The sequence below is a fragment of the Bradyrhizobium sp. SZCCHNRI1009 genome (assembly GCF_032487575.1).
Taxonomy (GTDB): Bacteria; Pseudomonadota; Alphaproteobacteria; order Rhizobiales; family Xanthobacteraceae; genus Bradyrhizobium.
Window position 1 is genome coordinate 1 of sequence record NZ_JAUEUL010000003.1, and the last position, 56931, is coordinate 56931.

Genomic DNA, 56931 nt, shown 5'->3' on the forward strand with positions numbered 1-56931 from the left:
GCTCAAGACCGCAGAAGAATCCACGCCATGCACCATGTCCAGTCTGTCTGAACCGGACAGCCGTGGGCTTGTCCCGGCCATCCACGTCGTCCGGCACGCCGAGAAGGACGTGGATGCCCGGGACAAGCCCGGGCATGACGACGTGGAGACAGGCGAGCGCATAAAGGCCCATCGTTTGCTGCTTTAGCCCTGGGCGCACACCGCCGCCATCTCGCGGCGCATCTGCGTCCGAGCTTTGCCTTTGGACATGCCCTCTTTCCGAAAAGAGGGCACGGGGAATGCCGGGAGCTGGCCGCCCCCATGGCCCGCCTGCAGAAAAAAATGCAGGCGGCAGGAACCACAGGTTCAGCCGAGACATCCCGGCATTCCCCGCGCGATGGTTGGGCGGCTTATACGTACTCTCCCCGGGGACCGGGCTGTCTTGCCCCCGTGACCGGCGGATCATCACCACCAGCGTAGCCTCAGCGTCGGGAGGCCAGGACCATACGACTTCGCCGGCGCATCAGGCTCGTTCGTCCGCATGAATGGTTCACGCTGCGACCCGATACACCCACCGCATCCCGCCTCAACGTCCGTGACGACCGCGAAGCGCCCCTCTGATCGAGACGGGACGGACGGAATAAAGCATGGTTTCGGAAAAAAGGAAAGAGAAAAAATTCTGCTGCGCGGCTCGAATGTGTCCCAGTCCCAAGTCGAACTCCGGCATTCAAGTGGACACGAGCAGCTCAGGGTGGTCCCATCGAGATTGGCAGGATTTTGGCGGCTGAACTAGAGTCTGCCCTGGCGGAGAGTTGGGATGCTGCAAAACATTCGGACGATTGATGGTGGCGGCCACTGCTCTAATTCAATCAACGACCCGATATTCGATTCAATGAGTCGGTTGGGGTGGAGAGCGATCAGGTCTCTCCTTAGCTGTTTGGCTTGTGTCGTCTTGATTGGGACAATGACGCTCGTGGCGGCGGAAGCCAATGGCCTACGGACTTACTTTTCGGAAGAGGTGCCTCTCGAAATCCCGAAACCCCAAGCTTTGTCATCCATGGATCAAATCGTTCTGGCCAGGGTGCGGGTCCTAGACGCGCCTGCAGGTCTCCTTGGTTTCGAGCAATCCGCAGGTTCGGGCGAAGCTCCGCACGAGTACTGGTCAGCTTGGTTGCGGGTGCTTGCCGTTCTGCGTGGCAAGCGACCAGAGCTGGAGCGCGTATACGTGACGTTCGGCAACGGTCATAGCTACGCTCGAGGTCCCACTACACCGCGTCAGCTCCAGCAGGATTATTTCGTCGCGATGTACGAAGACGACTCCGGGTTTCATCTGATCGGTGTTCCCATTGCCGCCGCCAAATATACCGAGTGGCAGCAAGAGATCGGCGCGTTTGAACGAGAGCGAGTCAAGTCGCTTTTGAAATAGCGGGTTTTTGGGACTCTATCGGAAGAAGGAAAAGCTGTCGTGAATTGAGTTGCAGGAAACGAGATATGAGAACTGACTGATGATTTCGTTCGACGAAGCGCGAAAGTTGGCATCCAGCCGAATTGCGGAGCTCGAGAACGTGGCTGAATGCGAGTTGGTGGTTCTCGAAGAGAAAACGAAGGATGTGGAGCGAGGATGGCTCTTCTTTTATGATTCGAAGCTGCATCAGGAGACAGGAGAATTTCGTTATGCTCTCGCCGGAAATGGTCCGATATTTATAGATCGCAACGGGACTCTTCGACATTTGCCGACCTACACATCGTGGCAGGAAGGACTGAAGCCGGTTCTCGCAGAAATGAGAGATGATCATTGATCGCCACTCTGGAAGCGAGCAAGATTACGTTGACACAGTGCACCTAACCTGTCGCCGGGCGTCCCATCGCTCGGGTCGAAATTTGATCCACTCGTGCAGCAGCTTCTGCGCTATGCCGAGCTCACGAGCGACCGGCGCAGAACGCCTTCGCCCCGCTCGACCCGCTTGATTGCCTTCAACTTGTGCGTCGTCGGGAAACGACGGGTCTTTCCTCGTACTGCCACAGGTCATCCTCGGAATGCCTGTCACTGAAATTATCGTGTCTCACTTGAGGGGTGCAGTCCAGCACTGGACCTGTAATTCCTATGCTGACCTTCCTGCCGGCGCCATTTTCCCTCCCGCCACCGCTTCGCTCTGGGGGGGTGGGCGCTTTCAACTAAAAGTTGATTAACTGTCAGTCTAATACTAATAAAGGCGCGGTCTATTTTAGACATATCTCGGAGAGCGCGAATGAAGCGCATTATTTCTGCATGCATCGGTGTCCTGTTCTTTACGACACCATTCCACAGCGCCAATGCTCAAGTCGACATGAGCCAATGCAACGCCGCGCTGGTCAAATCAACCTACAATAAGAGCACTAGCGTGGCATCCGACTGGCGCATGTCAAGCCTCGTTACCAAAGAAGCCTTCGATGATCTGAAGGCGAGCGGCGGCCTTACCGCCGTTCTCTATGGCGTGCCGGTCAAGGGCGACTACAATGCGTACAAACAAGATAGCGAGAAACTGCGACAAGAACACAAAGAATCCCTGACGTATAATCAGCAAGTTAACCTAGCCTGGACCGGATTGGACCCGAATGGGGCGAACGCATATATCGAGTGCATCAAGAACATTGGTGCGAATGTCAGTGGACTTCAGATGTATGTCCAGTACGCGACGGAGGAATCCGTCGTCGTCCACATCAAATGGTACTTGCCGAACGTCAATACAGCGACGATCGACTGGTCAATCGACGACCCGGCCCTGCAAGCCGTGGTAGCGCGCTTTCCCAAGACGGTTTCACAAGGCGAGCTTATCGAGACCTTGCCCCGCACACAAGCGAGTGCGGCTGTACTGCAAGCGAATGCTACGGCTCCGAACGGGGCAACGTATCCAGCATTCATTCACTTCGCGCGCGTTCCGCCGATCCCGCAGCCGTTCCCCGAGCCGACGGTGTGCGGCAACGAGGTGACATGGAAATTCAATGTTCACGAGACGGATCCGAGTTCACTGACGCTGGTTGACGGGCCCACTGAAAGAGATGTCTTCGTACAATGGACTGCCGGGGCTCCCAATAGCGGAAATATTTCGCGCTTCCAGATCAAATCGATTTCTGCCGATGGATCGGTCGCAGTCAGGAATCTTACTCCCGGTGACAAAGCTCGCGTCAAGGGTAAGAACGTTGCTATCGTTGCTCAAAAGAGTTCCATTGGCGACTCGCAATATACCGCGATCGGCTGTTATCGCGTGTTGGACCCTCAGGCACGTATCTGGAGACTGGGTGAACCTGCTTTCAAGCCACTCTAGGAGCTGAAGGAAGGAGCCGATTGTTGCGTGCGAGCCCAACAGGCCGGGGGATCGCCAATATCATCTCGCTTTATATTTTCGCAGCGGTCGGCTGCGCGATCGACTACTGGATCTGGCAGCGCTATTCGGTCGAGTCCGGCTATGCGGGGAAAATCCTCGCCGTCGCTATCATTGCTGCGCTCTTCCCAATCCTTGTGCTGCGGCATGTTCTTTGTAGTCCACTTGGGACAGAACACTGACACGCCGGCCTGTTCTACTGCCCCGTTCACGGCCGCACTTCCTTGGCCTCGATCAGGCTCACCCCCGTCCCCGATACGGCGCCACGCCCTGGTCCGGCACCCACAGGCCCTTCGGCAGCTTGCCGGTCTGCCAGAACACGTCGATCGGGATGCCGCCGCGGGGGTACCAGTAGCCGCCGATGCGCAGCCATTTCGGCTTGAGCTCGGCGGCGAGGCGCTTGCCGATCGCGACCGTGCAGTCCTCGTGGAAGGCGCCGTGGTTGCGGAAGCTCGCGAGGTACAGCTTCAACGACTTGGATTCGACCAGCCAGGGACCGGGGGCGTAATCGATGACGAGATGCGCGAAGTCCGGCTGTCCCGTCACGGGGCAGAGCGAGGTGAATTCCGGCACCGTAAAGCGGGCCAGATAATCCGTGTCCTTCTGCGGGTTGGGAACGCGGTCGAGCTTGGCCGTCTCCGGGCTGTCCGGCTGGGTGACCGGGCGGCCGAGCTGGAGCTCGGCTGATGTGTCGGATTTTGTGGATCTTTTCGCCATGTCTCGGGCCAGGGATGAGGTTGGGCGCCGTCTTAGCCAATCCGGCCGCCGCCGTCACTCGCCGCGTCGGGCAGCCGCCTCGTCATTTGGCCGCGACTTCTGCCCGACTTCTGTCCGACTTGGCCTTTTCGCCCTCCCGTCCCTGCGGTAGAAGCGGCGCAGCAACGCCCACCAGAAGCCCGTAAGAGGACCTCATGACCGCCATCGTCGACATCATCGGCCGCGAAATCCTGGACAGCCGCGGCAATCCCACGGTCGAGGTCGACGTCGTGCTGGAGGACGGCTCGGTCGGCCGCGCCGCCGTTCCGTCGGGTGCCTCGACGGGCGCCCATGAGGCGGTCGAGCTGCGCGACGGCGACAAGCACCGCTATCTCGGCAAGGGCGTGCTGAAGGCCGTCGAAGCCATCAACGACGAGGTCTATGAGGCGCTCAGCGACATGTCGGTGCAGGACCAGGTCCAGATCGACCAGATCCTGATCGAGCTCGACGGCACCGAGAACAAGAGCCGGATCGGCGCCAACGCCATCCTCGGCGTCTCGCTCGCCTGCGCCAAGGCGGCGGCGATCTCCTACGACATGCCGCTGTATCGCTATGTCGGCGGCACCTCGGCCCGCACTTTGCCGGTGCCGATGATGAACATCGTCAATGGCGGCGTCCACGCCGACAACCCGATCGACTTCCAGGAATTCATGATCATGCCGGTGGGCGCACCGACCTTTGCGGAAGCGCTGCGCTGCGGCTCGGAAATCTTCCATACGCTGAAGGGCGAGCTGAAGAAGGCCGGCCACAACACCAATGTCGGCGACGAGGGCGGCTTCGCGCCGAACCTGCCGTCGGCGGACGCAGCGCTGGACTTCGTCATGAGCGCGATCGGCAAGGCCGGCTACACCGCGGGCGAGGACGTCATGCTGGCGCTCGACTGCGCCGCGACCGAGTTCTTCAAGGACGGCAAGTACGTCTACGAGGGCGAGAACAAGTCGCGCTCGCGCTCGGAGCAGGCCAAATATCTCGCCGACCTCGTCGCGCGCTATCCGATCGCCTCGATCGAGGACGGCATGTCCGAGGACGACATGGACGGCTGGAAGGAGCTGACCGACCTGATCGGCCACAAGTGCCAGCTGGTCGGCGACGACCTGTTCGTCACCAATGTGAACCGGCTCGAGGACGGCATCCGCAACGGCCGCGCCAACTCGATCCTGATCAAGGTCAACCAGATCGGCACGCTGACCGAGACGCTCGCCGCGGTCGAGATGGCCTACAAGGCCGGCTACACCGCCGTGATGTCGCACCGCTCCGGCGAGACTGAGGATTCGACGATCGCCGATCTGGCGGTCGCCACCAATTGCGGGCAGATCAAGACCGGCTCGCTGGCGCGCGCCGACCGCACCGCCAAGTACAACCAGTTGCTGCGCATCGAGCAGGAGCTGGATGCGCAGGCCAAATATGCGGGCAGGGCGGCGCTGAAGGCGCTGGCCTGATCCGGAACGCAACACGGAAGAGGGAGGCGCGCATGGGTGTCGAGGCAGGCCTGCAACTGCGGACGCTGATCAAGCGCAGCGGCGAGCTCGAGCTCTCGCTGGTCGACGTGCCGACCCCCGAGCCGGGCCCGGACGAGGTCGTGGTGCGGATCGAGGCGGCGCCGATCAACCCGTCCGATCTCGGCCTGCTCGTTGGCGCTGCCGACCTGTCGACCATGCAGGCGTCCGGCACCAAGGACCGTCCGGTCATCATCGCGAAGGTGCCGGAAGCCGGGATGCGGGCGATGGCCGCCCGGGTCGACGAGTCCATGCCTGTTGGCAACGAGGGGGCGGGCGTCGTGGTCAAGACCGGATCCTCCGACGCCGCCAAGGCGCTGATGGGCCGCACGGTCGCGGCGATCGGTGGGGCGATGTACAGCCAGTATCGCTGCCTGAAGCTCTCCGAATGCCTGCCGCTGCCGGCCGGCACGACCCCGGCCGAGGGCGCCTCCTGCTTCGTCAATCCGCTGACCTCGCTCGGCATGACCGAGACGATGCGGCGCGAGGGCCATACCGCGCTGGTGCATACAGCGGCCGCGTCCAATCTCGGGCAGATGCTCAACAAGATCTGCCTCAAGGACGGCATCCCGCTCGTCAACATCGTGCGCAGTGCGGCACAGGCGGAGATCCTGCGCGGCCTCGGCGCCAAGTACGTCGTGGATTCGACCTCGCCCACCTTCATGGACGAACTGATCGCGGCACTGGTCGAGACCGGCGCGACCATCGCCTTCGATGCGATCGGCGGCGGCAAGCTCGCCGGCCAGATCCTCAACGCGATGGAAGCCGCGATCAACAAGTCCGGCAAGCACCCGTACAGCCGATACGGCTCGAACGTGCACAAGCAGGTCTACATCTACGGCAGCCTCGACGTCAGGCCGACCGAGATCACCCGCGGCTTCGGCATGACCTGGAGCGTCGGCGGCTGGCTGCTGTTTCCGTTCCTGATGAAGATCGGCAAGGCGGATACCGAGCGGCTGCGCCAGCGCGTCGTCGACGAGCTGAAGACGACCTTTGCCAGCCACTACACCAAGGTCGTTTCCTTGTCCGAGGCGCTCGATCCGGCCAACCTCGCGGTGTACGCCAAACGGGCCACCGGCGAAAAATTCCTCATCGACCCCAACAAAGATAAGTGACCTAACGTCGCTCCCCGGACGTTGCTGACGGGCTTGCGTTTGGCCCGCATGCGGAGACAATCCGCCCCGTTTGTCTGGGGGGCGGCGTCAGCCGCATGAAGCACTGAGGAGAGATTTGTCATGACCCGATTGGATCGCCGTCGATTTCTGGCTGGTGCGGCCCTCGCCGGAGCTGCAACCGCCTTGCCGCCGCTGGCCGGACAGGCACGCGCGGCGGTTGCGCCCGCCGGAGCGCAGGCCCCCGGCTTCTACCGCTACAAGGTCGGCGACTACGAGTGCACCTCCGTCAATGACGGCGCCCGCACCTTCCCGATGCCCGACAAGTTCGTCGTCAACACGGCCAAGGATGACGCGCTCGCCGCTGCCGAAAGCGCTTACATGCCGAAGGGCATGATCACGATCCCCTTCAATCCGCAGCTGATCAACACCGGCTCCAAGCTGGTCCTGATCGACACCGGCAACGGCGCCGGGGCCTTCGAGGCCAGCAAGGGCGCGGTGGGGCGCACGCTGCAGAACCTCGCTGCCGCCGGCGTCGATCCGAAGAGCATCGACGTCGTCGTGCTCTCCCACATGCATGGCGACCACATCAACGGCCTCAAGCTCGCGGACGGCTCGCTGGCATTTCCGAACGCCGAGCTGAAGGTGCCGGCCAAGGAGTGGGCGTTCTGGAATAGCGACGAGAACGCCGCCAAGACGCAGACCGACTTGATGAAGGGCAACTTCGCCAACTTCAAGAAGGTGTTCGGCGGGCTCGAAAGCAAGGTCACTCAGTACGAGTGGGACAAGGAGGTCGCGCCCGGCATCACCGCGCTCGGCACGCCCGGTCACACGCCGGGCCACACCTCGTTCGCGGTCGCTTCCGGCAATGCCAGGGTCCTGATCCAGGCCGACGTCACCAACGTCCCCGAGCTGTTCCTGCGCAATCCGGATTGGCACGTGATGTTCGACACCGATGCCGCGATGGCGCAGGAGACGCGGCACAAGTTCTACGACATGGCCGCCGCCGAGAAGGCCAAGGTGATCGGCTTCCACTTCTCGTTCCCCTCCGTGGGCTATGTCGAGAAGGACGGCGCCAAGTACCGGCTGATTCCGGCGCCGTGGAATCCGGTGATCTGATTTCGCTTTAACCGGCGTCATTGCGAGCGAAGCGACGCAATCCAGGGGCTCGGTCGGGACTCTGGATCGCGTCGTCGCTTCGCTCCTCGCAATGACGGGGATGGAGTGTGCCAGGCCGTCTTTCGATGCGGCCTGCTTGTTTTGCATATGCGAAATGCCGGGCTTCCCGCCGCTCCGGCGAACGCCTATGTCAGGCGTTCCCGGGACTCCGCAGGGCCTTGCATGTCGATCGACCTCTCTCCCACCACCGCCGATCTCTCCAACTGGCGCACTGCGCCGTTCAGCCGCTGGGCCTTTCACAACATCCGCGCGATCCTGCCGGTCGCCGACGTCGAGAGCGCGCCCGGCAGCGCCTGGCCGCTGCCGGCGAGCCCGGTTGCGTTCGAGGATTTCAGCGTGCGGCTGCCCAAGGGCGGCACGCTCGATCTCGACGGTTTCCTGAAGGCGACGGCGACCGACGGGCTGCTGATCCTGCATGACGGCCGCATCGTCTTCGAGCGCTATGACGGCGGCACCGACCGCGACACGCCGCACATCCTGATGTCGGCGACCAAGTCGATCACCGGCCTCATGGTCGGCATCCTGTCCGGTCGCGGCGAGATCGACATCGACGCCGAGGTCACGCGCTACGTGCCGGAGGTGGCCGCCACGGCCTATCGCGGCGCCACGATCCGGCAGCTCATCGACATGCGCGCCGGCGTCGTGTTCGATGGCGCCGGCCTGCAGGCCTATGCCGACGCCAGCGGCTGGGAGCCGGTCGCGCCGGGCACGACGCCGAACCTGCACGATTTCTTCGCGACGATGCGCGCCCAGTCGGCGCCGCATGGCGGCACCTTCAGCTACGTCTCCTCCAACACCGATCTGCTGGGCTGGGCCATCGAGCGCGCCACCGGCCGCAGCTTCGCAAGCCTCGTCGGCAGCCTGCTGTGGAAGCCGATGGGGGCCAGCGGCGAAGCCTTCATCACCCTCGATCGCAAGGGCGCGCCGCGCTGCACCGGCGGCTTCTGCGCCACCTTGCGCGATTTCGCGCGCCTTGGGCAGCTCGTGCTGTCAGGCGGCCGGCGCGGCTCGCACGCGATCATCCCCGAGGCCTGGCTCGACGACATCAGGCACAATGGCGACATCAAGGCCTGGCGCGACGGCCAGTGGCGCGACAGTTTTGCCGCGATCAGCCGCAACATGCACTATCGCAGCGGCTGGTACGTCATCAACGATCAGCCGCAGCTGATGTTCGCGATGGGCATTCACGGCCAGAACCTGTTCGTCGATGCCGCCAACGGCATCGTGATCGCCAAGCTGTCGAGCTGGGCTCAGCCGGTCGACGGGCAGGCGATCTGGCTGACGCATCAGGCGGTGGCGGAATTTGCCCGCTGCCTCAAAGCCACGGCTTGAGCTCGCCGCGGCGAAGGTCTGGAACATTGGCGCCCTGCTCGCGATGAAACGCTGAGTTTCGCGACACGCTGTTTTCATGCACTTGCATGGTCTTGCCCATGTGTCTTAAGTGCACCCCTCACGTTCCCCTGCAAAGGATGCCCTATGCCTGCTCCGTACGCCATCGTCGCCCTCGTCGGCAGTCTCCGCAAGGAGAGCTTCACCCTGAAGATCGCCAATGCGCTCGCCAAGCTGGCGCCGGCCAGCCTGAAGATCGACGTCACCACGCTCAACGGCCTGTCGTTCTTCAACCAGGATCTCGAAGCCAATCCGCCGGCCGACTGGCTCGCCCTGCGCGACAAGCTGAAGGCCTCGAACGGCGTCCTCATCCTGACGCCGGAATACAACCGCTCGATCCCCGGCGTGCTGAAGAACGCGATCGACATCGCCTCGCGCCCCTATGGGCAGAGCTCGTTCCTGGGCAAGCCGGTCGGCCTCATCTCCAATTCGCCGGGCCCGCTCGGCGGCGTGGCGGCGGCCAAGCACCTGCAGAACATCATGCCGGGCATCTCGGGCCCGATCATGGGGCAGCCGGAAATCTACCTGAACGGCGTCGGCGACGCGTTCGACGCCCAGGGTGAGCTGGTCAAGGATTCGCTCAAGACGGTGTTGCAGCAATATCTGGATGCCTTCGCCGCCTTCGTGGCCAAGCAGAACGGCTGACCTTGGTCGTCGCCGTGCGGCGGTCGCCAACTGCATGACGGCTATGATGCGGGCAGGGCGTTGACGCGCCTTGCCCGATCCGTTTCAAGGCCATGCCGGACCAGCGCAAGGATGCGCATTGCCAAGGAAGCATGATGGCCCATTCGTTCACACCCGCGTCGTCGTCGAGGCCCGGCCCGAACCAGCCGGATCTCGACTCGGAGGCCGTCTGGCAGGCGCGGATCGACCTCGCGGCGTGCTTCCGGATGGCGGCGCGGCACGGGCTCGAAGAGGGCATCTGCAACCACTTCTCGGCGCTGGTGCCCGGCTATGACGACCTCTTCATCGTCAATCCCTACGGCTATGCCTTTCGTGAGCTGACGGCCTCGAAGCTGCTGGTGTGCGATTTCGACGGCAACGTCATTGCCGGCGATGGCCGCCCGGAAGCGACTGCCTTCTACATCCATGCCCGCATCCACAAGGCGTTGCCGCGGGCCAAGGTCGCGTTCCACACCCACATGCCCTACGCCACCGCGCTGTCGATGACCGAAGGCGACCCGCTGATCTTCGCCGGGCAGACGGCGCTGAAATTCTACGGACGAACCGCGGTCGACGCGAACTACAACGGGCTGGCGCTCGACGCGCGCGAGGGGGACCGCATCGCCGGGGCGGTCGGCAACGCCGACATCGTCTTCATGAAGCATCATGGCGTCATGGTTCTGGCGCCGACCATCGCTGAAGCCTGGGACGATCTCTATTATCTCGAGCGCGCCTGCCAGGTGCAGTGCCTGGCGCTGTCGACCGGCCGCAAGGTCACCGCCGTCGCGCCGGCAATCGCGGAAGCCGCCTCTCGCCAGATGCGCGAAGGAGATGCGGAATCGGCTCGGTTGCACCTCGAGGCCGTCAAACGCATGCTCGACCTCGAGGAGCCGGTCTACCGGAGCTGAGGACTGATCGTCTGGAGGCTGGTGCGATGTCCAGATTGGAGCTTTCTGCCGAGCAGCGCGCAGCGCTGGATCGTCCCGTCTGGTCAGCCCTGACCACCGGGCACCGGGCGCTTGCGGAAGGCACCGCGCATGCTCGTCGCTATCCAGCGGCGATTGCACCATTCGCTGCCATGTCGGACGACAGCGATGCTGCGTGGTCTGAGCTCGCCGACTTCGCCAAGAAGGACGTGGTTGCGATCGTGACTCCCGCTCCTCCGGGCGACCTGCACGGCCTTGCCGCCTGGTTCAGCGCCAGCGTCCGCCAGATGGTTGCGGTCGAGGCCGAGGCCCCTGTTGGGGATGCCGTGATCGAAACGCTCGACCAGCGTGACATTCCGGCGATGCTGGAGATGACGGCGCTGACCAAGCCCGGCCCGTTCCTGGCCAGGACCCACGAGCTGGGCCGCTATATCGGCATCCGCGACGGGCAGCGCCTGGCTGCGATGGCCGGGGAGCGCATGCGCCTCGACGGGTTCACGGAAATCAGCGCGGTCTGTGTCCATCCGGACTCTCGCGGCCGTGGCTATGCCCAGAGGCTCGTGACGGCCCTGATGACGGCCATCAGGGGCAGGGGCGAGACGCCGTTTCTCCACGTCATAGAGGACAATCATGCCGCGATCGCGCTGTATGAGCGTCTCGGCTTCGTGTCGCGAGCCACCTTGTGTTTCACGGTGCTTCGGCAATCCGTCAGCCCGTGACGGGTGATGCGACCTTCGTAAAGAAGCCTCGCGGGGCGGATTAGCAGATCCTTAACCAAGGCGCCCCATCTTCCGGCCATGGTCTCCCGCGCGCGGCTCAAATCGTTCCTGACCGGGCTCGCCCTCTACACGATGGCGGCCGCCATCATCGGCTATTTCGGCATCAACGCCTATACCGGCCGCTACGGCCTGACCGCGCGCCAGGAGCTCGACCAGGAGATCATTGCGCTGACCTCCGAGCTCGCCCGGCTGAAGCAGGAGCGGGCGGAGGGTGAGAAGCGCGTGTCGCTGCTGCGCTCCGACCGGGTCGATCCCGACATGCTCGATGAGCGCGCCCGCTTCCAGCTCGGCTACGCCAACCCGCGTGATCTGATCCGGATCAATCGGCCAAACTGAGCGAGCCGGTCTCCGCGAGGCATCCGTTGGGAGACTGGCCTCGCGTCTGCGTAACGAACGCGTGCACGACAAGCCCATGACGAGGAAGACCCGCGCTGCGCGCGGGCCTTCGACGATCGCTGATGCGCTGCTCTTTATGCGGCCCGCACGGTGGCGAGGAACCTGTGGACCTCGGCCTTCAGGCGGTTGCTGTCCTGGGACAGTGACTGCACAGCGTTGAGCACCTGGGACGAAGCCGTTCCTGTCTCGGTTGCTTCGCGCTGGACGTCGGCAACATTCGCGGAAACCTCTTTCGTGCCGCTGGCGGCTTGCTGGATGTTGCGCGAGATTTCCTGGGTTGCGGCGCCCTGTTCTTCGACAGCGGCTGCGATGGTGGCGGCGATTTCCGACATCCGGCCGATCGTGTCGCCGATTTCCTTGATGGCGGTGACCGAATGCTGGGTGGCGGTCTGGATGGCGCCGATCTGCTGGCTGATCTCTCCGGTCGCCTTGGCGGTCTGCTCGGCGAGCGCCTTGACCTCCGAGGCGACAACGGCGAAGCCGCGGCCGGCTTCACCCGCCCGCGCCGCCTCGATGGTGGCGTTCAAGGCCAGCAGGTTGGTCTGGCCGGCGATGGTGTTGATGAGCTCCACCACGTCGCCGATGCGAGCCGCCGCTTGCGACAATTCGCCCACGCGTTCATTGGTCTTGCGGGCCTGCTCGACGGCTTCACTGGCGATCGCCGAAGACTGCTGCACCTGCCGGCTGATCTCGTTCACGGAGGAGGACATTTCCTCGGTGGCGGCGGCGACCGACTGGACGTTGTTGGAGGCGGCGCCTGAGGCGCCGGCTACGACGGTGGCGAGACCCTTCGAGCGTTCGGCAGTCGCGCTGAGCGACTGGGCCGATGACTCCAGATCGGTCGCTGCCGACGACACGGTCTCGATGATCTGGCCGACCGCTGTCTCGAAATCGTTCGCAAGGCGCATCGTATCGATCTTGCGCTGCTCGGCCTGGCGCGCCTCCAGCTCGTTCTGCTCGGCTTCGAGCCGCTGGCGGGCGACGGCATTGACCTTGAACACCTCGACGGCACGGGCCATCTCGCCGACCTCGTCGCGCCGTTCCGAGCTCGGTATCTGCACAGCGAGATTCCCGTTCGCAAGCTCGGTCATCGTCCGGGTGATCGCTTGCAGCGGCCGGACCAGGCCGCGCGCGATCATCAGGGTCGCAACGCACAGCAGGGCGATCAATCCGACGGCCCACATCAGCGTCACCTTGACGGAGGCGTAGAACGCCTCGTCGAGATCGTCGACATACACGCCCGTGCCGACGACCCAGTTCCACGGATCGGCCTTCAAGGTGTAGCCGAGCTTCGCCACCGGGACGCTGCTGCCGGCGCGCGCGAACATATAGCTGACGAAGCCGCCACCAGGCTGGGTCGAAGCCGCGATCAACTCGCGTACGAAAGGCAGACCGTTGGCGTCCTTCTCGTTGAGCAGGCCCTTGCCCTCCCAATCCGGCTTCGGGCCAAGCACGAGGTTCACGCCGTCCGGCTGGTAGACGAAGATGTAGTCGTTCTTGCCGAACCGGATGCCGCGGAGCACGGCCTTGGCGCGGTTCTGCGCCTCGTCCGCGGTCAGGGCGCCCTTCGCCGCCGCATCGGCAAAGCCCTTAACGATCGACACGGCAGATTGCACCTGTCCGACGACCGCGGCCTTACGCTCTTCGACCAGGGCTGTGCGGGTGGCCAGCAGCTGGCTGACGACGGCGACGATACAGACGCCGATGGATAACGCGACCAGAACCGCAAAGCGGCGAGGGATGGTGAGAACCATGTTCGTTCCTGTCAGGGGGACGAGGCAGCCGGACAGTTCAGGCAGCCAGGGATTTCCGTTGAGTTATTTGATTTCGTTGATGAATTCGGAAAAATTGTGCGTTGCGGAAGGTTTAGAATTGATTGATTCGAAGGCCCGTAGAAACACGGAGACCCTCTGCCGCTGCTCGGTCGGAATATCCGTTATGCCGATGTTCGATATGTCGGGTTTTTTGGTCGCCGATGGCGTCGTCGAGATCCACCGATGAGGGTGTCGCGGAGGGCGTCGTCGGCTTGGCCGGACGCGTCCCATCCGCTGAGATGGCTGCTCTTTTTTGTAGCGGCCTGCGGTCGGATTCCAAAAATGGTGGAATTGTATTTGCAATATTTCGTGTGCATTGCAGTGCGGCACGCCAAAGCCTTCGGACGTGCCACGCGGTCCTTTTACGTCTCCTGGAGTTGAGCTAGAGAGAGCTACTTTTTCTCTCATCCGGAATTGCCATGGCCGCACCGAAGAAGACCGCCGCAAAGGAACAAGGGCAGGACAGAGATAACGGCCCGCCGCCGGAATTCACCAGAGAACAGGAATTGGCTGCGCTGCGCGACATGCTGCTGATCCGCCGCTTTGAGGAAAAGGCGGGTCAGCTTTATGGCATGGGTGCGATCGGCGGCTTCTGCCATCTTTACATCGGCCAGGAAGCGGTCGTCGTCGGCATGCAGATGGCGCTGAAGCCGGGCGACCAGGTCATCACCGGCTATCGCGATCACGGCCACATGCTGGCCACCGGCATGGATGCCAAGGGCGTCATGGCCGAGCTCACGGGACGCCGCGGCGGCTATTCCAAGGGCAAGGGCGGCTCCATGCACATGTTCAGCGTGGAGAAGAACTTCTTCGGCGGCCACGGCATCGTCGGCGCCCAGGTCTCGCTCGGCACCGGCCTTGCGCTCGCCAACCGCTACCGCGGCAACGACTCGGTCAGCGTCGCCTATTTCGGCGACGGCGCGGCCAACCAGGGGCAGGTCTATGAGAGCTTCAACATGGCGGAGCTCTGGAAGCTGCCGGTGATCTACGTCATCGAGAACAACCGCTATGCCATGGGCACGGCGGTGTCGCGCGCCTCGGCGCAGACCGACTTCTCCAAGCGCGGCATCTCCTTCAACATCCCGGGCGAGCAGGTCGACGGCATGGACGTCCGCGCGGTGAAGGCCGCCGGCGAGAAGGCGGTCGCGTGGTGCCGCGAGGGCAAGGGTCCGTATATCCTGGAAATGCAGACCTACCGCTATCGCGGCCACTCGATGTCGGACCCGGCCAAGTACCGTACCCGCGAGGAGGTGGAGAAGGTCCGTCACGACCAGGATCCGATCGAGCAGGTGCGCAACCGCCTGCTGGCGGCCAAGGTCAGCGAGCAGGATCTCAAGACGATCGATGCCGATGTGCGCAAGATCGTCAACGAGGCCGCCGATTTCGCGCAAGCCGATCCCGAGCCCGATGTCGCCGAGCTCTACACCGACGTTTATCGCTGAGCGCGCGCAAGCTGTTTCTCTGGAGCTGATATGCCTATTCAAGTTTTGATGCCTGCGCTGTCGCCCACGATGGAAAAGGGCAATCTCGCCAAATGGCTGAAGAAGGAAGGCGAGGCGATCAAGTCGGGTGACGTGATCGCCGAGATCGAGACCGACAAGGCCACGATGGAGGTCGAGGCGACCGACGAGGGCACGCTCGGCAAGATCCTGATCCCCGAAGGCACTGCCGACGTCGCGGTCAATACGCCGATTGCGACCATCCTCGCCGACGGCGAGACCGCCGCCGATCTCGGCAAGGCGGCAGCGCCTGCAGCCGAGATGAAGGCCGCGCAGTCGGCGCCGCCGGCCGAGCCGGCTGCTTCGGTGTCGGCATCGCCTGCGCCGACCGGCGTGGCTGCGCCGCAGAGCGTGGCCGAGCCCGATCCCGAGGTGCCCGCGGGCACCGAGATGGTGACGCAAACCATCCGCGAGGCGCTGCGCGACGCGATGGCCGAGGAGATGCGCCGCGACGGCGACGTCTTCATCATGGGCGAGGAGGTCGCCGAATATCAGGGCGCCTACAAGGTCACCCAGGGCCTGCTGCAGGAGTTCGGCGCCCGCCGCGTGATGGACACGCCGATCACCGAGCACGGTTTCGCCGGCATCGGCGTCGGTGCCGCGATGGCCGGCCTGAAGCCGATCGTCGAGTTCATGACCTTCAACTTCGCCATGCAGGCGATGGACCAGATCATCAACTCCGCGGCCAAGACCTTGTACATGTCCGGCGGCCAGATGGGTTGCTCGATCGTATTCCGCGGTCCGAACGGCGCTGCCGCCCGCGTTGCCGCGCAGCACAGCCAGGACTACTCGTCCTGGTACTCGCACATCCCGGGCCTCAAGGTGATCGCGCCGTATTCCGCCGCGGACGCCAAGGGCCTGTTGAAGGCCGCAATCCGCGATCCCAATCCGGTGATCTTTCTCGAGAACGAGGTGCTCTACGGTCACTCCGGCGAGGTGCCCAAGCTCGACGACTACGTGATCCCGATCGGCAAGGCGCGCATCGCCCGTAGCGGCAAGGACGTCACCATCATCTCGTGGTCGAACGGCATGACCTACGCGCTGAAGGCCGCCGATGAGCTCGCCAAGGAGGGCATCGAGGCCGAGGTGATCGACCTGCGCACGCTGCGTCCGATGGACACCGAGACCATCGTCGCCTCGGTCAAGAAGACCGGCCGTGCGGTGACGGTGGAAGAAGGCTGGGCGCAGAGCGGCGTCGGCGCCGAGATCGCCGCGCGCATCATGGAGCACGCCTTCGACTATCTCGATGCGCCAGTCGCGCGCGTGTCCGGCAAGGATGTGCCGATGCCTTACGCGGCGAACCTCGAGAAGCTCGCGCTGCCCTCGGCGGCGGAGGTCGTGCAGGCCGCCAAGTCCGTCTGCTACCGCTAAGGGACATCCCACCATGGCCGGACCCAAGGAGCAGCCGCTGCCGCCCGACGTCATCGGCCGCGAGGACGCCACCGAAGTGTTGCGCGCCTTCGTGCTCGATGGCGGGCTCTCGATCGCATTCCAGCGCGCCTTCGAGGAGCCCGACGTGTGGGGGCTGCTCCTGGTCGACGTCGCCCGACATGCTGCGCGCGCCTATGCGCGCGAGAGCGATTATTCCGAAGACGAGGCGCTGCAGCGCATCGTCGAGATGTTCGAAGCCGAGCTGGCTCGGCCGACTGACACGGGCACTACCAGCCCCAGGTCGAAACAAGGTCACTGATCATGCCGATCAACATTCTGATGCCCGCGCTGTCGCCGACGATGGAGAAGGGCAACCTCGCTCGTTGGCTCAAGAAGGAAGGCGACCAGGTCAAGTCCGGCGAGGTCATCGCCGAGATCGAGACCGACAAGGCCACGATGGAAGTCGAGGCGGTCGATGAGGGCACGCTCGCCAAGATCCTGGTGCCGGAAGGCACGCAGGACGTGCCGGTCAACGACGTGATCGCGGTGCTCGCCGGCGAGGGCGAGGACGTCAAGGCGGCCGGCAGCGCGCCGGCGGCGGCGGCTCCCAAGCCCGAGGCGAAGCCGACGGTGTCCGCGGCGGCGCCCGCCGCCACACCTGCACCTTCCGCCGCGCCCGCGCCGAAGCCGGCCGCGGCTCCTGCGCCGGCCGCTCCCGCGGCTGCGCCCCAGGTCAACGGTCACGCGCGCATCTTCTCGTCGCCATTGGCACGTCGTCTCGCCAAGGATGCCGGCATTGATCTCGGCCGCATCACCGGCACCGGCCCGCACGGCCGCGTCGTCGCGCGCGACGTTGAGGACGCAAAGTCCGGCAAGGGCCTGAAGGCTGCGCCGTCGGCGGCACCTGCCGCGGCAGGCGCGCCGGCGCTGGCGCCGTCGATGTCGGACAAGCAGATCCTGGCGCTGTTCGAGCCGGGCTCCTACGAGGTCATCCCGCATGACGGCATGCGCCGCACCATCGCGCAGCGCCTGACGGCGTCGGTGCAGAACGTCCCGCACTTCTATCTCACGATCGACTGCGACATCGGCAAGTTGCTCGCCGCCCGCGAGGAGATCAATGCGGCCGCGCCGAAGGACAAGGAGAAGAAGCCGCTCTACAAGCTGTCGGTCAACGACTTCGTTATCAAGGCGATGGCGGTGGCGCTGCAGAAGATTCCGAACTGCAATGTGAGCTGGACCGAAGGCGGCATGGTCAAGCACAAGCATTCGGACGTCGGCGTCGCGGTGGCGATGCCGGGCGGACTGATCACGCCGATCATCCGCAAGGCCGAGACCAAGACGCTGTCGGCGATCTCGGGCGAGATGAAGGACTTCGCCGCACGCGCCCGCTCGCGCAAGCTGAAGCCGGAGGAATATCAGGGCGGCACGACGGCCGTGTCCAACCTTGGCATGTACGGCATCAATCACTTCACCGCCGTGATCAATCCGCCGCATGCGACGATCCTCGCGGTTGGCACCTCGGAAGAACGCCCCGTGGTGCGCAACGGCAAGATCGAGATCGCCAGCATGATGAGCGTGACCCTGTCGTGCGATCACCGCGCCATCGACGGCGCGCTCGGCGCCGAGCTGATCGGCGCCTTCAAGCAGCTGATCGAGAATCCCGTGATGATGATGGTATAAATGGACCGCTTACAATTCTGCACGAGCAGGAATTGGAGCGTTGATTTTTTCGACGGACAAACTCAGTATGCAACCTGTTGTTGAGATGTCAGCCTGATAGCAGACCAATCCCATGACTTCAAAGCGAATACTGAGTGATTTCTGGACGGACAGATTGGGGTACAGCCTTGTCGGAGCTGTTGCGACCGTCTTGATAAGCATCGCGCCCTGCGTGTGGGCGTACAACGCATATGATCGGACGGTTGGGCTGACTGCATGGGAAAATCACACGGCAGTCGGCAGAATCGAGAAGTTTGCCCATGCGTTCGATCAATGGCTGCTCATCGGCTTGGCCCTCGCCGTGGCAGCCGGCCTTAACTGGTTCGAAACGGCCGTTGATGCCACAGGGAAGTATAAGTTGGGCTGGCAAGCTGGGGTATCGACTGCAATCTGTGTTCTCGGTGGGATTGGATCATTTCTCTTTGGATACATTTCATACGCCGGATCATTTTCGACTATCGAGAAGTACTCGCAATATTTTGACGCGGAATTGAAAATCTACTTTTTTGGGATGCTGTCTATCATCTTTGCATACTTCGTCAGCATAGTCGAAATTCGACGAACAAAGGACCGCCTAGGAGGTTAGGATGACTTCGCTAGGAATATTTATGTTGATCGTCATAGGAGCAAACCTTTCGTTCGTTTTCGTTTGGTTTTTTCGGATCGGCAAATCCAATCTCGCGCGCAACTTCGCAGAGTATGAGCTAGTCGAGAAAATCAAGCGGTCGAGAGAGAGGCCGTTCGTCCGAAAGATAGATGACGACATATCGCAGCAGCTACCTCTTCTTTTGGAGCGGGATAGGGCCTCGATTGTGCCAGAGGCGCAGCAAGGGCTTGATGCCAGCGTATCATATCTGATCGATCTGACGTCTGCTTACATTGCGCGAAATAGGTTCCGATCTCTGGGCCGCGCCGTCGAAGAGGATCTGGTTGATGCGACCGCGATGAGAATCATTGACAATATAGATGAAGAACAATTTCGAGCACTAATGGCGATCCGCTTGGAGGGAGACGTTTTAGCCTGGCTCAGTGAAAGCGGAGTTATAGCTGGGTTCTTCTACCGCGTCCTGCATACGCCGATTTTGTCGTCGATTGTCGAGCGTTACGTTGGCAATTTTGTCGAGATCAAAGAGAAGCGTCGAGAGATGGTAGGTTCGTAGACGACCTATGCTTCAAAATGGCTTCCTTTGTAGACAGCATCCGCTTACAGAACGTGCTAATGTCTTTCTGCTCTTTCTCTCGCAGTTCGACACCTTCTGAGGAGCTGTAGGCGTAAGCATGGCCGACACAAATTTCGACGTCATCATCATCGGCTCCGGCCCGGGCGGCTACGTCGCCGCGATCCGCGCTGCCCAGCTCGGCTTCAAGACCGCGATCATCGAGAAATCCTATCTCGGTGGCATCTGCCTGAACTGGGGCTGCATCCCGACCAAGGCGCTGTTGCGCTCGGCCGAGATCTATCACTACATGCAGCACGCCAAGGATTACGGCCTGTCGGCGGAGAAGATCTCCTACGATCCGAAGGCGGTGGTGCAGCGTTCGCGCGGGGTGTCAAAGCGGCTGAACGACGGCGTCGGCTTTCTGATGAAGAAGAACAAGGTCCAGGTCATCTGGGGCCGTGCCGCGATCGATGCGCCCGGCAAGGTCACCGTGACCAAATCCGACGTGGAGGCGCCGAAGGGCGCGCTCGGCGAGGGCACCTACCAGGCCAAGCACATCATCGTCGCGACCGGCGCCCGGCCGCGCGTGCTGCCGGGCCTCGAACCGGACAAGAAACTGGTGTGGACCTATTTCGAGGCGATGGTGCCGGACAGGATGCCGAAGTCGCTGCTGGTGGTCGGCTCCGGCGCGATCGGCATCGAGTTCGCGTCGTTCTTCCGCACCATGGGCTCCGAGGTCACCGTGGTCGAGGTGCTGCCGCAGATTCTGCCCGTCGAGGACGCCGAGATCGCCGGCATCGCGCGCAAGCAGCTGGAGAAGCAGGGCCTCAAGATCATGACCGGGGCCAAGGTCACCAAGCTCGACAAGAAGAGCGACAGCGTGGTGGCGACGATCGACGACGGCAAGGGCAAGACCGAGTCGGTCGAGTTCGACCGCGTCATCTCGGCGGTCGGCGTGGTCGGCAACATCGAGAATCTCGGTCTGGAGAAGCTCGGGGTGAAGACCGATCGCGGCTGCATCGTCATCGACGGCTACGGCAAGACCAACGTGCCCGGCCTCTACGCGATCGGCGACGTCGCGGGTCCCCCGATGCTGGCGCACAAGGCCGAGCATGAGGGCGTGGTCTGTATCGAGGCGATCAAGGGGCTGCATCCGCACCCGATGGACAAGAACCTGATTCCGGGCTGCACCTATTGCCATCCGCAGGTCGCCTCCGTCGGTCTTACCGAGGCCAAGGCCAAGGAGCAGGGCCGCGACGTCAGAGTCGGCCGCTTCCCCTTCGTCGGCAACGGCAAGGCGATCGCGCTCGGCGAGGACCAGGGTCTGGTCAAGGTGATCTTCGACAAGAAGACCGGGCAACTGATCGGTGCCCACATGGTCGGCGCCGAGGTCACCGAGCTGATCCAGGGCTATGTGGTCGCGATGAACCTCGAGACGACCGAGGAAGAGCTGATGCACACGGTGTTCCCGCATCCGACCCTGTCGGAGATGATGAAGGAAGCTGTGCTCGACGCCTACGGCCGCGTGCTGAATATGTAATCCGCTCACCGGCCGTCATGCGCGGGCTTGACCCGCGCATCCATCCCCTTCGAAAATACTTGCGAAGGGGATGGATTGCCGGGGCAAGCCCGGCAATGACGGAGATGACCAGACGGGCACAACAAGAAGGCTCCGCCGTGAAATCCAGCGACAATCTCACCACCGAGCGCCCGACCTTCGTCACCCATCTCGAATGCGCGATGGAAGGCGATCATTATCCGGCGGACCAGGTTCACAACCTCTCCAAGGCCGGCAAGCCGCTGCTGGTGCGCTACGATCTCGCAGGGGTGAAACAGGCGCTGACCAAGGACGCGCTGGCGCAGCGTCCGGCCGACATGTGGCGCTATCGCGAGCTGCTGCCGGTGCGCAAATGCGCCGACATCGTGAGCCTCGGCGAGGTGATGACGCCGCTGATCAATCTGCCCAAGCTGTCGAAGAAGCTCGGCGGCGGCGAGATCATCGTCAAGGACGAGGGCCGGCTGCCGACCGGCTCGTTCAAGGCGCGCGGCCTAGTGATGGCAGTGTCGATGGGCAAGGCGCTCGGCATCAGGCACATGGCGATGCCGACCAACGGCAATGCCGGTGCTGCGCTCGCGGCCTATGCAACGTCCTGCGGCATCAAGACCACTATCTTCTGTCCGGCAGACACCCCCGAGGTGAATGTCAGCGAGATCGAGCTGCAAGGCGCGACCGTGTATCGCGTCAACGGCCTGATCGATGATTGCGGCAAGATCGTCGGCGAGGGCAAGGCCAAGGTCGGCTGGTTCGACACCTCGACCTTGAAGGAGCCGTATCGGATCGAGGGCAAGAAGACGATGGGCCTGGAACTCGCCGAGCAGCTCGGCTGGGACGTGCCCGACGTGATCTTCTATCCGACCGGCGGCGGCACCGGCCTGATCGGCATGTGGAAGGCGTTCGACGAGCTGGAGAAGATCGGCTTCATCGGCGCAAAACGTCCGCGCATGGTGGCGGTGCAGGCCTCCGGCTGCGCGCCGATGGTGCGTGCCTTCGAGCAGGGCGTCGAGCACGCCACGCGCTGGGAGGACGCCCACACCATCGCGTCCGGCATCCGCGTGCCCCAGGCCGTCGGTGATTTCCTCATCCTGCGCGCAGTGCGCGAGAGCAAAGGTTTCGCCATCGCGGTCGATGACGAGAAGATTTCATCTGCGCTCACCGAGGTCGCGCGCGAGGAGGGGCTGCTGTTGTGCCCGGAGGGCGCGGCGACCTATGCCGCCTACAAGCAGAGCCTGGCCGACGGACGCGTGACGAAAAACGATCGCGTCATGCTGTTCAATTGCGCGACAGGACTTAAATATCCGCTGCCGCCGGTTACCCGCACGCTCGATCGTCACCAGCCGATCGACTTCGGGCAGTTCTAACTAACAACCAGCACCGCGGCCTCGGGCACATGCTCCGGCGCAGACGCATTCGCGTCTGTGACCGGCGCGTGCGACACAAGGGAGGACGTGATGCGACGAGCTCTTTGCGCCGTGCTGTTTGTATGTCTCGTGCTGACGTTGCCGGCGCGGGCCGACAATTATCCCTCGCGCGCGATCACCGTGATCGTGCCGTTCGCCGCCGGCGGCCCGTCGGATGCGATGATGCGCATCCTCGCCGAGCACATGAGACAGACGCTCGGGCAGCCCATTCTGATCGAGAACGTGACCGGGGCGGGCGGTTCGATCGGCGTGGGACGCGCGGTGCGCTCGAAGCCCGACGGCTACACCGTGAGCTTCGGCCATCTCGGCACCCATGTCGCGAACGGCGCCGTCTACCGGCTCGGCTATGACCTCGAGGCCGATCTCGAGCCGGTGGTGCTGCTGCCGAGCAATCCGATGATCATCGTCAGCAGGAACAACATCCCGGCCAAGTCGCTGCCGGAGTTTCTCGCCTGGGTGAAATCGCAGCCGAACCCCGTATCGGCGGGCACCGCCGGCAATGGCTCCGGCAGCCACATCGCAGGGCTCTATTTCGAGCAGGTCACCGGCCTCAAGCTGCAATATGTGCCGTATCGCGGCACGGGGCCGGCGATGAATGATCTGGTCGCTGGCCAGATCGACCTGATCGTCGACCAGACCTCCAACGCCATCAACCAGGTTCGAGCCGGGACGATCCGCGCCTACGCCGTCACCGACGCCAAGCGGCTCGAGTCCGCGCCGGAGATTCCGACCACCGACGAGGCCGGCCTGCCGGGTTTCCACATGACCCTGTGGTCGGGCCTCTGGCTGCCGAAGGGCGTCAGCAAGGAGATCGTCGATACGCTCAGTGCGGCGGCGGTGGCCGCGCTGGACGAGCCGGATGTGAAAAACCAGTTGAAAAACCTGGGGTTGCAGATGCCGGCGGCCGATCAGCGCGGCCCCGCCGCGCTTGGAACTTTGCAGCGGGCCGAGATCCGCAAATGGTGGCCGATGATCCGCGCCGCAGGGGTGGTGCCGGAGTAGGCGCCCTCAGTTCCTGCCAACCAAGGATGGTTGCGCATCGGCCACGAATGTTGCGACGTCGCCACAGTTTGCGAAGTTTTGGTAACAATCTCCGGCGCTCCGCAAACGCGCCGCTTTTTAGCCACACCTGGTCGTGAAATACTTTGATCAGAACATAACCAGTGCGTGTGAGGCTGCCGAAAATCCACTTGCCGGATTTTGAGCGTTCTCCGCAGCACCGGGAGGCCAAAACAGCGATGGACGCGAAGACCGACATCAAGCGCAGGCTGCCCAGTCGTCATGTGACGGAAGGGCCCGAGCGTGCGCCGCATCGGTCCTACCTCTACGCCATGGGCCTCACCACGGCGCAGATCCATCAGCCCTTCGTCGGCGTCGCCTCGTGCTGGAACGAGGCTGCGCCCTGCAACATCGCGCTGATGCGGCAGGCCCAGGCGGTGAAAAAGGGCGTCGCCCACGCCGGCGGCACGCCGCGCGAGTTCTGCACCATCACCGTGACCGACGGCATCGCAATGGGCCATGACGGCATGCGCTCGTCGCTGCCGTCGCGCGAGGCGATCGCCGATTCCGTCGAGCTCACGATTCGCGGCCACTCCTACGATGCGCTCGTCGGCCTCGCCGGCTGCGACAAATCGCTGCCAGGCATGATGATGGCGATGGTCCGGCTCAACGTGCCCTCGATCTTCATCTATGGCGGCTCGATCCTGCCCGGCAATTTCCGCGGCCAGCAGGTCACTGTGCAGGACATGTTCGAGGCTGTCGGCAAGCATTCGGTGGGTGCGATGTCGGACGACGACCTCGACGAGCTCGAGCGCGTCGCCTGTCCGTCGGCCGGCGCCTGCGGCGCCCAGTTCACGGCCAACACGATGGCGACGGTGTCCGAGGCGATCGGGCTGGCGCTGCCTTATTCGGCCGGCGCCCCCGCGCCTTACGAGATCCGTGATTCCTTCTGCATGACCGCCGGCGAGAAGGTCATGGAACTGATCGCCGCCAACCTCCGGCCGCGCGACATCGTCACGCGAAAATCCCTGGAAAATGCCGCTGCGGTTGTGGCGGCGTCCGGCGGGTCGACCAATGCTGCGCTGCATCTACCTGCGATTGCACACGAGGCCGGCATCAAGTTCGACTTATTCGACGTCGCCGAAATCTTCAAAAAGACACCTTATATCGCGGATTTGAAGCCGGGTGGCCGCTATGTCGCCAAAGACATGTTCGAGGCTGGTGGCATTCCGCTCTTGATGAAGACGTTGCTCGACCATGGCTATTTGAACGGCGACTGCCTCACAGTCACCGGCCGGACGATCGCCGAAAACCTCAATGGCGTGAAGTGGAATCCGCACCAGGACGTGGTGAGGCCGGCCGACCAGCCGATCACTGCAACCGGAGGTGTGGTCGGTCTGAAAGGCAATCTCGCGCCAGAGGGCGCGATCGTGAAAGTCGCGGGCATGTCGAACTTGAAATTCTCTGGGCCGGCCCGCTGCTTTGATCGGGAAGAGGACGCCTTTGACGCCGTCCAGAAGCGCACCTATCGCGAAGGCGACGTGATCGTCATTCGCTACGAGGGGCCGCGCGGCGGTCCGGGCATGCGGGAAATGCTGCAGACCACGGCGGCGCTGACCGGGCAGGGCATGGGCGGCAAGATCGCGCTGATCACCGACGGCCGGTTCTCGGGCGCGACGCGGGGCTTCTGCATCGGCCATATCGGACCGGAGGCGGCGGTCGGCGGACCGATCGCGCTGGTCGCGGATGGCGACATCATCGAGATCGACGCCGAGGCGGGCATCCTTAACGTGAAGTTGAGCGATGCCGAGCTGGCGACACGCAAGACCAAGTGGACGCCGCGTGAGACGCATCACACGTCAGGTGCACTTTGGAAATATGCCCAGCAGGTGGGGCCGGCCGTGGCGGGCGCCGTGACCCATCCAGGTGGTGCGCAAGAGAAGTATTGCTATGCGGACATCTGATCGGATCCTTTTCGCATTGATGCTGGGGGTTGCCCCGCTCGCGTTGCCGACGCCATCGTTCGCGTTCGATGGCGCTCCGGTCAACCAGGAGCCGGCGATCCCCGTGGCTGGACAGCAGGCTGGCGCCGGCGCGCTGCGCAAGGCGCTGCCCGCGACGACGTCCTCGACCTCGCCCACGCAGTCCCTGACGGCGCTGCAATACGCGGCGGAGGAAGGTCACCCGATTGCGCAGTTCAAGCTCGGCCGCATGTATGCGGCGGGCGATGGCGTTGCGCGCGACGACATGCGCGCCTTCGACTATTTCAGCCGCATCGCCAATGCGCATGCGGAGGACAGTCCGTCGGCGCCTCAGGCGCAGATCGTCGCCAATGCCTTTGTCGCGCTCGGCCGCTATTACCTGAGCGGCATTCCGAACACGAAGGTCAAGGCCGATCCGGATCGCGCGCGGGAGATGTTCTCCTATGCGGCGTCCTATTTCGGCAATGCCGACGCCCAGTACGATCTGGCGCGGATGTACCTGAAGACCGCAGACGCCTCGCGCGACGACTTCCGCTATGGCGCTCGCTGGCTCGGCCTCGCCGCGCAGAAGGGCCAGCACCAGGCCCAGGCGCTGCTTGGTCAGATGCTGTTCAACGGCGACCGGTTGCCGCGCCAGCCGGCGCGCGGACTGATGTGGCTCACGCTGGCGCGCGACAGCGCCGGTCCGGACGAAGCCTGGATCAAGGAGAGCTACAACCGCGCCTTCGCCAAGGCCTCGGACGATGACCGCGCCTCGGCGCTGCAGATGCTCGAGAGCTGGGTGCAGGGCAAGCGCGAGTAGCAGGAGCGGAATGCATCGCGTTCCCTCCGTTCGACAGAGGGACTGCGATGATCATCCGCGATGCGACGGCTGACGATGCCGAGGCGGCCTGCGCCGTGCTGCGCACCTCCATATCCGAATTGTGCCTGGCGGATCACCGCGGCAGCCCTGATATCCTGGCGCGCTGGCTCGCCAACAAGACACCGCAGAACGTCGCGGCCTGGGCGGACGGGCGAGGGCGATCGTTGCTCGTCGCGGTCGAGGATGATGTGATTCTCGCCGTCGGCGGGCTCGCCCACCCCGGCGAGATCACGCTCAACTACGTGTCGCCGCGCGGACGCTTTCGCGGCATCAGCTCGGCTCTGCTGGCGGAGCTGGAGCGGCGGGCGGCCGCACTGGGCGCGCGTGACGTGGCCCTGCTGAGCACCGAGACCGCGCACCGATTCTATCTCGCCCGCGGCTACGCGGATGTCGGCATGCCCGCCGGCAAGTTCGGCACCGCGGCCTCCTATCCGATGAGCAAGACCCTCGTCACTGCGCCGTGAGTCGCGAGCCATGGTGAGACATCGAGGCCATGGCCGCGGATGCCTAACGAATAGGCGTCGGCGCGCCGATGTTTTGATCAGCGTCAGGTTCCATAACCAAAATCGGCGATCTTTGGTACACGAACGACCGCGATGACGCCAAAACGCGCTTGGCACGATTCGTGAGTGCAAGTCCCCTGCAACAGCAGAGGCGGCACGTTTGCACAGCGTTCGGATCGGCCTGATCATTCCTCAGCGCGGCTCGGCAGGGTTGTGGGCACCCTCCGCGGAAGCCTGTGGTCGGCTGGCCGTGACCGAGCTGAACCAGGCGGCCGGCATCCGCCGCCGGCAGGTCGAGCTGATCGTCGTCGACGCCGGCGCGACCGCCGCCAGCGCGGGCCGGGCTGCGGTGGAGGCGGTCGACGAGCTCGCCGTCGATGGCCTGATCGGCATGCTGCCGAGCTACGCGCGCGATCCCGTCGCGCAAGCCGCGCGCGGCCGCGTGCCGTTCGTCTACACGCCCCAGTTCGAGGGCCTGCCGGCGAACAGCGATGTGATGACCACGGGCGAGACCGCCGGCGAATTACTGGGGCCGGCGGTGCAGTGGCTCTCCGAGATCAAGCGCGCCCGGCGCTTCTTCCTGTGCGGCAACGACTACATCTGGCCGCGCTCGTCGCTCGGCATCGCCAGGCGCTTGATCGCGCGCTTCGGCGGGACCGTGACCGGCGAATGCTACGTGCCGGTCGGCGTCCACGATTTCGACGAGATGCTCGACCGCATCAAGACCACGCGCAGCGACGTGGTGCTGCCGGTCTTTCTCGGCTTCGACTGCATCGCCTTCAGCCGCGCCTTCTGCGCCGCCGGTCTCAGCCGTCACGTGCTGCGATTCTCGTCCGCCTTCGACGAGACCATCGTCTACGGGCTCGACAGCGGCGAGACCGAGAATGTCTATGTCGCCTCCAGCTATTTCGCCTCGCTGCGGTCGCGCAACAACGGCGCGTTTCTCGAGCGCTACTACACGGCCTTCGGTGACAATCCGCCGCCGCCGAACGGCTATGGCGAGTCCTGCTACGAAGGCATTCACGCGCTCGCCGCGCTGATCGAGCGCGCCGAGAGCTTCGACGCCCGCGATCTCAGGCGCGTCTTCGGGCGCACGCTGCAGCGGCGCACGGCGCGCGGCAACGAGGCGCAGCCGGTGGTTGGCGGGCGCCATCCGATCCATCTCGCCGAGCTGGATGGCTACGACTTCGCGGTCGTCGCCTCGCGCTGAGGCGCAGGGCGCGCTCCAAAAAACACTTGCCTTTTCAAATATTGTAATTTTAAACTTCTCGCGGATCATGAACCAGCATCATCAACCCATGGGGACCTTTATGACTCTCTCCCGACGTCGTTTCCTGCAACGCTCGGCCATCGCGACCTCGACATTGATCGCGGCACCCGCCGTGCTGCGCTCGGGTGCGCTCGCGGCCGAGAACCCGATCACGGTCGGCAGCCTGCACGACCAGTCCGGTCCCATCGGCACCTCCGGCACGCCGATGGTCTACGCGCTGCAGCTTGCCGTTGAGGAGATCAACGCCGCGGGCGGCCTGCTCGGGCGTCCCTTGAAGGTGATCCACTACGACACCCAGTCCAACATCCAGCTTTATTCGCAATACGCCCAGCAGCTGGCGGTGAAGGACAAGGTCGATGTCGTCCATGGCGGCATTACTTCGGCCTCGCGCGAGGCGATCCGCCCGACCTTCGACCGTTTCAAGGTGCTGTACTTCTACAACACGCTGTACGAAGGCGGCGTCTGCGACCGCAACACCTTCTGCACCGGCACGACGCCGGCGCAGACGGTGGAGAAGCTTGTGCCGAGCGCGATGAAGAAGTCCGGCAAGAAGGCCTACATCATCGCGGCCGACTACAATTACGGTCAGATCACCGCGAAGTGGATGACCAAATACTGCAAGGACAATGGCGGCGAGATCCTGGCGACAGACTTCTTCCCGCTCGACGTCACCAATTTCGGCTCCACCATCTCCAAGATCCAGGCGGCCAAGCCCGACCTCATCCTGTCGGCGCTGGTCGGCGGCAACCACACCGCGTTCTACCGGCAGTGGACCGCGGCCGGCATGAAGGGGAAGATCCCGATCGCCTCGACCACCTTTGGTCTCGTCAACGAGCCCTCGACATTGGATGCGGCGGAGAGCGATGGGGTCATCGGGGCCTACGGCTATTTCGAGGAGCTGACCACGCCGGCCTCCAAGAGCTTCGTCGAGAAGATCAAGAAGGCGCATCCGGATTCGCCTTACATCAGCGAGCTCGCCTCGTGCACCTATGAGGGCGTCATGCTCTGGGCTGAAGGCGTCAAGAAGGCCGGCAGCATCGACCGCATGAAGGTGATCGAGGCGCTCGAAAGCGGCCTCGTTTTCGACGGCCCGAGCGGCAAGGTCTCGCTGGACAAGCAGACCCATCACACCGTCCGCAACGCGTTCCTGGCCGAGGTGAAGGACCGCAAATGGTCGGTGCTCGAGACCTACACCGACGCCAAGCCCGCGGACACCGCGAGCGTCTGTGACCTCGTCAAGAACCCGAACGACGTCAAGCAGTACATCATCAATCTCTGACGCGTGCCGGGTCCCGCCATCCGGCGGGGCCCGGTTTCATTGGACTGCCCTGAAAGACCTGACGCATGGCGATCTACGTCATCCTCGCGCTGGATGTCCTCAACGGAATCTCATCGCTGTTCCTGCTCTGCCTGGGACTGGCGATCATCTTCGGCATGATGAAGATCATCAATCTCGCCCATGGCGAGTTCATCATGCTCGGCGCCTACGCCACCGTGATCTCGGCCAATGCCGGGGTGAACATCTGGATCGCGATGCTGATCATCGCGCCCCTGTTCGTCGGCATCGTCGGCCTCGTGATCGAGCGCTGCCTGATCCGGTTTCTCTACGGCCGCCTGGTCGATTCCATGCTCGCGACCTGGGGCCTCAGCCTCCTGATCATCGGCATCATCACCACGATCTACGGCAACACCCAGCAGGGCGTGCCGACGCCGCTCGGCGGCTTCTCGATCGGCTCGTACCAGTCGAGCTACTACACGCTGTTCCTTGCACTGATGGCGGCCGTCATGATGGCCATCATCTACGGCGTGATGCGCTACACCCGGTTCGGCCTGGTCGCCCGCGCCACGATGCAGAACCCGGCGATGGCGGCGACGCTCGGCGTCAACCCCGCCCGCGTCTACATGAGCACGTTCGCGCTCGGCGCCGCCGTGACCGGTCTCGCCGGCGGCCTGCTGGCGCCGGTGTCCGGCATCACGCCGGTGATGGGCGGCGCCTATGTCGCCAAGGCCTTCATGACGGTGGTTGGCGGCGGCGCGGCGATCCTGTCGGGCACGCTCTCGGCGGCGAGCCTGTTCGGCTCGGTCAACCAGATCGGCGCCTATTTCACCACGCCCGTCTATGGCGAGGTGATCGTCTTCACCACCGCGATCGTGCTCATCCGTCTGCTGCCGCAGGGCATCTCCGGGCGCTTCTTCAAGGGGAACCTGTGATGGACAAGCGCCTTCGCCTCGCTCTCCAGGCCGCGGGGACCGTCGTCGCCATTGGCGTGATCGCGATCATGCCGAGCGTGATCGAGTTGTTCGGCCTGATGCAACTGACGTTGTTCGCCGCGATGTCGGTTCTGGCGCTGAGCCTCGCCTTCATCTGGGGCTATGGCGGCATCCTGTCGTTCGGCCAAACCGCCTTCTTCGGCCTCGGCGGCTATGCCTACGCGATCGCTGCCGTCAACTTCCAGGACTCGACGCCGGCGATCCTGCTGGCGATCGCCGTGCCTGCGCTGTTCGCGGCGATCCTCGGCTACTTCATCTTCTTCGGCCGCATCTCGGACGTCTATCTCGGCGTCATCACGCTCACCGTCACCTTGATCCTGTTCAACTCGGTCAATTCGACCTCGGGCGACGCCTACAAGATCGGCAAGGCGCTGCTCGGCGGCTTCAACGGCATGCCGGCGGTGCCGACCTTCAACATGCCGTTCGATCCGTCGACCGTGCTGTCGCCCGAGCAGTCGTGGTGGACCACCGCCTACGTGCTGCTCGGCGTGTTCCTGCTGCTGCGGCTGCTGCTGGCGCTGCCGGCCGGGCGCATCATCGTCGCGGTGCGCGAGAACGAGGTGCGGGCGTCGCTGCTCGGGTACGATCCGCGGCTGGTGAAGTGCCTGACCTTCATCCTCGGCGGCGCCATCGCCGGTCTTGCCGGCGCGCTCTACGTCAACTGGGGCGCCTTCGTCAGCCCGACCATCTTCAGCCTGTCGCTGTCCGCCGAGATCATCATCTGGATCACGGTCGGCGGGCTCGGCACCTTGCTCGGGCCGATCATCGGCTGCGTCGTGATCGAGTACATCGTCGCCTATATCGGCTCGCAGCAGCTCCTGAACTCCAACCTCGTTCTCGGCGGCGTACTCGTGGTGTTCGTGCTGCTCCTGCCGAAGGGCATCTTCCCGACCGCGCGTGATCTGGTGATGCGGCTGATCCCGGACAAGAAGCCGAAGACCAATGGTCCGCCGGTCCCGTCAGCGGCGGCGCCGCATCCTGCAGGAGCCGAGTGACATGGCCGACCTCGTTCCTCTGCTCAAGGCCGAGCACCTGACGATGCGCTTCGGCGGCGTGGTCGCCAATGACGACATCACGTTCACCCTGCAGGAGATGGAGCTGCGCTGCCTGATCGGCCCAAACGGCGCCGGCAAGAGCACGTTCTTCAAGACGCTGACCGGACAACTGGTGCCGACGTCGGGCAGCATCGCGTTCCGCGGCATGCCGATCGCGGGAAAGCTGTCGCACGAGATCGCGCGCATGGGCATCGGCATCAAGACCCAGGTCCCGAACGTGTTCAACGGCCTCTCGGTGCGTGAGAACATCTGGATGGCGGTACGGCGCAAGGCAACGCCGCGGCAGCAGGGGCCGGCGGTCAATGCCGTGCTGGAGATGATCCGGCTGACCGACTACGCCGACAGTATCGTCGCGACCTTGTCGCACGGCCAGCGCCAATGGGTCGAGATCGGCATGGTGCTCGCCGCCGAGCCGGAGCTGATCCTGCTCGACGAGCCCGCCGCCGGCATGACCGACGAGGAGACCTTCCACACCGCCGCGATCATCCGCGAGATCAACCAGACCCGGGCCATCGTCGTGGTCGAGCACGACATGGAGTTCATCAAGCAGATTGCCAAGCGCGTGACCGTATTCCACCAGGGGCGCGTGCTGGTTGAGGACACCGTCGACAAGGTGCTCGCCGACCAGCGCGTGCGCGACGTCTATCTCGGCAAGAAGGTGGCGGCATGAGCGCGCTTCTCGAGGTCAAGGGGCTCAAGTCCGGCTATGGCCGGATTCCGATCCTGTTCGGCGTCGACCTGACGGTGGCCGACGGCGAATATCTCGGCATCCTCGGCCATAACGGCATGGGCAAGACCACGGCGCTGCGCACCTTGATGGGGCATCTGCCGACCACCGACGGCTCGGTGGTGTTCGCAGGCCGAGCCATCACGCATCTGAAGCCGCACGAGCGCTCTCGGCTCGGCATCGGCCTGGTGCCGCAGGGCCGCGAGATCTTTCCGGACCTGTCGGTCATGGAAAATCTGCGCATGGGGCTCGCTGCGGCGCCGAAGGAGGACCGCAGCGTCATCGATGCCGTGCTGCAGGATTTTCCGCGCCTGGTGCGGCTGCTCGACCGCCGCGGCGGCGCGCTGTCGGGCGGCGAGCAGCAATTGCTGGCACTGGCGCGCTGCCTGTGCACAAAGCCCAAGCTGATCCTGCTGGATGAGCCGACCGAAGGCATCCAGCCGTCGATCATCGAGGAGATCATCGAGACGCTGCTGGCGTTGAAGTCGCGCTGGAAGATGTCTTTGATCGTGGTCGAGCAGAACCTCGAATTCATCACGTCGTTATCGGATCGCATCCTGCACATCCAGAAGGGGCGTATCACCGAGGAACTCGACCGTGAGACTCTCCTGGCCCGGGAAGGTCAGATGATCCCGAGCTAGAGCCCGTACCGGCGCGCGCGCGCCGGCCCATTGAACTGACAATTTGCTGTCTCTGCCCAGCTTGTCCTCACAAGAAAGGATGACTCATGTCCATCAAACGCCCGAATGCCGAGGAAGTTGCCGATCTCGCCGCCAGCCTGCACATGAACATGACGGTCGAGGAGGCCGCCGAATATCTGTCGCTGATGGGCGGCATGTTCGACCAGTACGACATCATCGATGAGCTGCCGAACCCGCTGCCGCCGGTGAAATATCCGCGCACGCCGGGCGCCAAGCCGATGCCTAAGGAGAACAAGTACAACGCCTGGGCGATCAAGACCGAGGTGAAGGGTGCGTCGTCCGGCAAGCTCGCCGGCCGCACGGTGGTGCTGAAGGACAACGTCGCGCTCGCCGGCGTGCCGATGATGAACGGCTCGACCACGCTGGAAGGCTTCATTCCCGCAGCCGACGCCACCATTGTCTCCCGCATCCTCGATGCCGGCGGCACCATCGTCGGCAAGGCCGTCTGCGAGCACTTCTGCCTGTCCGGCGGCAGCCATACCTCCAATCCCGCGCCGGTGCACAATCCCTGGAAGATGGGCTATTCGGCCGGCGGCTCGTCCTCGGGCAGCGCTGCGCTGGTGGCGGCCGGCGAGGTCGACATGTCGATCGGTGGCGACCAGGGCGGCTCGATCCGCATTCCCGCGTCCTATTGCGGCATCTACGGCATGAAGGCGACGCACGGTCTCGTGCCCTACACCGGCGTCATGCCGATCGAGTCGACGATCGACCACACCGGGCCGATGACCAAGTCGGTCGCCGACAACGCGCTGCTGCTCGAAGTGCTGGCCGGTGCCGACGGCCTCGATCCGCGGCAATATGCGCCGAAGGTCTCGGCCTACACCGAGGCGCTCGGCAAGGGCGTCAAGGGCCTCAAGATCGGCGTGCTCAAGGAAGGCTTCAGCGCGCCGAACATGGAAGAGGGCGTGGTCAGCAAGGTCAAGGCCGGCGCGGAGCGCTTCGCCAAGATGGGCGCGAGCGTGTCGGAGGTCTCGATCCCCGAGCACATGCATGCGCTGGCGGCGTGGAATCCGATCACGCTGGAAGGCTTCCTGGTGCAGATGATGCTCGGCAACGGCATGGGCTTCAACTGGAAGGGCCTCTACGACGTCGGCCTGCTCGACGCGCATTCCGGCTGGCGCACGCGCGCTGACGATTTGTCGGTGACGTTGAAGCTGACCATGCTGGTCGGGCAGTGGGGCCTCGAGCACTACCGCGGCCGCTACTACGCCAAGTCGCGCAACATCGCGATCCAGGCGAAGGCGGCCTATGACGCGATGTTCGGCTCCTACGACCTCTTGCTGATGCCGACCCTGCCGTGCGTCGCCACGCCGATCCCGGCCAAGGACGCGCCGCTCGCCGAGGTGGTGCAGCGCGCCTTCGAGATGACCGCGACGACGAGCCCGTTCGACGTCACCGGTCATCCCGCGATGACCGTGCCGTGCGGCCTCTCGGATGGCCTGCCGGTCGGCCTGATGCTGATCGGCAAGGACTACGCCGAGTCCACGATCTACCAGGCGGCGGCGGCGTTCGAGGCCGACGGCGACTGGAAGACCTTCTGATGATCACCATCACCGCGGTCATCAGGGCCAAGGCGGGACAAGAGGCCACGATGCGCGACGCCCTCGTCGCCGTCGCGGCCCATGTCGCGGCCAACGAACCGGAGACGATCGGGTTCTTCATCTCGCAGAGCGAGACCGAGCCCGGTCTGTTCACCACCTATGAGCGCTTCGCCGACAAGGCCGCGATGGACCGCCACAACGGCTCCGCCGCGGTGGCGACCTTCTTCGGCATCGCCAAGCCGATCCTCGACGGCGAGGTCATTCTCGTGACCTCGCAGGAGGTCTCGGCGACGATGCGGTAGGGCGCGGCGAGAGATGACCACACCAACCGTTCTTCGAGATGCCCGCCAAGGGCGGGCTCCTCTCGACGAGGGCTTCGGGTTTGGCCGGATGAAAGTCTTCGGCCAAAGCGAGCCTCATGCAAAATCGTACGGGGCTTGCGGCCACACCGCATGCAAGTCCCGCTCTCTATCTCGATCCTCATGGTGAGAAGCCCGTCCTTTGGCGGGCGTCTCGAACCATGAGGCCCCAAACGACGAGCGCAGAACAACAAGAGGAACATCGCCGATGCTCCGTCTGCACGGCATCCTGGGACGCGCGAGCGACAAGGCTTATGCCGGCCGCATCCACGCGCTGGAGCATCGCGGTGGCATCGAGTTGCTGTTCGTGCCGCCGGAGGATGCCGGCCGCAAGCGCTTCCGCCTGACCACCGATCGCGGCACCGACTGCGCCGTCAGCCTGGATCGCGACGAGGAGCTGGTCGACGGCGCGCTGCTGCATCTCGACTCCGATCGCGCCATCATCGCACGTTTTGGCGAGCAGCATGTGCTGCGCCTCAAGGCGCGTGACGAGGCCAGCGCGCTCAAGCTCGGTTGGCATGCCGGCAATCTGCACTGGCGCGTCCGCTTCGAGGGCGACAGCCTCGTCGTACTGCTCGACGCCCCGATCGAGACCTACCGTGCGCGGATCAAGCCGCTGCTCGACGCCGGCGAAGTCGTGGAGCGCGCGCATGTTTGACCGCGGCGAGACGCTGGCCCTGCTGCAACTCGGCGACAGCGCCTTTCCCGCCGGCGGCTTTGCCTTCTCTTGGGGCATCGAAGGCCTCGCCGCCGATGGCCTGCTGTCCGACCGCAGCGATCTCGACGGCGTCATTGCCGATCACCTTGCGCAGCGCTGGGCCACGATGGATCGCATCCTGCTGCGGCGCGCCTGGCACGCTGGCGATACCGCGGCGATGGTAGCCGTGGATCGCCTCGCCGAGGCCACGACGCCGTCGGCCGAGATGCGCGAGGGCTCGCGGCGTGCGGGCAGGGCGTTGCTCGGCGTCTGGGTCAAGCTTGCAGGCCCCTTGTCCGTGTCCTACCGCGCGCGCGTCTCGGCCGATCCGAGACTTGGACACCTCGCCGTGGTGCAGGCGATCGCCGGCCGTGATGCCGGCCTGAGCCTCGATGCCGCCGAGCTCGTCTCCGGCTGGACCCTCATCACTGGCCTCGTCAGCGCCGCGGTGCGGCTCGGCCTGATCGGCCACATCGACTCGCAGCAGAGCCTGGCGCGCGCCCGCGCACGGCTCGGCGATCTGCTCAACGGCACACCCGACGACGACGCGATGCCGTCGAGCTTCACGCCCTTCATCGATATCGCCGTGTCGCGCGGGCCGTTGCGGCATGTGCGCATGTTCACGACCTGAGGTGCCGCGCCATGATGAACCTGTCGCCGACCGAGCTGGATCGTCTCGTGATCTTCAACGCCGCGCAGATGGCGCGGCGCAATCGCTTGCTGGGCATCAAGCTGAGCCATCCCGAGGCGGTCGCCTACATCACCGATGAGGTGATGACCGCGGCGCGGCGCAATCGGCCCTATGCCGAGATCCGCGACATGGCCGGCCGGTTGCTGACCACCGATGACGTCGAGCCCGGCGTCGCGCAGATGATCCCGATGCTCTATATCGAGCTGATGTTTGCCGAGGGCACCAAGGTGATGGCGCTGTTCGAGCCGATCCAGCCGGCCGAAGGCGCAGCCGCCGAGGAGATCGTACCCGGCGAGATCATCGCCGGCGGCGACGACATCGCGATGTTCACGGAGCTGCCGGCGGTCACCATCGACGTCGTCAACACCGGCGACCGCGACATCCAGGTGCGCAGCCACACCCACTTCTTCGAGGTCAATCGCGCGCTGCGCTTCGACCGCGCCGCCGCCTGGGGCATGAAGATCGACCGCCCCGCGGGGCTCGGCATGCGCTTCGAACCGGGGATCTTCAAATCGGTGCGGCTGGTGCCGATCACCGGCGACCGGATCGTGCGCGGCCAGGCCGGGCTGGTCAATGGTCCGCTCGATGCGCCCGGCGCGCGCGACGCCGCGCTGAAGCTCGCGCAATCGCGTGGCTATCTCGGAGCCTAGGTCATGGCAACACTGACACGGCAAGCGTATGCCGAGCTTTACGGTCCCACGAAAGGCGATCTCGTCCGGCTCGCCGACACCAGCCTGCTCGCCGAGATCGAGCACGACTACACGAGTTACGGACATGAGCTGCTGGTCGGCGCCGGCAAGAACATCCGCGACGGCGAGGCCGTCGCGGCGCACCGGACGTCCACTCACAAGGCCCTCGACGTCGTCGTCAAGAACGCGACCATCGTCGACGCCGTGATCGGCATCGTGAAGGCCGACATCGGCATCCGCGACGGCCGCATCGTCGGCATCGGCAAGGCCGGCAATCCCGACATCATGCCCGACGTGCATCCGGACATGGTGGTCGGTCACACCACCGCGCCGATCGCCGGCGGGCCGTTCATCGTCACCGCCGGCGCGATCGAAAGCCACGCGCATCTGATCTCGCCGGAGCAGTCGGACCACGCGCTGGCCGGCGGCACCACCACGATGATCGGCAACGGCTCAGGGCCGGTGTTCGACGTCGGCTCGGGCTCGGGGCCGAATTTCGGGCACTTCCTGAAATCGATCGAATTCTCGCCGCTGAACTACGCGCTGTTCGGCCGCGGCGGCTCCAATCCGGAAGCGGTCGAGGAGGCGGTCGCGGCCGGCGGCATGTCGGTCAAGATCCACGAGGACTTTGGCGCGGCGCCCGACGTCATCGACAAGAGCCTGATCGCGGCTGACCGCAACGATTTCGCCGTGCACCTGCACACGGATTCAATCAACGAGTACGGCTTCTGCGAGGATACGATGGCCGCGGTCGATGGCCGCACCATCCACATGTATCACGTCGAGGGTGCCGGCGGCGGCCATGCGCCCGACCTGCTCAAGGTGGTGTCCTGGCCCAACGTCATCCCGTCCTCGACCAACCCGACCAATCCCTACACCTCCTATGGGATGGAGGAGGGCGTGCCGATGACGATGATCTGTCATCAGCTCAACTACAATGCGCCGGAGGATGTCATGTTCGGCGAGGCGCGGGTGCGCGCGCAGTCGATGGCGGCGGAGGATTTCCTGCACGACATGGGCGCGATCTCGATCTTCGGCACGGATACGCAGGGCATGGGCCGGCTCGCCGAGAACGTCGCCAAATGCTGGCAGCTTGCGAGCGTGATGAAGGACCGCATCGGCCGGCTGCCGGAGGAGACAACTGTTCGGGCCGACAATGAGCGCATCAAGCGCTATATCGCCAAGCTCACGATCAATCCGGCCATTGCCGTCGGCATCGATCATGTCGTCGGCTCCATCGAGGTCGGCAAGATGGCCGATCTCGTGCTGTGGCCGCGCGCCTCGTTCGGGCTGAAGCCCTACATGGTGATCAAGAACGGCTTTCCGGTCTGGGCCGCGATGGGCGACGGCAATGGCAGCCTCGGGCTGTCGGAGCCGATGATCCAGAAGCGGATGTGGGGCGCGCTTGGCGCAGCGCCGCAGCGTCTCGGCGTCAACTTCATGTCGAAGCTCGCGGTCGACGCCGGCATCCGCGGCAGGCTCGGGCTCGGCCGCGAGACGGTGCAGATCAAGAACGTGCGCCGCCTGCGCAAGACCGACATGGTCCGCAACGCGGCGATGCCGCATGTCGAGGTCGATCCGCAGACCTTCGAGGTCCGCGCCGACGGCAAGCTCTTGATGTGTCCGCCCGCGACAACCGTGCCGCTCGCGAGGAGGTTCATGCTGCGATGAGCCGTCTCGCTCTCACCCGCGCCGATGCGCCGATGACGGCCGCGCGCGTTGGCATCGGCGGCCCCGTCGGCTCCGGCAAGACCGCGTTGGTCGAGCAGCTGATCCCGGCGCTGCAGGCGCGCGGCATCGACATCGCCGTCATCACCAACGATCTCGTCACCGCCGAAGATGCCGAGCGCGTGCGGCGCTCCGGCCTGATCGACCCCGAGCGGGTCTCGGCGGTGGAGGCCGGCGCCTGTCCGCACACGGTGATCCGCGAGGATCCGACGCTCAACATCGAGGCCGCCGACGAGTTGGAGCGGCGCTTTCCCGGCGTCGAGCTGATCCTGCTGGAGAGCGGCGGCGACAATCTCGCCTCGACCTTCTCGCGCGACCTCACCGATTTCTGGATGTTCGTGATCGACGTCGCCGGCGGCGACGACATCCCGCGCAAGCGCGGCCCCGGCGTCATCCGCGCCGATCTCCTGGTCATCAACAAGGTCGATCTCGCCCCTCATGTCGGCGTCGATCTCGCACGCATGCAGCGCGAGGCCGCCGCTGTGCGCGACGGCCGGCCGGTGCTCTTGACCAACTGCCGGCGCGGTGAGGGCGTTGAAGCGATCGTCGACCTGCTCGAGCGCGAGGTGCTGTTCCGCACGTGAGCGCTTCAGCCCCAGAGCCGCCGCGGCTCGATCTCTCCTTCGCCCGCCGCGGCGGCCGCACCGTGATCGATCGCCGGCTGTTTGCCTGGCCGTTCGTGCTGACGCGCAGCTTCCACACCGATGCCGCGCGGCCGGATTGCCTCAGCGTGATCCTGCAGACCGGCAGTGGCGCCGTGCACGGCGAGGACCGGTTGACGCAGCGCTTCACGCTTGGCCCCGGTGCAGCCGTCTGCGTGATGACGCAGGGCGCCACGTCGGTGCATCGCGCCGAGCCCGGCGCGCGCGCCGTGGAGCAGGTGCTGCTGCATGTCGCGACCGGCGCCAGGCTCGACTATCGGCCGGAGCCGCGTATTCTGTTTCCCGGGGCGGCCCTGTGCCAGGTGCTCGACCTGAACTGCGCCGCCGATGCATCGGCGCTGGTGACCGACGCCTTCACGATGCATGACCCGGACGGGCAAGGACGCTTGTTCCGCGAGCTCGACTCCGCGCTCGTCGTGCGCCGGACGGGCGAGGAGCCGCTCCTCATCGACCGTATGCATCTGAGCGATCCTGATGTCGCGGTCTTCAACGGTCATCGCGCGTTCGGCTCGGCCGTTCTGATGCTGCCGCCGACGAACGATCTCGCCGCGCTCCGCCAGCGTCTCGCCGATGCGCTGTCCTGCATCGACGGCCTCTACGCCGCGGCGAGCCTGCTGCCGGAGAGCGCCGGTCTCGGCGTGCGCCTCGCGGGCCGCCAGATGCGCCACCTGCGCACCGGAGTCGACGCGATCGCCGCGATCTATCGCGAGGCGGCGGCTCAGGCCCCGAGCGCGGCGGCGACGGCGCGGCCGACCGCTGCGTGAACCGCGTTGCGCTTGTCGTCGCTGGCCTTGGTCTCGGTGAGATAGCTGCTCACGAGGACCGGCGCGCGCCCTGTCGGCCAGATCACGGCGACATCGTTGCTGCTGCCGTTGTCGCCCGCGCCGGTCTTGTCGCCGATGCGCCATTCGCCGGGCAGGCCGGCGCGCAGCTTGGCGCCACCGGTCTTGCAGGCGATCAGCCAGCCATTCAGGACATCGCGCGACGCCGCCGACAGCGCAGTGCCGGTGGTCAGCTTCGCCAAGGTCTGGGCCATCGCCGCGGGCGTGGTGGTGTCCCTCGGATCGCCGGGCACGCTTTCATTGAGCGCGGGCTCGATGCGGTCGAGCCGGGTGATGGCGTCGCCGAAGCCGCGGATGGCGCGGGTCAAGCCGGCGGGGCCGCCGAGCGTCGCCAGCAGCAGATTCGCCGCGGTGTTGTCGCTGAGCGTCACGGTCGCCTCGCACAATTCGCCGACCGACAGGCCCGACGTCCCCACATAGGCCTTGGTGACCGGCGCATAGGACAGGATGTCTCCTTGCGCGATCGGAATGCGGCGTGCCAGCTGCTCGGTGCCGGAATCGACCTTGGTGAGGATCGCGCCCGCCAGCAGCGCCTTGAAGGTGCTGCACATCGGGAATCGATCGTCGAGCCGATGGCCGCCGAGCGCGCCGCTCGCGGTGTCCAGCAGGGCCACGCCGAGCCGCCCGCCGCTGTCGGCTTCAATGCCGGCGATTGTCACCTGCAGGTCGGCGGCGAGCGCCGGCTTCGCCACCAGCAGCGGCACAAGTGCGAGCGGAAACAATTGCCGCCGTGTGTAGATCGTCATCGACTGTCCTCGAGTTATGCCGTCTCGAGATCGAAATCGGCCCACACCGGCACGTGATCCGACGGCTTCTCCCAGGCCCTGACATAGCTGTCGATGCCGACCTCGACCAGCCGGTCGCTGGCTTGCGGCGACAGCAGCAGGTGATCGATCCGGATCCCCATGTTCTTCTGCCAGGCGCCGGCCTGATAGTCCCAGAACGTGTACTGCCCCGGCGCGTCGGTGACGGCGCGCAGCGCGTCGGTGAGCCCGAGGCCGAGCAGCGACTGGAAGCTCTCCCGCGTCTCGGGACGGAATAGCGCGTCCTCGACCCAGGCCTCGGGGTTGGAGACGTCGTCGGCGGCGGGGATCACGTTGAAGTCACCTGCGAGGATCAGCGGCTCCTCGGTCTTCAGCCGTTCACGCGCATAGTCACGAAGCCGCGACATCCATTTGAGCTTGTAGGGATATTTTTCCGTGTTCGGCGGGTTGCCGTTGGGCAGATAGAGGCAGGCGATGCGCACCACCCCGCTCTTGAGGCTGACCACGCCCTCCAGGAAGCGCGCATGCACGTCCTCGGCGTCGCCATCCAGACCCGATTTGGTTTCATCGAACGGCAGCTTCGACAGCAGCGCGACACCGTTGAAGGTCTTCTGACCGTGGGTCACGACGTTGTAGCCGAGCGCCTCGATCTCCAACCGCGGGAATGCGTCGTCCGTGCACTTGATTTCCTGCAGGCAGACGATGTCCGGGGAGCATTCCTTGAGCCAGGTCAGGAGGTGATCGATCCGCTGCCGGACCGAATTGACGTTCCAAGTGGCGATACGCATGGCCTGAGGTTCCCGGGGGGAAAGAGAAACGGCCCCGGTTAGATCAAGCCGCGACCACTCCGGTCAAGGCGAATGGCGTGGGAATCACAGGCGTCGCAACAATGCCATGCACGGTGCGGCATGGTCGGGGGCGCGCGCTGCGCGTATTCATGCGGCCAACACCCAGGGAGATCATGATGGACCATCGACGTCTCGGCCATTCCGGCCTGCGCGTGCCCGCGCTCAGCTTCGGCACCGCGACCTTTGGCGGCAGCAACGACTTCTTCAAGGCCTGGGGCGGGACCGACGCTGACGGCGCCTCCCGGCTGATCGACGTCTGCCTCGATCATGGCCTCTCGATGTTCGACAGCGCCGACGTCTATTCGGACGGCCTGGCCGAGAGCATTCTCGGCCAGGCCATCAAAGGCAAGCGCAACCGCCTGCTGATCTCGACCAAGGCGACGTTCCCGAAAGGCAGTGGCCCGAACGACTATGGCTCCTCGCGCCAGCATCTGATCGAGGCGATCGACGGCTCGCTCGCGCGGCTCGGCGTCGACCACATCGACCTGTTCCAGCTGCACGGCCAGGACTACAACACGCCGGTGGAGGAGACGCTGTCCACGCTCGACCAGCTCGTGCGCGCCGGCAAGATCCGCTACATCGGCTGCTCCAACTTCTCCGGCTGGCACCTGATGAAGTCGCTGGCCGCCTCCGACCGCTACGGCTATCCGCGCTATGTCGCGCATCAGGCCTACTACTCGCTGCTCAACCGCGACTATGAGTGGGAGCTGATGCCGCTGGGCGTCGACCAGGGCGTCGGCGCCGTGATCTGGAGCCCGCTCGGATGGGGCAAGCTGACCGGCAAGATCCGCCGCGGACAGCCGGCCAAGCCCGGCACCCGCGCCCACGACATCGCCGGCACGGGACCGCATTACGAGGAGGAGCGGCTGTATCGCGTCGTCGATGCGCTCGACGGCGTCGCCAAGGAGACCGGCAAGACGATTCCGCAGGTGGCGCTGAACTGGCTGCTGCAGCGCCCGACCGTGTCGACCATCATCGTCGGCGCCCGCAACGAGAGCCAGCTCATGGAGAACATCGGCGCGCTCGGCTGGAGCCTGACGGCGGAGCACGTGGCCACGCTCGATGCCGCCAGCGACATTCCAGCGGCCTATCCGGTCTGGCATCAGCGCGGCTTCCCGATGCTGAACGAGCGGCGCTAGCCGACGAGCGAAACTGCTGTGGACCATCGGCCGCAGGCCTCGTGCCTGCGGCGCCGATGCATTTGACGACGTCCCCCGGCCGGCACTAAAATCACGCTTCGATCGTCACGTGGCCGCGCTCCGGTCATTCTGGAGCCGCCACAACGGGGGGCATCGACCCCGGACCGATCGGCGGTTGAGCCTCACGACTGTGCCGGACCCGCAGTCTTCAATGTGACGATGTTTGGCTCACTAAGTCGTCCCGGCGAACCGCATCCGATTTTTGTTGAAGAGCGAAACTCTTGCTCCTCACCCTGAGGAGCCCGCCGCAGGCGGGCGTCTCGAAGGGCGAGGCCCACACTGTGGCCTCATGGTTCGAGACGGCGCTCCGCGCCTCCTCACCTTGAGGGGCCGCTCCGAGAGCGGCGCTGCACCTTGATCATGCGAAGCTGCTTACGGCGAACGATGGTGGCGTATTCGGCTCGCCGGCTGTGCGATCAAATGCTCCATCCCTCTGCCGGATACGCCAGCGCCTCCGCCGGCTTGATCTCAGCGCCCAGCCCGTTGCAAAATCGGCTGGCATAGAACGCCAGCGGCAGGCCGTCCTGGTGCCGGCACCAGCGCACTTCGCCGATGAACAGCGTGTGGTCTGCGATCTCGATCGCGTTGACGACCTCGCAGCCGAACTGCGCGATCGCCTGCGGCAGCAGGAAGAAGCCATCGCGTTCGTCGAAGCTTGGTGCGCCCTGCGGCAGCGGTGCGCCGGCGAAATGCCGGCCGATCGCGACGTCATCCGCCGCGAGCACGTTGACCGCATAGCGGCCGGAGGTACTCACCGCCTGCCAGGTGCGGCCGCGCTTCAGCGAGACCAGCACCGTGGGCGGCTGCATCGAGACCGTGGTGAAGCTGTTCGCGGTCATCCCGACCGGTGCGCCCTGGGCATCGCGGCTCGTCACGACGGTCACGCCTGTCGAGAACCGCGAGGCGGCAGCGCGAAAGCTGGCCGGGTCCGGATGATGGCTCATCGGCTTCTCTCCGCCATCACGCTGCGAGCCTTGCCCGGTCATCGATCCAGGCATGAATACGCCGGTCGCTCGCCAGCCGGTCCCACTGCCGCTCCGGATAGTTGAAATTGTCGGTGAACTCGTCACAGAGCACGCGATCCTGCGCCATGGTGAAGATCAGCCGGCCCATCGCCTCCGACGGCGGCTGCAGCATCAGATTGGTCCAGCGCGCCGCGGCGAGCACGCGGTTCTCGCGCGCGCGATCGACCGTCTCGACGAAGCGGTCGTCGAACGCCACGGCCTCGGTGATCGCCTTGCCGAGTTCGAACGCGGCGTAGGAAGCCATGTTGGCGCCCTGGCCCATCATCGGATCGACCACGGAGTGCACGTCGCCGAGCGCGATCGCGATCTTGCCGTCGTCGAAGCTGACCGAGGAGCGCCGCACGGTCGGCACCACGGCGCCCTGCAGGAGGTCCAGCGGCTGCAGATCGAAGCGGTGCGTGTCGATCCGGTTGTAGGTGTGCGGATGGTGCCTTTCGAGCTTGTCGAGCATCGTCTGCCGGAAGGCTGAGGGATCGGCGTCGTAGTTGAGCGACACCAGCTCGGCCATGTCGCCGCCGGGGATGTTCTCCATCAGCAGCGCCGTCTTCATGCCGCCGAAGGTCAGCGTCGGAATCACGATCATCTCGCCATGCCCCGGCGACACCGACAGCGTCACGCCGCGCGGATCGTCGCCCTCGGGGCTGCCGTGATCGACGCCGTCATACAGGCCGACACAAAGCAGGCGCTGCGGCTGGTTGTAGGGCGACAGCTCCGGCCGGTGGCTGAACATCCGCCCGAGCGCGCCCTTGCCGGTGGACACCACCAGCAGGTCGAAGCGCGCCACCAGCGCCGGAATGTCGTCGTCCTGAATGCTGGCATATTCGATCGCGCCGCCGCGATCCTCGAAATCCTTCATCAGCGCCGGCAGGTAGATCCGGTAGTCGACCGCGCGGCTCGGCTGCTTGAATGCGCCGCGAAAGAGCAGGGGGCTGCCCGGAAAATTGAAGAAGTGATCATGGTGGTGGTAGACGACATCGGGATCGTCCCAGTGATTCACGCCGAGCTCGTTCTCGCGCGCAACGGTGATGCCGTGATGCGCCACCGTGTTCATCAGCCGCGTCGCAGCATACTGCTCGGGCGCGCGATCCGTCAGGACGGTCGCCTGGATGCCGTGCTTCTGCAGATACAGCGCCAGATGCAGCCCTCCGATGCCGGCGCCGACGATGCCGATCGACTTCTCCATGGCTCTCCCTCCGTTTGATTTTTTTGGAGGCTAGACCAGTCCTCCGGATGCCGTATACGGAATGACAAGAATAAAACTCATTCCGGGGAGGAATGGATGGACCGGATCGACGCGCTGCAGACCTTCATCCGCGTCATGGAGGCCGGCAGCTTCACCCAGGCTGCGGCCGATCTCGGCCTGGGACAGCCGGCGATCACCAAGCGCATCGCGCTCCTGGAGGAGCAGTTCGGCTGCAGGCTGTTCGTACGCACCACGCGTAAGCTGCGGCCGACGCCCGAGGCCGACCGGGTGCTCAAGCTCGCCAAGGACATCGTCACCTTGTTCGAGAGCGCCGGCGTGCCATCGCCGAAGCGCGTCGGCGCGCCCTCCGGCACCCTGCGCATGACGGTGCCGACCTCGTTCGGCCGCACTTTCTTCCGCGACATTTTCGCCGAATATGGCCGTCGCTATCCAGAGGTGCGGCTCGATATCCGCTTCACCGAGCAGTTCGTCGACCTCGTGGAGACTGGCACGGAGCTCGCCATCCGCATCGGCGTGCTCAGCTCGAGCTCGCTGGTCGCGCGCCGCGTCGGCACGGTCAAGCGGCTGCTGGTCGCGGCGCCATCGCTGCTCGCAAGACACCGCCCGCCGCGCCTGCCCAACGATCTGCGCCAGCTTCCTTGTGTGACCTATTCGCGGCTGTCGCCGAAGAACGAGTGGAGCTTCGAATCCGAGACCGGCCGCCACGTCGTCGGCATCGCGCCCTCGCTCACCTGCGACGACGCCGACATCATGACTCAGGCCGCACTGGAGGGCCTCGGCGCCGCCGTGCTGCCGGACTGGTGCGCGGTGTGCCACATCGCCTCCGGCAAGCTCGTCCACCTGCTGCCGGACTACGATGTGCCGTCGCTGCCGCTCCACGTTGTCTATCCCGACCCGCAATGGATGTCGCACCGCGCCCGCCTGTTCCGCGACCTGATCATCGAGCGCGCGGACGTGTTCGCGATTGGTGCGGCAATGGCCACAAGAGTATAGCGATGTTAGAACTCATTGTAGGTGAGGTCAGAATGAGCGCGGTGCCCGTGAATGCGCCCTCTCCCCTTGCGGGAGAGGGCTTGTAGGACAGCGCGGCAAGCTCGGTTGGGTGAGGGGATGTCTCCACAAGCCGCGATCGCGGAGAGATACCCCTCACCCGAATGAGTGCGTCGAGAAGCCGGTGCAGCCCTCTCCCGCAAGGGGAGAGGGCGCTGTATCAGGCAGCGCACGCTGCTGCGCCATCGATTTCCTCTGCAGATCCGGTCAGCGCAAACGCTTGTTACGCTGAGTATGAACATCACCGGCGCTCTGATTGACGCGCCGTCTCATCTGCCCGCAATCTCCGCGCGATTTCGCAAGCAGTCATATTGCAGGGGCAGGGGATCGATGAACGAGGCCGCGAAGCCGGGCATTCCGCTGTGGTTCAAGCTTGCCTACAGCGCGTTCTGCGCGGTGCTGGTGCCGACCTATCTGATGGCCTACGGCCCGACCAACTTCCTGTATTTCTGCGACGTCGCGCTGTTGACCACGCTGGCCGCGGTCTGGCTGGAAAGCCCGCTGCTGGCCTCAGCGCCCGCGGTCGGCATCCTCCTGCCGCAGGCGTTGTGGGTCGTCGACTTCCTCGGCACCGCTGCAGGCGTGCCGTTGACGGGCATGACGGCCTACATGTTCGACGCCAAGCTGCCGCTGTTCACCCGCAGCCTGTCGTTCTTCCATTTCTGGCTGCCCTTCGTGCTGGCCTGGCTGGTATGGCGGCTCGGCTACGACCGCCGCGCCTTCGCGGTCTGGACCGTCGCCGCCTGGGCGCTGTTGTCGGTGTGCTACTTCCTGATGCCGCCGCCACCCGCGACCAGCGACCTGCCGGTCAACATCAACTACGTCTACGGTCTCAGCGACGCCGTGGCGCAGAGCTTCATGCCAGGACCGGCGTGGTTCGGGATGCTCCTGATCGGCCTGCCGCTCGTGATCTTCTATCCGACCCACCGACTGCTGCTGCGCTATGCAGGCCGCGCGCCGATGTTGACGGTTGTTCCTGTAAGGTTGTGATCCGCGCGTCTCTTTGAGGATCGTAGGCACGCGCCGCCGGCTGGCGTCGCTTCGGACACCGGCCTCTCCGCCGTCATTGCGAGCGAAGCGAAGCAATCCAGAGTGCCACGCGCGGTCCTCGATTGCTTCGCTTCGCTGGCAATGACGAAGATGCTAAGGCTTTGCCTTGAACGGACCGATCGAAGCGCGTGACGAAGGAGACGACGATGCGGCTCGCAGTGATTTCCGATGTGCATGGCAATCTGCCGGCGCTGGAGGCGGTGCTCGCGGACATCGAGACACGCGGCGTCGATGCCACCGTCAATCTCGGCGACTGCGTGACCAGCCCGTTGTGGCCGCGCGAGACATTCGACCTGCTGCAGTCGCTGGAGTTGCCGACCGTGCGTGGCAATCACGACCGCTGGATCGAGGAGTTGCCGGAGGAGAAGCTCTCTCCCGCCGGTCGCTTCGCTCGCGCGGCGCTGACCGCCGAGCAGCGCCGGGTGTTGCACGCGCTTCCGCCACGGATCGCGCTGGACCATGGCATCCTCGCCGTCCACGGCACCCCAGACGATGACTGCGCGCTTCTGCTCGAGGAGATGCTCGATGACGGCCGCTACGTGCCGGCGCGCCGCGACGTGCTGGCCTCGCGCCTCGTCAATCTCGGCGGTGCCACGCTCGTGCTGTGCGGCCACAGTCATCGGCAGGCGATGGTGCAGGTGCCGCGCGGACCCCTGGTGGTCAATCCCGGCAGCGTCGGCTGTCCGGTGTTCGGCGACATTCCTATTGCGGCACAGCTCGAATATCGCTCGCCGCACGCCCGCTACGCCGTGCTGACGGAGCGCCGCGGACATTGGCAGGCCGAGCTGCTGGCGCTGACCTATGACTGGGATCGCGCGGCGGCGCGCGCCGCCGAAAACGGCTTTCCGCATTGGGCCGGCGCCTACGCCTCGGGCGCGGTGATCTGACAGGGTACGACGACGCGGTGCTTGGCGAGGTACTTGGCGAGGCGCTATGCGATCGGCCATGCCCGTCGGGCAAATCAAGGCCGCTTCATCGCTGTTGTGCGCGATGCAACGGGCGGCATCGGCTTTAAATCTGCCTGCGCGCAGAAATTCATTTCTCCAACGCCTTCAAGCTGATTTGCCCTGTCCAGTCTCGCCGCGAAAAATTCTCTTGTTTCGCTTTGTCAGAAATCGTGCTTTCATCCCGCCGTCCCGCCCCGGCACGAGGGGCGTATCGCGATCGTCACGACACGCGGGGTGGGATGCGATGGGCGCTTGGGGCTGCAGCACGGCTGATGCCGTGCGGACGAACAGCCCTGGCGCACGCCGAAATCGCATGGTCCTGGCCTCCCGATGCTGAGGCCAAGCCGGTGGGGACGATGATCCGCCGGCGACGGGGGCAAGACAGCCGGTCCCCGGGGAGAGTGCGTATAAGGCGTAGAGCCGTCGTGCAGGGAATGCCGGTTGACCGGCTGGACCTGTGGTGACTGCCGCCTGCTTTCTTTCTGCAGGCGGGCCATGGGTTGCGGCCAGCACCCGGCATTCCCTGCGCCCTCGACCTGAACGAGGGGGACATGGACGATCATGACTCGGGCACATCGTGCCGCGGGAACGACGAGTTGCATCCAGCCCTGTCAGCGCGCGCATTCGGAGGTTCCGTAATTCTACGGGCGGGACAATTAACGCGGCTGAAGCAGCCGATCAGGCATGGCAAGGGATCACAAGGAAGGTTCTGCGCGCTCATGAATTGGCCTGGGGATCCCACGCGCTCGAAGCGAACGGCCGGCGGCAGCCCGCTGGGGGCCTTCTTCCTTTGGATCGGCGGCTTCGGGGCCATCGAAGGTCTCGACGACGAAGCGCTGACCGAGCGCGATCGCCGGCGCATCCGCGCGCGGCAGGTCGATGCCGTCGCGCGCCTCGTCCCCGTGACCATCGGCATCAACTTCGCCAACGCCGCCATCATCCTCGGCGTGTTCTGGAACACCGTCTCCAATCTCTTTCTCTTCGCGTGGGGCGCCGCGATCGCCGTGGCCGGCGGCATGGCGCTGCGCGGCTGGTGGCGCGCGCGCAAGTCGCGGCCGCAGGAGGCGTCCGAACGCGCCACCTCCCGGATGACGCTGCAGGCGTTTTTCTTGGCGACCATCTGGGGATCGCTGCCGCTGATCGTGATGCCGCAGGTCGATCCGCATCTGCAGATCATCGTGGGCTCGCTGATGACCGGGATGATCTCCGGTGGCGCGTTCGCGATGTCGAGCGTGCCGCGGGCTGGTCTCGCCTACACCTGGACCCTGATGCTCGCCTCGGTCGGCTCGCTTTTTCTTTGCGGCGGCGCGACCTATCTCGTGCTCGTCGTGTTCCTGCTGCTCTACACCTCGTTCATGGTGCGGCACCTGGTGTCGCACGGCAACGTGTTCCTGGAAAACCTGAAGGCGCAGATCCGGCACGAGCGCCAGAACGAGACGATCTCGCTGCTTCTGAAGGAATTCCAGGAGAACGCCGCGAGCTGGCTGTGGCAGACCGATGCCGAGGGCCGTCTGATCGACGCGCCGCAGCGCTTCGCCGACGTGGCCCAGCTTCCGCTCGATCAGCTCAAGGGCGAGCGGCTGATCGATACGCTGAAATATCTCTGCCCGACGGATACGGCGACGCTCAAGACGTTCGCCGATCGGATGGCGCAGCGGCTGTCGATCCCGGAGATCCTGATCCACGTCGTGGTTGCCGGCGGCGAGCGCCGCCGTTGGGCGCTGACGGCGCGGCCGGCGCGGGATCACGAGGGCAAGTTCGCAGGCTATCGCGGCTTCGGCCGCGACGTCACCGAGCGCTGGCGCGCCGAGCAGGCGGAAGCTGAAAGCCGCGCCAAGTCCGACTTCCTGGCGATGATGAGCCACGAGATCCGCACGCCGATGAACGGCGTGCTCGGGCTCGCTTCGACCTTGCTGGAGACCAAGCTCGACGACGAGCAGCGTCATGCGGTCATGACGATCCGCGAGTCCGGCGACAACCTGCAGCGCATCCTCAACGACATCCTCGATCTGTCCAAGCTCAACGCCGGCAAGCTCGAATTCGAGACGGTGGAGTTTTCGCCGGCGGCGCTGGTCGAGGCGGTTACTGCCATCATGGGCGTCAACGCGAAATCGAAGAGCCTGCTGGTCAACGCGGATATCGATCCGAAGCTGCCGCCGGCGCTCAAGGGCGACGTGGCGCGCATTCGTCAGGTGCTGATCAATCTCGCCTCCAATGCGGTGAAGTTTACCGAGCAGGGAGGCATCACCATCGCCGTGGCCTGCCGCGCGCGCGACGATCAGAAGGCGACCATCGAGTGGCGCGTTTCCGACACCGGCATCGGCATTCCCGCCGATCGGGTCGGCAAGCTGTTCACGGATTTCGCCCAGGCCGATGCCTCGATCAACCGCCGCTTCGGCGGCACCGGGCTCGGTCTGGCGATCTCCCGGCGGATCATCGAGCAGATGGGCGGGGTTATCGCGGTGTCGTCGGTGCAGGGCGAAGGCTCGACCTTCCGCTTCAGCCTGACCTTGCCGTGGAGTGACAAGCAGGTGTCCGATCAGCGCGCCGACCGGGTCGGTGCCGGCGACCTCAAGGCGCGGATCGAGGCGCTCGGCCGTCCCTTGCGCGTGCTGATCGCCGAGGACGACGCCACCAACCGCATGGTGGTGTCGAAGATGCTGCAGGAGTTCCCGGTCGACAAATGCATCGTTCCGGATGGCTTGCAGGCGGTGAAGGCGGCCGACGAACAGGCGTTCGACCTGGTGCTGATGGACGTTCGCATGCCGGAGATGGACGGCATCACCGCGACCCGGGCCATTCGGGCCAAGGGTGGACGGCTGGCCGGGCTGCCGATCATCGCGCTGACCGCGAATGCCTTCCCCGACGATATCAAGCAGTGCCGCGAGGCCGGCATGACCGACTTTCTGGCCAAGCCGTTGCGCAAGCCGGCGATGGTGGCGGCGATGCTGAAGGCAATCGGCACGCCCGCGCCCAGCGTCGAGGCGCCGGCACTGGCGCCGTCTGATGTCCCGGCTGCGACGGCGGAGGCCTGAGCCGATAACGAGGGGAGCTAGACCGAGAAGCTGGTGCCGCAGCCGCAGGAGGCGGTGGCGTTGGGATTATTGACCCGGAACGAGGCGCCCATCAGGTCGTCGACGAAATCGACCTCCGAGCCGGCGAGAAACGGCACCGAGGCGGGATCGACCAGCACCACGGCGCGATCGCGCTCGATGACGAGGTCGTCGTCGGCCTTGGCACGGTCGATGTCGAACTTGTACTGGAAGCCGGAGCAGCCGCCGCCTTCGACCGAGATGCGCAGCATCGCGCCGGCGCTCTCCTTGCCGAGGATCTCGCCGATGCGGCGGGCTGCGCGTTCGCTGATGGTGACGGGGCCGGTCGAGGCATCAGTCATGGCAGGAGGTCTCCGAGAGCAGTGCGTCATGCCCTATTCATTTGGTCGCGGGCACTCCCCATAGTTAAGTGGGCTCCGCCGAGGAATCAAATCGCAAAAGGAACAATCGCCCGTGTCGGTCGGAATGGCTGCCCCCCGCGCTCCCTATTCCTGCGATCCCGATCGCAGCCGCGGCCGCCTGTTCGCCGAGCCGCCGTCCCGCACCCGCAGCCCCTTTCGCCGGGATTGCGACCGCGTCATCCATTCGACCGCCTTCCGCCGGCTGAAGCACAAGACCCAGGTGTTCGTCTTCCACGAAGGCGACCACTACCGCACACGCCTGACCCATTCTTTGGAAGTCGCCCAGATCGCCCGCGCGCTGGCCCGCCAGTTCGGCCTCGATGAGGACCTGACGGAGACGCTGGCCTTGGCGCATGATCTCGGCCACCCGCCGTTCGGCCATGCCGGCGAGCGGGCGCTGAACCGCTGCATGGCCGAGCATGGCGGCTTCGACCACAATGCCCAGACATTGCGCATCGTCACCTCGTTCGAGCAGCGCTACCCGGAGTTCGACGGCCTCAACCTGACCTGGGAATCGCTCGAGGGCATCGTCAAGCACAACGGGCCGTTGCGGGAGCCGATCCCGCCGGGAATCGCCGAGTTCAATGCCCGGTTCGACCTGGAGCTGTGGAGCTACGCCTCGCTCGAGGCCCAGGTCGCGGCGCTCGCGGACGACATCGCCTATGACGCCCACGACATCGACGACGGGCTGCGGGCCGGCCTGTTCACGGTCGATGACCTCCAGGAAATTCCGCTGCTCGCGGCGATGATCGCCGAGATCGACCGCCAATATCCGGCGCTCGATCCGATCCGGCGCGGAGCCGAACTGGTGCGCGAGCTGATCTCCTATCTGATCGCAGCCGTAGCCGCCGAGGCCGAGCGCCGGATCGCGCGGGCGCAGCCGATGTCGCCTCACGACATCAGGCGGCACAGCGGGCCGCTGGTGGCATTTCCGGCCGATGTCGCCGAGCACGAGGCGACCATCAAGGGGTTTCTCTGGCAGCGGATGTACCGCCATGAGCGGGTGATGCGGGTGATGCGCGACGCCGAGCGCATCGTCGCCGACCTCTACGGCCGCTACCATGAGGACGGTTCGACGCTGCCCGCAGGCTGGCTGGACGGTTGCGACGGCGAGGGCGATCGGGCTCGCCGCATCGGCCATTTTATCGCCGGAATGACGGACCGTTTCGCCTTAACCGAGCACCACCGGCTTTTTGACTCGACTCCGGATTTGCGTTAGGCGGCGGCATGGTCGAACAAGCTTCCACCCCTTACCTTTTTGCCGACATGCTCGCGCGTGTCCACGCCGTATGTGCCATCATCGCCAAGCAGGGCGGCTGGCCCGAAGACATCGATCTTTCGCGCGTGGTGGTCGAGCCGCCGCGCGATCCGAGCCATGGCGACATGGCCACCAATGCCGCGATGGTGCTCGCCAAGGAGGCGAAGGCCAAGCCGCGCGATCTCGCCGAACAGATCGCCGAGCGCCTGCGCGCCGATGAGCTGGTCGCCAAGGTCGACGTCGCCGGGCCCGGCTTCATCAACCTGACCCTGCAGCCGACCGTCTGGGCGCAAGCGCTCGGCACGATCCTGCGCGAAGGCGCTGCCTACGGCCGCGTCGCGCCGGTGCCGGGCGCGCCGAAAGTCAACGTCGAGTACGTCTCGGCCAATCCGACCGGGCCGATGCATGTCGGGCACTGCCGCGGCGCCGTGTTCGGCGATGCGCTATGCAGCCTGCTGCAGTTCGCCGGGCGCGACGTCACGCGCGAGTACTACATCAACGACGCCGGCGCCCAGGTCGACGTGCTCGCGCGCTCCGCCTTCCTCCGGTATCGCGAGGCGCTCGGCGAAGACATCGGCGCGATTCCGGATGGGCTCTATCCCGGCGACTATCTCAAGCCGGTCGGGCAGGCGCTGGCGGCCGAGCACGGCGACAAGCTCAAGGCCATGCCTGAGACCGAGTGGCTGCCGATCGTACGCGACAAGGCGATCACGATGATGATGGCCGAGATCAAGGACGATCTCGCCGCGCTCAACATCCGTCATGACGTGTTCTTCTCGGAGCGTTCGCTGATCGCAGGTAGCACCAACAAGGTTGCCGACACGATCGAGTTCCTGCGCGAGCGGGGCGACGTGTATGAAGGCCGTCTGCCGCCGCCGAAGGGCGCGCCGCCCGAGGACTGGGAGGATCGCGAGCAACTGCTGTTCCGCGCTACCGCCTATGGCGATGACGTCGATCGTCCACTGATCAAGTCGGACGGCAGCTACACCTATTTCGCCTCCGACATTGCCAATCACCGGCACAAGTTCGAGCGCGGCTTCGCCGACCTCATCGACGTGTTCGGCGCCGATCACGGCGGCTACATCAAGCGCATGCAGGCCGCGGTGAAAGCGGTGACCGCCGGACAGGCGGTGCTCGACGTCAAGGTCGTGCAGCTCGTCAAGCTGTTGCGCAATGGCGAGCCGGTGAAGATGTCGAAGCGCTCCGGCGACTTCGTCACCTTGCGGGAAGTTGTTGATGAAGTGGGGCGCGATGCGGTCCGTTTCATGATGCTCTATCGCAAGAACGACGCCGTGCTCGATTTCGACCTGGCCAAGGTGATCGAGCAGTCGCGCGACAATCCGGTGTTCTACGTCCAGTACGGTCACGCGCGGGGGCATTCGATCTTCCGCAATGCGCGGGAGAGCGTGCCCGAGCTGCCGGAGGAGGAGGGGGCACGGCTGGCGTTCCTCCGCGAGGCCAAGCTCGAAAAACTCTCCGACTCGGCCGAACACGACCTCTTGAAACGCCTGGCACTGTACCCACGTACGGTGGAGAGCGCGGCCCTGGCGCATGAGCCGCACCGGATCGCCTTCTACCTGTATGAACTTGCAAGCGAATTTCACGCCCTCTGGACGCGGGGGCGGGATTTGCCCTATTTACGCTTCATTATCGATGATGATGCAGAATTGACCAAGGCACGTTTGGCCATGGTTCAGGGCGTCGTCTCGGTTCTGGCGTCGGGACTTGCGATCTTGGGCGTTAATGCTCCTGATGCAATGCGCTGATTGGGGGAAACACACGACTTCAGTTGGGGGCCTCAATCTGGCAGGGTCCGCCTTAGGACGCATATGCGGCTCACCCGCAGGGACGCTTCATCACGATGGCTGATCGTTACCAGGACAGACCCTTTCCCGCTGATGGTTTTGGCCGTGGTGGAAACCAGCAGGCCGATGCCGATCCGCTCGCCGAACTCGCTCGCCTGATCGGGCAGAACGATCCTTTTGCCGCCTCGGGCCGGGCCACCCCGCAGTCTCAGCCGCGGCCGATGGCGCGCCCCGCGGCGCCCGCGCCAGAACAGCCGGTCCCCGGCATGCCTTCGGCCGGTGCCCCGGCCTGGATGCAGCGAGCCCAGCCTGCCGCCGCCAACCCCTTCGCCGACATGGGCCGCGAGCCGCCGCAGCCGGCGCCCGCACCGCCGGCCTTTCCGGCGGGCTATCAGGATCCGCGCGGCCAGCCAGGCTTCCCTGATCAGGATTTCGCGCCCGCGCCCGCTCCCCGGCAGCAGCAGGGTTATCCGAACGCGGAGTTCGCCGATCAGTTGTCCAAGCTCGACTACAGCGTCGGCGAGTCGCGCCACGGGTTCGCCGAGAATGATCGCGACTACAACCGCGACAACGGCTTCGATGACAATGAGCCGGACTCCTCGCGCTATGACGATGCGCTGTTCGGGCAGATGGGCTCGGGACAGCAGGGGTTTCAGGGCGAAAACGATTTCCAGGACAGCCAATACGGCTATCAGGACGGTTACGACGAAGGCGAGGAAGAGGAGCGGCCGCGGCGGCGCAGCGGCATGAGCACCGTGCTCGCGGTGCTGACCCTTGCGGTGGTCGGCACCGGCGGCGCCTACGGCTACAAGACCTACATCTCGTCCGGCCGGACCGGCGAGCCGCCGATCATCCGCGCTGACAACAGTCCGACCAAGATCATGGCCCAGCAGGATCCGACGCCGAAGGTGCCGGATCGGCTGCTCGGCAATGACGGCGGCGAGAAGCTGGTGTCCCGCGAGGAGACGCCGATGGATCTGAACACCCGCGGCGGCAATCCGCGCGTGGTGTTCCCGCAGATGAACCAGAATGCGGCTCCGCCGCCGGTCAGCGCCGGGGCGGCCCCGATGTCGCAGATGGCCAATGCCAATGGCATTTTGCCCAACAGTGATCCGCGTCCGATCAAGACGCTGTCCGTGACGGGAGGCAATCAGGCCGCCGCGGTCGATCCGCCGATGCCTGCGACGCCTCCAACCAAACCGGCGGCGACGCCGAAGGGCCGTAAATCGCCGGCCAACGCCAACGCGTCGGCCGCCAACGACAGCCCGATGCCGCTGACACCGCAGCCGGCCGCGCCGGCGAGCGCGCCGGCTCGGATCGCCGCAGCCGTGCCGGTCACCGAGCAGACCCAGAACGATCGGACCGGCGGTTATCTGGTCTCGATCTCGTCGCAGGCCAGCGAGGCCGAGGCGATGACATCGTACAAGGCGGTGCAGGACAAGTACGGCGCCGTACTGGGCAAATACGAGCCGATCATCAAGCGGATGGATCTGGGTGAGAAGGGTGGCGTCAGGTACCGCGCGGCCGTTGGGCCCTTCGCGACGAAGGAAGAGGCCAACAAGATGTGCGGATCGTTGAAAACTGCCGGCGGACAGTGTTTCCCGTTTAGCAACAATTAAGGCTCGCTTGACCGCCTCCGAGGCGGGGTCTATGCGGCCCGCATGACCATGCGGGCTTTCATCACCGGCATCTCCGGACCGGATCTCAGCGACGCCGAGCGCGCGTTCATCCGCGAGTTCAGGCCCTGGGGCTTCATCCTGTTCAAGCGCAACGTCCAGTCACCCGCCCAAGTGACTGAACTGGTTGAGGAATTAAGGGCCTGCGTCGGCCGCGCCGACGCTCCCGTTCTGATCGACCAAGAGGGTGGCCGGGTGCAGCGCCTGGGGCCGCCGCATTGGCCGGCCTATCCCGCCGGCGTGGTGTTCGACCGTCTCTACGACCTTGATTCGGCCGCAGGCCTCCGTGCCGCCTGGCTCAGCGCCCGCCTGATCGCCGATGACCTGATCGCGCTCGGCATCACCGTGGATTGCCTGCCGCTCGCCGACGTCCCCGTCGCCGGTGCCGATGCCGTGATCGGGGATCGGGCCTATGGCACGACGCCAACGAAGGTCGCTGCAATTGCCCGGGCGGTGACGGAGGGGCTGGAGCAGGGCGGCGTGCTGCCGGTCC

Annotated in this window: 55 protein-coding genes and 1 pseudogene (1 of these 56 only partly in view); 49 read left to right on the forward strand and 7 right to left on the reverse strand. The window is 65.0% G+C overall.

Going from position 1 to position 56931, the window contains the following annotated elements:
- The 5 genes and pseudogenes from QX010_RS06910 to QX010_RS06930 form a co-directional block, all read left to right on the forward strand.
- Positions 1 to 187: pseudogene (locus tag QX010_RS06910) on the forward strand (hypothetical protein); the annotation flags it as partial.
- 756 nt (positions 188 to 943) lie between these two features.
- A complete protein-coding gene (locus QX010_RS06915; protein ID WP_316178479.1) occupies positions 944 to 1405 on the forward strand; it encodes a hypothetical protein in 462 nt (153 codons plus the stop codon).
- A gap of 79 nt (positions 1406 to 1484) precedes the next feature.
- Positions 1485 to 1778 carry a YrhB domain-containing protein gene (locus tag QX010_RS06920; RefSeq protein ID WP_316178481.1) on the forward strand — a complete coding sequence of 98 codons (294 nt, stop codon included), beginning with the start codon at positions 1485 to 1487 and terminating at the stop codon, positions 1776 to 1778.
- A 450-nt stretch (positions 1779 to 2228) separates the two neighbouring features.
- Entirely contained in the window at positions 2229 to 3284 is a 1056-nt protein-coding gene (locus QX010_RS06925; protein ID WP_316178483.1) for a hypothetical protein, read from the forward strand.
- A gap of 23 nt (positions 3285 to 3307) precedes the next feature.
- Positions 3308 to 3523, forward strand: a complete 216-nt coding sequence (locus QX010_RS06930) for a hypothetical protein (RefSeq protein ID WP_316178485.1) — start codon at positions 3308 to 3310, stop codon at positions 3521 to 3523.
- 58 nt (positions 3524 to 3581) lie between these two features.
- Here the strand turns inward: QX010_RS06930 and queF are convergent, their stop codons facing one another.
- Complete coding sequence (queF, locus tag QX010_RS06935; RefSeq protein WP_316178487.1) at positions 3582 to 4058, reverse strand: preQ(1) synthase; 477 nt, start codon at positions 4056 to 4058, stop codon at positions 3582 to 3584.
- A 194-nt stretch (positions 4059 to 4252) separates the two neighbouring features.
- Between queF and eno the strand changes: the two genes are divergently transcribed.
- From eno to QX010_RS06975, 8 genes are all read left to right on the forward strand, one after another.
- Positions 4253 to 5536 carry a phosphopyruvate hydratase gene (gene eno, locus QX010_RS06940; protein ID WP_316178488.1) on the forward strand — a complete coding sequence of 428 codons (1284 nt, stop codon included), beginning with the start codon at positions 4253 to 4255 and terminating at the stop codon, positions 5534 to 5536.
- Positions 5537 to 5568: 32 nt separating this feature from the next.
- The gene (locus QX010_RS06945; RefSeq protein ID WP_316178490.1) at positions 5569 to 6708 is read left to right on the forward strand and encodes a zinc-binding dehydrogenase; all 1140 of its coding nucleotides are present in this window, start codon (positions 5569 to 5571) and stop codon (positions 6706 to 6708) included.
- 120 nt (positions 6709 to 6828) lie between these two features.
- Complete coding sequence (locus QX010_RS06950; protein ID WP_316178492.1) at positions 6829 to 7824, forward strand: MBL fold metallo-hydrolase; 996 nt, start codon at positions 6829 to 6831, stop codon at positions 7822 to 7824.
- A gap of 222 nt (positions 7825 to 8046) precedes the next feature.
- Entirely contained in the window at positions 8047 to 9216 is a 1170-nt protein-coding gene (locus tag QX010_RS06955) for a serine hydrolase (RefSeq protein WP_316178493.1), read from the forward strand.
- Between the two features lie 144 nt (positions 9217 to 9360).
- Positions 9361 to 9918, forward strand: a complete 558-nt coding sequence (locus tag QX010_RS06960) for an NADPH-dependent FMN reductase (protein WP_316178495.1) — start codon at positions 9361 to 9363, stop codon at positions 9916 to 9918.
- A 134-nt stretch (positions 9919 to 10052) separates the two neighbouring features.
- Entirely contained in the window at positions 10053 to 10844 is a 792-nt protein-coding gene (locus tag QX010_RS06965; RefSeq protein WP_315799778.1) for an aldolase, read from the forward strand.
- Positions 10845 to 10870: 26 nt separating this feature from the next.
- Positions 10871 to 11581 (forward strand): GNAT family N-acetyltransferase, encoded by a 711-nt coding sequence (locus QX010_RS06970; RefSeq protein WP_316178496.1) that lies wholly within the window; start codon positions 10871 to 10873, stop codon positions 11579 to 11581.
- Positions 11582 to 11659: 78 nt separating this feature from the next.
- Entirely contained in the window at positions 11660 to 11977 is a 318-nt protein-coding gene (locus tag QX010_RS06975; protein WP_315711657.1) for a septum formation initiator family protein, read from the forward strand.
- A gap of 134 nt (positions 11978 to 12111) precedes the next feature.
- On the opposite strand, the gene QX010_RS06980 is transcribed toward QX010_RS06975, so the two are convergent.
- A complete protein-coding gene (locus QX010_RS06980; RefSeq protein ID WP_316178498.1) occupies positions 12112 to 13791 on the reverse strand; it encodes a methyl-accepting chemotaxis protein in 1680 nt (559 codons plus the stop codon).
- Here QX010_RS06980 and QX010_RS06985 point away from each other — a divergent pair.
- The 27 genes from QX010_RS06985 to QX010_RS07115 all read left to right on the forward strand — a co-directional run bounded on the left by QX010_RS06985 (position 13790) and on the right by QX010_RS07115 (position 40080).
- A complete protein-coding gene (locus QX010_RS06985; protein WP_316178500.1) occupies positions 13790 to 14038 on the forward strand; it encodes a hypothetical protein in 249 nt (82 codons plus the stop codon). The two genes, QX010_RS06980 and QX010_RS06985, sit on opposite strands and share 2 nt — an antisense overlap.
- Before the next feature lie 232 nt (positions 14039 to 14270).
- Positions 14271 to 15293: a pyruvate dehydrogenase (acetyl-transferring) E1 component subunit alpha gene (pdhA, locus tag QX010_RS06990; RefSeq protein ID WP_316178501.1), complete on the forward strand. Its 1023-nt coding sequence runs from the start codon at positions 14271 to 14273 to the stop codon at positions 15291 to 15293.
- A 30-nt stretch (positions 15294 to 15323) separates the two neighbouring features.
- Complete coding sequence (locus tag QX010_RS06995) at positions 15324 to 16721, forward strand: pyruvate dehydrogenase complex E1 component subunit beta (RefSeq protein ID WP_316178503.1); 1398 nt, start codon at positions 15324 to 15326, stop codon at positions 16719 to 16721.
- A 13-nt stretch (positions 16722 to 16734) separates the two neighbouring features.
- Positions 16735 to 17040 carry a DUF5076 domain-containing protein gene (locus tag QX010_RS07000; protein WP_015666657.1) on the forward strand — a complete coding sequence of 102 codons (306 nt, stop codon included), beginning with the start codon at positions 16735 to 16737 and terminating at the stop codon, positions 17038 to 17040.
- A 2-nt stretch (positions 17041 to 17042) separates the two neighbouring features.
- Positions 17043 to 18401 carry a pyruvate dehydrogenase complex dihydrolipoamide acetyltransferase gene (locus tag QX010_RS07005; RefSeq protein WP_315799784.1) on the forward strand — a complete coding sequence of 453 codons (1359 nt, stop codon included), beginning with the start codon at positions 17043 to 17045 and terminating at the stop codon, positions 18399 to 18401.
- A 112-nt stretch (positions 18402 to 18513) separates the two neighbouring features.
- A complete protein-coding gene (locus QX010_RS07010) occupies positions 18514 to 19026 on the forward strand; it encodes a hypothetical protein (protein ID WP_316178505.1) in 513 nt (170 codons plus the stop codon).
- A 1-nt stretch (position 19027) separates the two neighbouring features.
- Positions 19028 to 19600 (forward strand): hypothetical protein, encoded by a 573-nt coding sequence (locus QX010_RS07015; protein ID WP_316178507.1) that lies wholly within the window; start codon positions 19028 to 19030, stop codon positions 19598 to 19600.
- A gap of 118 nt (positions 19601 to 19718) precedes the next feature.
- The gene (lpdA, locus tag QX010_RS07020; RefSeq protein ID WP_316178509.1) at positions 19719 to 21140 is read left to right on the forward strand and encodes a dihydrolipoyl dehydrogenase; all 1422 of its coding nucleotides are present in this window, start codon (positions 19719 to 19721) and stop codon (positions 21138 to 21140) included.
- A gap of 137 nt (positions 21141 to 21277) precedes the next feature.
- Positions 21278 to 22519 carry a threonine synthase gene (locus QX010_RS07025; protein ID WP_316178511.1) on the forward strand — a complete coding sequence of 414 codons (1242 nt, stop codon included), beginning with the start codon at positions 21278 to 21280 and terminating at the stop codon, positions 22517 to 22519.
- A gap of 90 nt (positions 22520 to 22609) precedes the next feature.
- Positions 22610 to 23581, forward strand: coding sequence for a tripartite tricarboxylate transporter substrate binding protein BugD (locus tag QX010_RS07030; RefSeq protein ID WP_316178512.1), 972 nt, complete (start codon positions 22610 to 22612; stop codon positions 23579 to 23581).
- Positions 23582 to 23817: 236 nt separating this feature from the next.
- Entirely contained in the window at positions 23818 to 25542 is a 1725-nt protein-coding gene (ilvD, locus tag QX010_RS07035; protein WP_316178514.1) for a dihydroxy-acid dehydratase, read from the forward strand.
- Between the two features lie 103 nt (positions 25543 to 25645).
- On the forward strand, positions 25646 to 26362 hold the full coding sequence (locus tag QX010_RS07040) for a tetratricopeptide repeat protein (RefSeq protein WP_409977886.1): 717 nt from the start codon (positions 25646 to 25648) through the stop codon (positions 26360 to 26362).
- A 47-nt stretch (positions 26363 to 26409) separates the two neighbouring features.
- A complete protein-coding gene (locus QX010_RS07045) occupies positions 26410 to 26886 on the forward strand; it encodes a GNAT family N-acetyltransferase (protein ID WP_316178515.1) in 477 nt (158 codons plus the stop codon).
- A gap of 199 nt (positions 26887 to 27085) precedes the next feature.
- Positions 27086 to 28135, forward strand: a complete 1050-nt coding sequence (locus QX010_RS07050) for a substrate-binding domain-containing protein (RefSeq protein WP_316178517.1) — start codon at positions 27086 to 27088, stop codon at positions 28133 to 28135.
- A gap of 100 nt (positions 28136 to 28235) precedes the next feature.
- Positions 28236 to 29474 (forward strand): ABC transporter substrate-binding protein, encoded by a 1239-nt coding sequence (locus QX010_RS07055; protein ID WP_315799792.1) that lies wholly within the window; start codon positions 28236 to 28238, stop codon positions 29472 to 29474.
- Between the two features lie 65 nt (positions 29475 to 29539).
- Positions 29540 to 30406, forward strand: a complete 867-nt coding sequence (locus tag QX010_RS07060; RefSeq protein WP_315711674.1) for an ABC transporter permease subunit — start codon at positions 29540 to 29542, stop codon at positions 30404 to 30406.
- Complete coding sequence (locus tag QX010_RS07065; protein WP_315799793.1) at positions 30406 to 31461, forward strand: branched-chain amino acid ABC transporter permease; 1056 nt, start codon at positions 30406 to 30408, stop codon at positions 31459 to 31461. The genes QX010_RS07060 and QX010_RS07065 overlap by 1 nt, the downstream gene beginning before the upstream one ends.
- 1 nt (position 31462) lies before the next feature.
- Complete coding sequence (locus QX010_RS07070) at positions 31463 to 32191, forward strand: ATP-binding cassette domain-containing protein (protein ID WP_315711676.1); 729 nt, start codon at positions 31463 to 31465, stop codon at positions 32189 to 32191.
- Positions 32188 to 32889, forward strand: coding sequence for an ABC transporter ATP-binding protein (locus QX010_RS07075; RefSeq protein WP_316178519.1), 702 nt, complete (start codon positions 32188 to 32190; stop codon positions 32887 to 32889). Before QX010_RS07070 ends, QX010_RS07075 begins: the two co-directional genes overlap by 4 nt.
- 86 nt (positions 32890 to 32975) lie before the next feature.
- Positions 32976 to 34490, forward strand: a complete 1515-nt coding sequence (locus tag QX010_RS07080; protein WP_316178521.1) for an amidase — start codon at positions 32976 to 32978, stop codon at positions 34488 to 34490.
- A complete protein-coding gene (locus QX010_RS07085) occupies positions 34490 to 34792 on the forward strand; it encodes a putative quinol monooxygenase (RefSeq protein ID WP_315799796.1) in 303 nt (100 codons plus the stop codon). The genes QX010_RS07080 and QX010_RS07085 overlap by 1 nt, the downstream gene beginning before the upstream one ends.
- A gap of 265 nt (positions 34793 to 35057) precedes the next feature.
- Positions 35058 to 35507 (forward strand): urease accessory protein UreE, encoded by a 450-nt coding sequence (gene ureE, locus QX010_RS07090; protein WP_316178523.1) that lies wholly within the window; start codon positions 35058 to 35060, stop codon positions 35505 to 35507.
- Complete coding sequence (locus QX010_RS07095) at positions 35500 to 36177, forward strand: urease accessory protein UreF (RefSeq protein WP_316178525.1); 678 nt, start codon at positions 35500 to 35502, stop codon at positions 36175 to 36177. The genes ureE and QX010_RS07095 overlap by 8 nt, the downstream gene beginning before the upstream one ends.
- 11 nt (positions 36178 to 36188) lie before the next feature.
- Positions 36189 to 36887, forward strand: coding sequence for an urease subunit beta (gene ureB, locus QX010_RS07100; RefSeq protein ID WP_316178527.1), 699 nt, complete (start codon positions 36189 to 36191; stop codon positions 36885 to 36887).
- A gap of 3 nt (positions 36888 to 36890) precedes the next feature.
- Complete coding sequence (gene ureC, locus QX010_RS07105; protein ID WP_316178529.1) at positions 36891 to 38597, forward strand: urease subunit alpha; 1707 nt, start codon at positions 36891 to 36893, stop codon at positions 38595 to 38597.
- Complete coding sequence (gene ureG / locus QX010_RS07110) at positions 38594 to 39238, forward strand: urease accessory protein UreG (RefSeq protein ID WP_316178531.1); 645 nt, start codon at positions 38594 to 38596, stop codon at positions 39236 to 39238. Before ureC ends, ureG begins: the two co-directional genes overlap by 4 nt.
- Positions 39235 to 40080 (forward strand): urease accessory protein UreD, encoded by an 846-nt coding sequence (locus QX010_RS07115; RefSeq protein WP_316178533.1) that lies wholly within the window; start codon positions 39235 to 39237, stop codon positions 40078 to 40080. Before ureG ends, QX010_RS07115 begins: the two co-directional genes overlap by 4 nt.
- Here the strand turns inward: QX010_RS07115 and bla are convergent.
- Together bla and xth are read right to left on the reverse strand one after the other, a co-directional pair.
- Entirely contained in the window at positions 40035 to 40904 is an 870-nt protein-coding gene (bla, locus tag QX010_RS07120; protein WP_316178535.1) for a class A beta-lactamase, read from the reverse strand. The two genes, QX010_RS07115 and bla, sit on opposite strands and share 46 nt — an antisense overlap.
- Before the next feature lie 14 nt (positions 40905 to 40918).
- Positions 40919 to 41710, reverse strand: a complete 792-nt coding sequence (gene xth, locus QX010_RS07125) for an exodeoxyribonuclease III (RefSeq protein WP_316178537.1) — start codon at positions 41708 to 41710, stop codon at positions 40919 to 40921.
- A gap of 176 nt (positions 41711 to 41886) precedes the next feature.
- Between xth and QX010_RS07130 the strand changes: the two genes are divergently transcribed.
- Entirely contained in the window at positions 41887 to 42909 is a 1023-nt protein-coding gene (locus QX010_RS07130) for an aldo/keto reductase (RefSeq protein WP_316178539.1), read from the forward strand.
- Positions 42910 to 43385: 476 nt separating this feature from the next.
- Here QX010_RS07130 and QX010_RS07135 read toward each other — a convergent pair whose 3' ends face one another.
- Both QX010_RS07135 and styA read right to left on the reverse strand, forming a co-directional pair.
- Positions 43386 to 43913 (reverse strand): flavin reductase family protein, encoded by a 528-nt coding sequence (locus QX010_RS07135; protein ID WP_316178541.1) that lies wholly within the window; start codon positions 43911 to 43913, stop codon positions 43386 to 43388.
- Positions 43914 to 43929: 16 nt separating this feature from the next.
- Positions 43930 to 45177: a styrene monooxygenase subunit StyA gene (gene styA / locus QX010_RS07140; protein WP_316178543.1), complete on the reverse strand. Its 1248-nt coding sequence runs from the start codon at positions 45175 to 45177 to the stop codon at positions 43930 to 43932.
- A gap of 96 nt (positions 45178 to 45273) precedes the next feature.
- Between styA and QX010_RS07145 the strand changes: the two genes are divergently transcribed.
- From QX010_RS07145 to QX010_RS07160, 4 genes are all read left to right on the forward strand, one after another.
- Entirely contained in the window at positions 45274 to 46191 is a 918-nt protein-coding gene (locus QX010_RS07145; RefSeq protein WP_316178545.1) for a LysR family transcriptional regulator, read from the forward strand.
- Between the two features lie 387 nt (positions 46192 to 46578).
- The gene (locus QX010_RS07150) at positions 46579 to 47238 is read left to right on the forward strand and encodes a hypothetical protein (protein WP_316178547.1); all 660 of its coding nucleotides are present in this window, start codon (positions 46579 to 46581) and stop codon (positions 47236 to 47238) included.
- 206 nt (positions 47239 to 47444) lie between these two features.
- Positions 47445 to 48185 carry a metallophosphoesterase family protein gene (locus QX010_RS07155; protein WP_316178549.1) on the forward strand — a complete coding sequence of 247 codons (741 nt, stop codon included), beginning with the start codon at positions 47445 to 47447 and terminating at the stop codon, positions 48183 to 48185.
- A 779-nt stretch (positions 48186 to 48964) separates the two neighbouring features.
- Positions 48965 to 51280: an ATP-binding protein gene (locus tag QX010_RS07160; protein WP_316178551.1), complete on the forward strand. Its 2316-nt coding sequence runs from the start codon at positions 48965 to 48967 to the stop codon at positions 51278 to 51280.
- A gap of 17 nt (positions 51281 to 51297) precedes the next feature.
- Here QX010_RS07160 and erpA read toward each other — a convergent pair whose 3' ends face one another.
- Positions 51298 to 51639 (reverse strand): iron-sulfur cluster insertion protein ErpA, encoded by a 342-nt coding sequence (gene erpA, locus QX010_RS07165; RefSeq protein ID WP_315711699.1) that lies wholly within the window; start codon positions 51637 to 51639, stop codon positions 51298 to 51300.
- Between the two features lie 112 nt (positions 51640 to 51751).
- On the opposite strand from erpA, the gene QX010_RS07170 reads away from it, so the two are divergent.
- From QX010_RS07170 to nagZ, 4 genes are all read left to right on the forward strand, one after another.
- Positions 51752 to 52918 (forward strand): deoxyguanosinetriphosphate triphosphohydrolase, encoded by a 1167-nt coding sequence (locus tag QX010_RS07170; RefSeq protein ID WP_316178553.1) that lies wholly within the window; start codon positions 51752 to 51754, stop codon positions 52916 to 52918.
- 8 nt (positions 52919 to 52926) lie between these two features.
- Positions 52927 to 54723, forward strand: a complete 1797-nt coding sequence (gene argS / locus QX010_RS07175) for an arginine--tRNA ligase (protein ID WP_316178554.1) — start codon at positions 52927 to 52929, stop codon at positions 54721 to 54723.
- A gap of 95 nt (positions 54724 to 54818) precedes the next feature.
- Positions 54819 to 56381 carry an SPOR domain-containing protein gene (locus QX010_RS07180; protein ID WP_316178555.1) on the forward strand — a complete coding sequence of 521 codons (1563 nt, stop codon included), beginning with the start codon at positions 54819 to 54821 and terminating at the stop codon, positions 56379 to 56381.
- Between the two features lie 42 nt (positions 56382 to 56423).
- Positions 56424 to 56931, forward strand: the 5' end (the start) of a protein-coding gene (gene nagZ / locus QX010_RS07185) for a beta-N-acetylhexosaminidase (protein ID WP_316178557.1). Its footprint extends 521 nt past the window's final position; 508 of the gene's 1029 nt are visible here — the first part of the coding sequence; it begins with the start codon at positions 56424 to 56426; its stop codon lies beyond the right edge, outside the window.

What these genes read in the sequence shown, in the direction of transcription:
- QX010_RS06915 (WP_316178479.1), top strand. Translation starts at nt 944, where the DNA reads ATGACGCTCGTGGCGGCGGAAGCCAATGGCCTACGGACTTACTTTTCG.
- QX010_RS06920 (WP_316178481.1), top strand. Translation starts at nt 1,485, where the DNA reads ATGATTTCGTTCGACGAAGCGCGAAAGTTGGCATCCAGCCGAATTGCG.
- QX010_RS06925 (WP_316178483.1), top strand. Translation starts at nt 2,229, where the DNA reads ATGAAGCGCATTATTTCTGCATGCATCGGTGTCCTGTTCTTTACGACA.
- queF (WP_316178487.1), bottom strand. Translation starts at nt 4,058, where the DNA reads ATGGCGAAAAGATCCACAAAATCCGACACATCAGCCGAGCTCCAGCTC.
- eno (WP_316178488.1), top strand. Translation starts at nt 4,253, where the DNA reads ATGACCGCCATCGTCGACATCATCGGCCGCGAAATCCTGGACAGCCGC.
- QX010_RS06945 (WP_316178490.1), top strand. Translation starts at nt 5,569, where the DNA reads ATGGGTGTCGAGGCAGGCCTGCAACTGCGGACGCTGATCAAGCGCAGC.
- QX010_RS06950 (WP_316178492.1), top strand. Translation starts at nt 6,829, where the DNA reads ATGACCCGATTGGATCGCCGTCGATTTCTGGCTGGTGCGGCCCTCGCC.
- QX010_RS06955 (WP_316178493.1), top strand. Translation starts at nt 8,047, where the DNA reads ATGTCGATCGACCTCTCTCCCACCACCGCCGATCTCTCCAACTGGCGC.
- QX010_RS06960 (WP_316178495.1), top strand. Translation starts at nt 9,361, where the DNA reads ATGCCTGCTCCGTACGCCATCGTCGCCCTCGTCGGCAGTCTCCGCAAG.
- QX010_RS06965 (WP_315799778.1), top strand. Translation starts at nt 10,053, where the DNA reads ATGGCCCATTCGTTCACACCCGCGTCGTCGTCGAGGCCCGGCCCGAAC.
- QX010_RS06970 (WP_316178496.1), top strand. Translation starts at nt 10,871, where the DNA reads ATGTCCAGATTGGAGCTTTCTGCCGAGCAGCGCGCAGCGCTGGATCGT.
- QX010_RS06975 (WP_315711657.1), top strand. Translation starts at nt 11,660, where the DNA reads ATGGTCTCCCGCGCGCGGCTCAAATCGTTCCTGACCGGGCTCGCCCTC.
- QX010_RS06985 (WP_316178500.1), top strand. Translation starts at nt 13,790, where the DNA reads ATGTTCGTTCCTGTCAGGGGGACGAGGCAGCCGGACAGTTCAGGCAGC.
- QX010_RS06980 (WP_316178498.1), bottom strand. Translation starts at nt 13,791, where the DNA reads ATGGTTCTCACCATCCCTCGCCGCTTTGCGGTTCTGGTCGCGTTATCC.
- pdhA (WP_316178501.1), top strand. Translation starts at nt 14,271, where the DNA reads ATGGCCGCACCGAAGAAGACCGCCGCAAAGGAACAAGGGCAGGACAGA.
- QX010_RS06995 (WP_316178503.1), top strand. Translation starts at nt 15,324, where the DNA reads ATGCCTATTCAAGTTTTGATGCCTGCGCTGTCGCCCACGATGGAAAAG.
- QX010_RS07000 (WP_015666657.1), top strand. Translation starts at nt 16,735, where the DNA reads ATGGCCGGACCCAAGGAGCAGCCGCTGCCGCCCGACGTCATCGGCCGC.
- QX010_RS07005 (WP_315799784.1), top strand. Translation starts at nt 17,043, where the DNA reads ATGCCGATCAACATTCTGATGCCCGCGCTGTCGCCGACGATGGAGAAG.
- QX010_RS07010 (WP_316178505.1), top strand. Translation starts at nt 18,514, where the DNA reads ATGACTTCAAAGCGAATACTGAGTGATTTCTGGACGGACAGATTGGGG.
- QX010_RS07015 (WP_316178507.1), top strand. Translation starts at nt 19,028, where the DNA reads ATGACTTCGCTAGGAATATTTATGTTGATCGTCATAGGAGCAAACCTT.
- lpdA (WP_316178509.1), top strand. Translation starts at nt 19,719, where the DNA reads ATGGCCGACACAAATTTCGACGTCATCATCATCGGCTCCGGCCCGGGC.
- QX010_RS07030 (WP_316178512.1), top strand. Translation starts at nt 22,610, where the DNA reads ATGCGACGAGCTCTTTGCGCCGTGCTGTTTGTATGTCTCGTGCTGACG.
- ilvD (WP_316178514.1), top strand. Translation starts at nt 23,818, where the DNA reads ATGGACGCGAAGACCGACATCAAGCGCAGGCTGCCCAGTCGTCATGTG.
- QX010_RS07045 (WP_316178515.1), top strand. Translation starts at nt 26,410, where the DNA reads ATGATCATCCGCGATGCGACGGCTGACGATGCCGAGGCGGCCTGCGCC.
- QX010_RS07055 (WP_315799792.1), top strand. Translation starts at nt 28,236, where the DNA reads ATGACTCTCTCCCGACGTCGTTTCCTGCAACGCTCGGCCATCGCGACC.
- QX010_RS07060 (WP_315711674.1), top strand. Translation starts at nt 29,540, where the DNA reads ATGGCGATCTACGTCATCCTCGCGCTGGATGTCCTCAACGGAATCTCA.
- QX010_RS07065 (WP_315799793.1), top strand. Translation starts at nt 30,406, where the DNA reads ATGGACAAGCGCCTTCGCCTCGCTCTCCAGGCCGCGGGGACCGTCGTC.
- QX010_RS07070 (WP_315711676.1), top strand. Translation starts at nt 31,463, where the DNA reads ATGGCCGACCTCGTTCCTCTGCTCAAGGCCGAGCACCTGACGATGCGC.
- QX010_RS07075 (WP_316178519.1), top strand. Translation starts at nt 32,188, where the DNA reads ATGAGCGCGCTTCTCGAGGTCAAGGGGCTCAAGTCCGGCTATGGCCGG.
- QX010_RS07080 (WP_316178521.1), top strand. Translation starts at nt 32,976, where the DNA reads ATGTCCATCAAACGCCCGAATGCCGAGGAAGTTGCCGATCTCGCCGCC.
- QX010_RS07085 (WP_315799796.1), top strand. Translation starts at nt 34,490, where the DNA reads ATGATCACCATCACCGCGGTCATCAGGGCCAAGGCGGGACAAGAGGCC.
- ureE (WP_316178523.1), top strand. Translation starts at nt 35,058, where the DNA reads ATGCTCCGTCTGCACGGCATCCTGGGACGCGCGAGCGACAAGGCTTAT.
- QX010_RS07095 (WP_316178525.1), top strand. Translation starts at nt 35,500, where the DNA reads ATGTTTGACCGCGGCGAGACGCTGGCCCTGCTGCAACTCGGCGACAGC.
- ureB (WP_316178527.1), top strand. Translation starts at nt 36,189, where the DNA reads ATGATGAACCTGTCGCCGACCGAGCTGGATCGTCTCGTGATCTTCAAC.
- ureC (WP_316178529.1), top strand. Translation starts at nt 36,891, where the DNA reads ATGGCAACACTGACACGGCAAGCGTATGCCGAGCTTTACGGTCCCACG.
- ureG (WP_316178531.1), top strand. Translation starts at nt 38,594, where the DNA reads ATGAGCCGTCTCGCTCTCACCCGCGCCGATGCGCCGATGACGGCCGCG.
- bla (WP_316178535.1), bottom strand. Translation starts at nt 40,904, where the DNA reads ATGACGATCTACACACGGCGGCAATTGTTTCCGCTCGCACTTGTGCCG.
- xth (WP_316178537.1), bottom strand. Translation starts at nt 41,710, where the DNA reads ATGCGTATCGCCACTTGGAACGTCAATTCGGTCCGGCAGCGGATCGAT.
- QX010_RS07130 (WP_316178539.1), top strand. Translation starts at nt 41,887, where the DNA reads ATGGACCATCGACGTCTCGGCCATTCCGGCCTGCGCGTGCCCGCGCTC.
- QX010_RS07135 (WP_316178541.1), bottom strand. Translation starts at nt 43,913, where the DNA reads ATGAGCCATCATCCGGACCCGGCCAGCTTTCGCGCTGCCGCCTCGCGG.
- styA (WP_316178543.1), bottom strand. Translation starts at nt 45,177, where the DNA reads ATGGAGAAGTCGATCGGCATCGTCGGCGCCGGCATCGGAGGGCTGCAT.
- QX010_RS07145 (WP_316178545.1), top strand. Translation starts at nt 45,274, where the DNA reads ATGGACCGGATCGACGCGCTGCAGACCTTCATCCGCGTCATGGAGGCC.
- QX010_RS07150 (WP_316178547.1), top strand. Translation starts at nt 46,579, where the DNA reads ATGAACGAGGCCGCGAAGCCGGGCATTCCGCTGTGGTTCAAGCTTGCC.
- QX010_RS07155 (WP_316178549.1), top strand. Translation starts at nt 47,445, where the DNA reads ATGCGGCTCGCAGTGATTTCCGATGTGCATGGCAATCTGCCGGCGCTG.
- QX010_RS07160 (WP_316178551.1), top strand. Translation starts at nt 48,965, where the DNA reads ATGAATTGGCCTGGGGATCCCACGCGCTCGAAGCGAACGGCCGGCGGC.
- erpA (WP_315711699.1), bottom strand. Translation starts at nt 51,639, where the DNA reads ATGACTGATGCCTCGACCGGCCCCGTCACCATCAGCGAACGCGCAGCC.
- argS (WP_316178554.1), top strand. Translation starts at nt 52,927, where the DNA reads ATGGTCGAACAAGCTTCCACCCCTTACCTTTTTGCCGACATGCTCGCG.
- QX010_RS07180 (WP_316178555.1), top strand. Translation starts at nt 54,819, where the DNA reads ATGGCTGATCGTTACCAGGACAGACCCTTTCCCGCTGATGGTTTTGGC.